The sequence below is a fragment of the Streptomyces alanosinicus genome, assembly GCF_014650595.1.
GTDB lineage: Bacteria > Actinomycetota > Actinomycetes > Streptomycetales > Streptomycetaceae > Streptomyces > Streptomyces alanosinicus.
Genome location: NZ_BMVG01000043.1, coordinates 1 through 56,792, shown reverse-complemented (window position 1 = coordinate 56,792; position 56,792 = coordinate 1). Strand labels below are relative to the sequence as shown.

At 69.3% G+C, this 56,792-nt stretch carries 43 protein-coding genes and 3 pseudogenes; 20 read left to right on the top strand and 26 right to left on the bottom strand.

What is annotated here, in order from left to right; genetic code table 11:
• A partial coding sequence (locus IE277_RS40095; RefSeq protein ID WP_308433465.1) for a DNA-directed RNA polymerase subunit alpha C-terminal domain-containing protein occupies nt 1–349 on the top strand: 349 nt, incomplete at its 5' end.
• Between the two features lie 83 nt (nt 350–432).
• Here the strand turns inward: IE277_RS40095 and IE277_RS40090 are convergent.
• The 3 genes from IE277_RS40090 to IE277_RS40080 form a co-directional block, all read right to left on the bottom strand.
• Nucleotides 433–1,074: a DinB/UmuC family translesion DNA polymerase gene (locus tag IE277_RS40090; protein ID WP_229882335.1), complete on the bottom strand. Its 642-nt coding sequence runs from the start codon at nt 1,072–1,074 to the stop codon at nt 433–435.
• Nucleotides 1,075–1,172: 98 nt separating this feature from the next.
• Nucleotides 1,173–1,898 (bottom strand): hotdog fold domain-containing protein, encoded by a 726-nt coding sequence (locus IE277_RS40085; protein WP_189958664.1) that lies wholly within the window; start codon nt 1,896–1,898, stop codon nt 1,173–1,175.
• A gap of 121 nt (nt 1,899–2,019) precedes the next feature.
• Nucleotides 2,020–2,964, bottom strand: coding sequence for a beta-ketoacyl-ACP synthase III (locus IE277_RS40080; protein ID WP_189958671.1), 945 nt, complete (start codon nt 2,962–2,964; stop codon nt 2,020–2,022).
• 103 nt (nt 2,965–3,067) lie between these two features.
• On the opposite strand from IE277_RS40080, the gene IE277_RS40075 reads away from it, so the two are divergent.
• Nucleotides 3,068–3,676: a TetR/AcrR family transcriptional regulator gene (locus IE277_RS40075; protein ID WP_189958663.1), complete on the top strand. Its 609-nt coding sequence runs from the start codon at nt 3,068–3,070 to the stop codon at nt 3,674–3,676.
• 72 nt (nt 3,677–3,748) lie between these two features.
• On the opposite strand, the gene IE277_RS40070 is transcribed toward IE277_RS40075, so the two are convergent.
• The 4 genes from IE277_RS40070 to trpC form a co-directional block, all read right to left on the bottom strand.
• A complete protein-coding gene (locus IE277_RS40070; protein ID WP_189958662.1) occupies nt 3,749–3,988 on the bottom strand; it encodes a hypothetical protein in 240 nt (79 codons plus the stop codon).
• A gap of 178 nt (nt 3,989–4,166) precedes the next feature.
• Nucleotides 4,167–4,970 carry a transposase family protein gene (locus IE277_RS40065; protein ID WP_229882334.1) on the bottom strand — a complete coding sequence of 268 codons (804 nt, stop codon included), beginning with the start codon at nt 4,968–4,970 and terminating at the stop codon, nt 4,167–4,169.
• A 114-nt stretch (nt 4,971–5,084) separates the two neighbouring features.
• Nucleotides 5,085–5,285, bottom strand: a complete 201-nt coding sequence (locus tag IE277_RS48150; RefSeq protein WP_229882333.1) for a hypothetical protein — start codon at nt 5,283–5,285, stop codon at nt 5,085–5,087.
• A 638-nt stretch (nt 5,286–5,923) separates the two neighbouring features.
• The gene (gene trpC, locus IE277_RS40055; RefSeq protein ID WP_189958661.1) at nt 5,924–6,709 is read right to left on the bottom strand and encodes an indole-3-glycerol phosphate synthase TrpC; all 786 of its coding nucleotides are present in this window, start codon (nt 6,707–6,709) and stop codon (nt 5,924–5,926) included.
• A gap of 671 nt (nt 6,710–7,380) precedes the next feature.
• Between trpC and IE277_RS40050 the strand changes: the two genes are divergently transcribed.
• From IE277_RS40050 to IE277_RS40035, 4 genes are all read left to right on the top strand, one after another.
• Nucleotides 7,381–9,513: an alpha-galactosidase gene (locus tag IE277_RS40050; RefSeq protein ID WP_189958660.1), complete on the top strand. Its 2,133-nt coding sequence runs from the start codon at nt 7,381–7,383 to the stop codon at nt 9,511–9,513.
• Nucleotides 9,514–9,557: 44 nt separating this feature from the next.
• Nucleotides 9,558–11,069, top strand: a complete 1,512-nt coding sequence (locus IE277_RS40045; protein WP_229882332.1) for a glycoside hydrolase family 43 protein — start codon at nt 9,558–9,560, stop codon at nt 11,067–11,069.
• Between the two features lie 100 nt (nt 11,070–11,169).
• On the top strand, nt 11,170–12,939 hold the full coding sequence (locus IE277_RS40040) for a cellulase family glycosylhydrolase (RefSeq protein ID WP_189958659.1): 1,770 nt from the start codon (nt 11,170–11,172) through the stop codon (nt 12,937–12,939).
• Between the two features lie 243 nt (nt 12,940–13,182).
• A complete protein-coding gene (locus IE277_RS40035) occupies nt 13,183–14,076 on the top strand; it encodes an expansin EXLX1 family cellulose-binding protein (protein WP_229882331.1) in 894 nt (297 codons plus the stop codon).
• Between the two features lie 101 nt (nt 14,077–14,177).
• On the opposite strand, the gene IE277_RS40030 is transcribed toward IE277_RS40035, so the two are convergent.
• The 7 genes from IE277_RS40030 to IE277_RS40000 all read right to left on the bottom strand — a co-directional run bounded on the left by IE277_RS40030 (nt 14,178) and on the right by IE277_RS40000 (nt 22,981).
• Entirely contained in the window at nt 14,178–14,894 is a 717-nt protein-coding gene (locus tag IE277_RS40030; protein WP_189958657.1) for a glycoside hydrolase family 12 protein, read from the bottom strand.
• 37 nt (nt 14,895–14,931) lie between these two features.
• On the bottom strand, nt 14,932–17,136 hold the full coding sequence (locus IE277_RS40025) for a glycosyl hydrolase family 95 catalytic domain-containing protein (RefSeq protein WP_189958656.1): 2,205 nt from the start codon (nt 17,134–17,136) through the stop codon (nt 14,932–14,934).
• Entirely contained in the window at nt 17,133–19,100 is a 1,968-nt protein-coding gene (locus IE277_RS40020; RefSeq protein WP_189958655.1) for a beta-galactosidase, read from the bottom strand. The genes IE277_RS40025 and IE277_RS40020 overlap by 4 nt, the downstream gene beginning before the upstream one ends.
• The gene (locus IE277_RS40015; protein ID WP_189958654.1) at nt 19,100–19,264 is read right to left on the bottom strand and encodes a hypothetical protein; all 165 of its coding nucleotides are present in this window, start codon (nt 19,262–19,264) and stop codon (nt 19,100–19,102) included. Before IE277_RS40015 ends, IE277_RS40020 begins: the two co-directional genes overlap by 1 nt.
• Nucleotides 19,265–19,341: 77 nt before the next feature.
• Nucleotides 19,342–20,268, bottom strand: a complete 927-nt coding sequence (locus IE277_RS40010) for a carbohydrate ABC transporter permease (protein ID WP_189958653.1) — start codon at nt 20,266–20,268, stop codon at nt 19,342–19,344.
• Nucleotides 20,265–21,317 carry an ABC transporter permease gene (locus tag IE277_RS40005; protein ID WP_189958652.1) on the bottom strand — a complete coding sequence of 351 codons (1,053 nt, stop codon included), beginning with the start codon at nt 21,315–21,317 and terminating at the stop codon, nt 20,265–20,267. Before IE277_RS40005 ends, IE277_RS40010 begins: the two co-directional genes overlap by 4 nt.
• The gene (locus tag IE277_RS40000) at nt 21,317–22,981 is read right to left on the bottom strand and encodes an extracellular solute-binding protein (RefSeq protein ID WP_189958651.1); all 1,665 of its coding nucleotides are present in this window, start codon (nt 22,979–22,981) and stop codon (nt 21,317–21,319) included. Before IE277_RS40000 ends, IE277_RS40005 begins: the two co-directional genes overlap by 1 nt.
• A gap of 324 nt (nt 22,982–23,305) precedes the next feature.
• On the opposite strand from IE277_RS40000, the gene IE277_RS39995 reads away from it, so the two are divergent.
• Nucleotides 23,306–26,146: a glycoside hydrolase family 3 C-terminal domain-containing protein gene (locus IE277_RS39995; protein WP_189958650.1), complete on the top strand. Its 2,841-nt coding sequence runs from the start codon at nt 23,306–23,308 to the stop codon at nt 26,144–26,146.
• A 110-nt stretch (nt 26,147–26,256) separates the two neighbouring features.
• Here IE277_RS39995 and IE277_RS39990 read toward each other — a convergent pair whose 3' ends face one another.
• The 3 genes from IE277_RS39990 to IE277_RS39980 all read right to left on the bottom strand — a co-directional run bounded on the left by IE277_RS39990 (nt 26,257) and on the right by IE277_RS39980 (nt 28,833).
• A complete protein-coding gene (locus IE277_RS39990; protein ID WP_189958649.1) occupies nt 26,257–26,406 on the bottom strand; it encodes a hypothetical protein in 150 nt (49 codons plus the stop codon).
• Nucleotides 26,403–28,544 carry a beta-galactosidase gene (locus IE277_RS39985; protein WP_189958648.1) on the bottom strand — a complete coding sequence of 714 codons (2,142 nt, stop codon included), beginning with the start codon at nt 28,542–28,544 and terminating at the stop codon, nt 26,403–26,405. The genes IE277_RS39990 and IE277_RS39985 overlap by 4 nt, the downstream gene beginning before the upstream one ends.
• 85 nt (nt 28,545–28,629) lie before the next feature.
• Nucleotides 28,630–28,833, bottom strand: a complete 204-nt coding sequence (locus tag IE277_RS39980) for a hypothetical protein (protein ID WP_189958647.1) — start codon at nt 28,831–28,833, stop codon at nt 28,630–28,632.
• Between the two features lie 333 nt (nt 28,834–29,166).
• Here IE277_RS39980 and IE277_RS39975 point away from each other — a divergent pair, with 333 nt between their 5' ends.
• The 5 genes from IE277_RS39975 (at nt 29,167) to IE277_RS39955 (ending at nt 38,076) form a co-directional block, all read left to right on the top strand.
• Nucleotides 29,167–29,592, top strand: a complete 426-nt coding sequence (locus IE277_RS39975) for an acetylxylan esterase (protein ID WP_229882330.1) — start codon at nt 29,167–29,169, stop codon at nt 29,590–29,592.
• Nucleotides 29,589–31,040, top strand: a complete 1,452-nt coding sequence (locus IE277_RS39970) for a GH1 family beta-glucosidase (protein WP_189958669.1) — start codon at nt 29,589–29,591, stop codon at nt 31,038–31,040. The genes IE277_RS39975 and IE277_RS39970 overlap by 4 nt, the downstream gene beginning before the upstream one ends.
• Nucleotides 31,037–33,319, top strand: a complete 2,283-nt coding sequence (gene yicI, locus IE277_RS39965) for an alpha-xylosidase (protein WP_189958645.1) — start codon at nt 31,037–31,039, stop codon at nt 33,317–33,319. Before IE277_RS39970 ends, yicI begins: the two co-directional genes overlap by 4 nt.
• 266 nt (nt 33,320–33,585) lie before the next feature.
• Nucleotides 33,586–35,019, top strand: a complete 1,434-nt coding sequence (locus IE277_RS39960; RefSeq protein WP_189958644.1) for a glycoside hydrolase family 43 protein — start codon at nt 33,586–33,588, stop codon at nt 35,017–35,019.
• Nucleotides 35,020–35,037: 18 nt separating this feature from the next.
• Nucleotides 35,038–38,076 (top strand): MGH1-like glycoside hydrolase domain-containing protein, encoded by a 3,039-nt coding sequence (locus IE277_RS39955; protein ID WP_229882329.1) that lies wholly within the window; start codon nt 35,038–35,040, stop codon nt 38,074–38,076.
• 157 nt (nt 38,077–38,233) lie between these two features.
• Here the strand turns inward: IE277_RS39955 and IE277_RS39950 are convergent, their stop codons facing one another.
• Complete coding sequence (locus IE277_RS39950; RefSeq protein WP_189958667.1) at nt 38,234–39,709, bottom strand: alginate lyase family protein; 1,476 nt, start codon at nt 39,707–39,709, stop codon at nt 38,234–38,236.
• 214 nt (nt 39,710–39,923) lie between these two features.
• On the opposite strand from IE277_RS39950, the gene IE277_RS39945 reads away from it, so the two are divergent.
• On the top strand, nt 39,924–40,850 hold the full coding sequence (locus tag IE277_RS39945; RefSeq protein ID WP_229882328.1) for an RNA polymerase sigma factor: 927 nt from the start codon (nt 39,924–39,926) through the stop codon (nt 40,848–40,850).
• Nucleotides 40,851–41,057: 207 nt separating this feature from the next.
• Nucleotides 41,058–42,251 (top strand): annotated as a pseudogene (locus IE277_RS48145) (ISL3 family transposase); the annotation flags it as partial.
• Between the two features lie 145 nt (nt 42,252–42,396).
• Here IE277_RS48145 and IE277_RS39930 read toward each other — a convergent pair.
• Complete coding sequence (locus tag IE277_RS39930) at nt 42,397–43,737, bottom strand: dipeptidase (protein ID WP_189958642.1); 1,341 nt, start codon at nt 43,735–43,737, stop codon at nt 42,397–42,399.
• A complete protein-coding gene (locus IE277_RS39925) occupies nt 43,727–44,920 on the bottom strand; it encodes an MFS transporter (RefSeq protein ID WP_229882327.1) in 1,194 nt (397 codons plus the stop codon). The genes IE277_RS39930 and IE277_RS39925 overlap by 11 nt, the downstream gene beginning before the upstream one ends.
• Before the next feature lie 108 nt (nt 44,921–45,028).
• On the opposite strand from IE277_RS39925, the gene IE277_RS39920 reads away from it, so the two are divergent.
• The gene (locus tag IE277_RS39920) at nt 45,029–47,980 is read left to right on the top strand and encodes a helix-turn-helix transcriptional regulator (protein WP_189958641.1); all 2,952 of its coding nucleotides are present in this window, start codon (nt 45,029–45,031) and stop codon (nt 47,978–47,980) included.
• A 172-nt stretch (nt 47,981–48,152) separates the two neighbouring features.
• Here the strand turns inward: IE277_RS39920 and IE277_RS49865 are convergent.
• The 4 genes and pseudogenes from IE277_RS49865 to IE277_RS39900 all read right to left on the bottom strand — a co-directional run.
• Nucleotides 48,153–48,329: pseudogene (locus IE277_RS49865) on the bottom strand (recombinase family protein); the annotation flags it as partial.
• A gap of 41 nt (nt 48,330–48,370) precedes the next feature.
• Nucleotides 48,371–48,511 (bottom strand): recombinase family protein, encoded by a 141-nt coding sequence (locus tag IE277_RS39910; protein WP_189958640.1) that lies wholly within the window; start codon nt 48,509–48,511, stop codon nt 48,371–48,373.
• A gap of 249 nt (nt 48,512–48,760) precedes the next feature.
• Entirely contained in the window at nt 48,761–50,296 is a 1,536-nt protein-coding gene (locus IE277_RS39905) for an MFS transporter (RefSeq protein ID WP_189958639.1), read from the bottom strand.
• 144 nt (nt 50,297–50,440) lie between these two features.
• Nucleotides 50,441–50,824 (bottom strand): VOC family protein, encoded by a 384-nt coding sequence (locus IE277_RS39900; RefSeq protein WP_189958638.1) that lies wholly within the window; start codon nt 50,822–50,824, stop codon nt 50,441–50,443.
• A 227-nt stretch (nt 50,825–51,051) separates the two neighbouring features.
• Between IE277_RS39900 and IE277_RS39895 the strand changes: the two genes are divergently transcribed.
• A complete protein-coding gene (locus IE277_RS39895; protein WP_189958637.1) occupies nt 51,052–51,972 on the top strand; it encodes a LysR family transcriptional regulator in 921 nt (306 codons plus the stop codon).
• Nucleotides 51,973–52,152: 180 nt separating this feature from the next.
• The gene (locus IE277_RS39890; protein ID WP_229882326.1) at nt 52,153–53,037 is read left to right on the top strand and encodes a LysR family transcriptional regulator; all 885 of its coding nucleotides are present in this window, start codon (nt 52,153–52,155) and stop codon (nt 53,035–53,037) included.
• A 9-nt stretch (nt 53,038–53,046) separates the two neighbouring features.
• On the opposite strand, the pseudogene IE277_RS39885 reads toward IE277_RS39890, so the two are convergent.
• A pseudogene (locus IE277_RS39885) lies at nt 53,047–53,181 on the bottom strand (IS5/IS1182 family transposase); the annotation flags it as partial.
• A 2-nt stretch (nt 53,182–53,183) separates the two neighbouring features.
• Here IE277_RS39885 and IE277_RS39880 point away from each other — a divergent pair.
• Nucleotides 53,184–53,519, top strand: coding sequence for an SGNH/GDSL hydrolase family protein (locus IE277_RS39880; RefSeq protein WP_189958635.1), 336 nt, complete (start codon nt 53,184–53,186; stop codon nt 53,517–53,519).
• A 143-nt stretch (nt 53,520–53,662) separates the two neighbouring features.
• Here the strand turns inward: IE277_RS39880 and IE277_RS39875 are convergent, their stop codons facing one another.
• On the bottom strand, nt 53,663–54,580 hold the full coding sequence (locus IE277_RS39875; RefSeq protein WP_189958634.1) for a LysR family transcriptional regulator: 918 nt from the start codon (nt 54,578–54,580) through the stop codon (nt 53,663–53,665).
• A gap of 156 nt (nt 54,581–54,736) precedes the next feature.
• Here IE277_RS39875 and IE277_RS39870 point away from each other — a divergent pair, with 156 nt between their 5' ends.
• Both IE277_RS39870 and IE277_RS39865 read left to right on the top strand, forming a co-directional pair.
• Nucleotides 54,737–56,164: an MFS transporter gene (locus IE277_RS39870; protein WP_189958633.1), complete on the top strand. Its 1,428-nt coding sequence runs from the start codon at nt 54,737–54,739 to the stop codon at nt 56,162–56,164.
• Between the two features lie 322 nt (nt 56,165–56,486).
• The gene (locus IE277_RS39865) at nt 56,487–56,672 is read left to right on the top strand and encodes a hypothetical protein (protein WP_189958632.1); all 186 of its coding nucleotides are present in this window, start codon (nt 56,487–56,489) and stop codon (nt 56,670–56,672) included.
• Nucleotides 56,673–56,792 lie beyond the last annotated feature (120 nt).

Sequence of the window (56,792 nt, the reverse complement as noted above, 5' to 3'; positions counted from 1 at the left end):
CATCGACGCCGAGGGCATCGACATGGGCCCGTCCCCCACGGACGCCGCCCTCGCCGCCGATCTCGCGCTGCCGATCGAGGAGCTGGAGCTCACGGTCCGCTCGTACAACTGCCTCAAGCGTGAGGGCGTTCACTCGGTGGGTGAACTTCTGGCGCGATCGGAGGCGGACCTGATGGACATTCGCAACTTCGGTGCGAAATCCATCGACGAGGTCAAGGCGAAGCTGGCCGGCATGGGCCTGACTCTGAAGGACAGCCCGCCCGGATTCATCCCGAACGCCGCCGCAGACACCTCCGGAGCCCCGGACGACGACGGCAACACGGGTTTCATGGAGACCGAGCAGTACTGAACGCTGCGCGAGGGAGTAGGCCGCTGTGCCGGGCCGGGGGCCTGGCCCAGCGGCTCATCGCCCGAGCATCTGATGGGCAAGCGCTAACTCCAGCGCGCGCCAGCGCGACCGCGGTCCTGCGCTCGGGCCGATCGAGTTCCTGCTGCGATCGCGAGAGATGCCGGGTAGAGCACGCCGTGTCCGAAGCGGGCGAGCGCGCGGTCGGCGACGGCTTCGATCGCGAAGGGCCTGTCGTCGTTGCTGTCGAGGGTGAGCTGCCGAGTGGCTTTGGCTTCGGGCAGGAGGGCGTCGGCGAGCAGGGTAATGCCGCGCACCCTGGCGCGTTGCAGTCCGAGGGACTCGTACACCGCGTACACGGCGCGTGCCAGGAGCAGGGTGTGCTGGGTCGCCTCGGGCAGGGTGCGACTGCGGCGGGTGGCGCTCCGGTCGGCGTAGCGGGTGGTGCAGGTCAGGCCTTGGGCGATATGCCCACTGGTGCGCAGGCGGGCACCGAGGTCGTCGATAAGGGCGAGCAGGGCGCGTCGGTGCTCGGCAGGATCGAGTTCGTCACGTGGGAAGCGGTGTTCGGCGCTGATGCTCATCGACGCCGGCGTGGGGTCGACGACCTGGATGTCGCGGCCGTGGGCGCGCTCGTGGAGGGTGCGGCCGGCGCGGGCCCCGAGCAGGCGCTGCAGCGTGAGCTGGGGAACGTCGGTGACGTCGCCGATCGTGTGCAGGCCGATCATTTCCTTGCCTTCGTCGGCATCGCCAGCACTCTCATATACTACCGCCGCTGCACCAACTGAGAGTTGAGGGGCGAGAGAGGGGTGGAAGGCGTATGCTTCTACGTCTGCCCGTTGCCACGACGCGCGTCCCGAAACTGGGCCGTCGTCGAGGCGATGCGCGGTTTGACCCATACCGCTTCGGCGCGAGCGCAGATCTTCCCCTCAGCCGTTGCCAGGGCCACGCCCACGGAGACCTTTCGGTCATGCTTGTCGAGGACCCAAGCCCACGAGATATGCCGCTCGCCCGCTCTCACCTCGTGCAGGAGCTTGGCGGTCAGAGCGGCCGTGACGAGACCGGGCCCCGTATCGGCAAGCCGCACCCCGGCCCATCCGCCGGGACAGTCGAGGGCGGACCACACGATCTCGGGCGGCAACGTGCCTGTTTTCCCGGCGAGTTCGACGTCTGGAACCCAGGCCGCGGCCACAAGGTTCCGTCCTGGAACAGGCCCTGGAAAGAGCCGGATACCCTTGCCGACAGCCATGGGAGCGCAGCCGTAGCAGTCGAACGGCTGTGGATGGACGCGGAGTTGCGCCAGATAGGCCTCGGTGGCCGCTTGGGCCTGGTTCCAGGTCGGCATCTCGGGCGCTTCGTGGCGAAGCCTGCCGGGGGTCACGGTGACCTTTTCTTCGAGTCGCACGGGAACCCCTACTGGCACGGCCGCCTGGAAGTCGACGCGTACGGTTTCGGCGTCGCTGCGGGAGGCCACAAGGCCCGCGACGTACCCACCGAACGCGACGTTTGGGTAGCCGGTTATGTGGGACGGAATCGTGTCGGGGCTCGTCACGCGGCACCGCCGGTGGGATGGCCCGTGAGGTCTTGAGGATGACGCGTTCGAACGCTCATGGCTTCTGGAGTGCCTATCTGTTGATGGAAGCGTGGATGTCGCCGCCGATGCCTGGTCGGGTTCAGGGCCAGGTGACGACCTGACCTGCCCAGGACAGTCCGCCGCCGAAGGCGAGCAGCAGGACCGGGGCGCCGGAGGGGAGATCCTCGCGTTCCATCAACTTGGACAGGGCGAGCGGGACCGACGCGACGGAAGTGTTGCCGGACTCGACGACGTCATCGCCGATCACAACGGTTTCGGACAGATCGAGTTGGCGCACGACGGCGTCGATGATGCGCAGATTGGCCTGGTGCGTGACGACGCCCGCCAAATCCGCCGGAGCCAGGCCGACGCGCTCGCATGCTTCCCTGGCGATTGCAGGGAGTTCGCCGCTGGCCCATCGGAAGACCGTCTGGCCCTCTTGGGTGAAGCGGGGGTGCCAGTCGTCGACCAGGCGGACGGCGTCCGAGCGCGAGGAGTCGGATCCCCAGACGACGGGGCCGATCCCATCGTTGCCGGCGGCGCTGAGCACGGCGGCGCCGGCCCCGTCGCCGAGGAGGACGCAGGAACGGCGGTCGGTCCAATCGGTGACGTCGGACATCTTCTCGGCGCCGATGACCAGGGCGTGGCGTGCGGCACCGGCGCGCAGGGTGTGGTCGGCACAGGCGAGGGCCGTGCAGAAGCCTGCGCAGCCGTTGTTGAGGTCGAAGGCCACTGGATTGGGTAGGCCGAGGCGGGCCGCGACCTGGGCCGCGGTGGAGGGGCAGCGGTCGATCGCCGTGCACGTTGCCACGGTGATCAGTCCGATGTCCGACGGATCGAGTCCGGATGCGGCCAGCGCCTTGCCGGCGGCCGCCGCGGCCATGTCGGTGACCGATTCATCGGGTGCTGCGATACGGCGCGTGGAGATGCCGGTGCGTCGGCGGATCCACTCGTCGCTGGTGTCGACCATGGTGGACAGGCCGTCGTTGGTCAGGACGCGCTTCGGCTGGTAGTGCCCGAGGGCGGTGATGCGGCTTCCTTGCACGATCGAACGCACAGCTGATCTCCTTGGCTCGGCAGCAGCGGTCCGGAATATAGCAACCGATCGGTCGGAAGTTAAATGGGGTGCAGTTGGGTACGATGACGGCATGAGCCCACGCAACTCCGTCGCCGAATCACACAGGACTCGGCAGCGCATTGTGGAGCGCGGCATCGCCATCGCCTCGGCGGACGGCCTCGAAGGACTCACCCTCGGGCGCCTCGCCACCGACCTGGACATGAGTAAGGCCGGCGTACTCGGGCACTTCGGCACCAAGGAGGTGCTTCAACTGGCGACCCTTGAGGGGGCTGCGGCGGCCTTCTCGCGGTTGGTATGGGAGCCTGTGGCGCACAAGGAGCCTGGCCTGCCCCGCCTGCGAGCCGTTTTCGAGACCTGGATCTCCTACCTGGCGACCGAACGCGACACGTTCCCCGGCGGCTGCCTCATCACCACCGCCTCCGTCGAGTTCGACTCTCGCCCCGGCGCCGTCCGCGACGCAGTGGCCCGCCTGCTCCATACCTGGCGTCGCCGCCTCGCCGGCGAGGTCGGAGCGGCCGTGCGAGCAGGCGACCTTCCACCGGACACCGATCCGGAGCAGGTCGCATACGAGATCGTCGGCATGTATATGGCGCTGAACCAGGAGCTCCAACTCTTCGCCGCCCCATCGGCCGTCGCACGCACGCGTCGAGCCATCGACCGACTTCTGCGCAGTCCTTAGCCGTGTCCCACGTGCCCGCGATCTACGTGTGACGTTGCGGTTGTCCCGTCCCGCTAGGCCGTTTCTTTCGGATCACCTTGCTGACCAGATGAAGATGGCGGCGAGGTGGACGCCGGCGAGGTAGATGGTGGCCGTCTTGTCGTACCGAGTGGCCAGGCCCCGGCGTAACGGGCCGCCGCCGTCCAGGCCCACCAGCAGGCCGCGATGCCGCAGGAGAACCTGGAAGGCCGTACGACCGACCCGGCTACGTGGATGCGCATGGCCGAACCCGTGGCGCTCCGTGCGGGGCCGCCGCTGGGTATGAGGGTGCACGGTGAACTCCACCGTGCACCCGGGTGCGGATCGACGGCGGCTGGGTGAGGAGTGAGCCTCCGCCAACTTGAAGTCGCAGGTCAAAGCGCTGGTGTGATCGGTTCGTGGGGTACTCCTACTGGTCGCGGGCATAGGTCCGCGGAGAAGATCATCCGTCAGCGGTTGACTTCGAGGTTCGTCAGGACGAGCAGGGCGCGCAGGAGGCGGGGGCGGGGGCGGTGCGGAGTTTGGTGAGGATCCGCCAGTTCTTGAGGTGGGCGAAGCCGTGCTCGACCGGTGCGCGTCCGACGGCGAGGACGCGGTTGGCTTCCTTCTGGCCGGGGGTGAGCTTGTGGGTGCGAGTGGCGGTGTAGCCGGTGACGATCACGGGGTCGAGGATGTCGTTGTCCAGGCCGCGGAAGCCGAGGTCGGCCAACGCTCCGAGGCCGGCGGCGCGCAGGCGGGCCAGGATGTGGTCGTGGCGGGCGGCGGTGTTGTCGTGGGTGCGGCCGGTCCGGGCGGCGGATATCCAGATCAGGCGACCGTTCTCGTCGGTCAGGGTGAAGAAGTGCAGGCCATGGCTGCGGTGCTTGCCGGAGTAGTTCCGCCGGTCAGCCTTGCCGGTGCGGCGTTGAGTGCGGATGAGGGTGCCGTCGATCAGAACCACCTCCCCGCCCTTCTTGGCGACCTTCTTCAGGGCGCGGTCCAGGCACGGCGCCTGGGCGGCGAGCAGCCCGATCAGCTCGTCGCGCCAGCGGCGGACGGTGGACTCGGACACGTTGCTGCCGCCGGCCATGTCGGCCAGTCGCTGGTCGTGGTGCAGTACGGCCAGGACGATCACCGCGATCTTCCCCGGCGGCAGGATCCGCCATCGGGACCGGATCGTCTTCAGACGGCGCCTGAGCAGACCGGCGAGGTGGTTGACGGTGCGCGTGGACAGCGACAGACGGCACTGGTAGACAAGCGGGCAGGTGTCCTCGGCGCGCTCTTTGGTATTCGTCACACAATTCCAACAGCTGCCGGGGGCATCCCGGTTACGCCCGTGCCGAGCCGCTCCGAGTGGCGGTACTCCTGGTCACAGGCGGGTGGTGAACCGGCCGTCGGGCAGCTTCCGCAGTCAGCCGCGATCGACAAGTCTGACCAGCTTGCTGCGTAGCGTTTCCAGCTTGGCCTTCACGCTGACGTCCACCCCCACCACCTCGCCGACCTCGCGGGCCATGACCGGTCCGGCAGCCTGCCGCACGGCGGTGATGATGCGCTGGTAGTCCCACGGGAGCGAGTTCTCCTCCATACCCGGTTCGCGGTGCGGGATCAGCATCACTGTCCGGCCGGCCACCCGCCCGGGGCACTGGTCCGGTGGAGGCGCGTTCCTCGGCGAGCTGCCCGGTCATCCGTTCAAGGACACGTTCGGCGACGGCGAGTTCGTCCCGGTCAGCCCGCACTTCCGCCAGCTGTTTGGCCAGCTGTTCTTCGAGTTCGTCCAGCTCCGCGCGCCGCGCGGTGATCCGTTCCAGCAACTCGGGATCCAGCATGCACCGGATCGTAGAAGACCACCCGCCCACGGGGAGCGAGAACCGGCAACCCAACCGCTGACGGATGGCTCGTAGGCGAGATGCGGTTCTGACTCAAGTCGCGGCGCGCGGGCTCACTCAGTCAGGTTGGAGCCGGGTCTCGGGAATGACAAGGCCCGCACGTGGTCGGGTGAGAGGTGCAACTCATATGGCAGGCAGCAGTCAGAGCAGAGGGTCGCGACCAGTGTCCCGCAGGCGCAGACCTGGTTCAGTCCCCCATCGGGAATCGCCCCGCAGCATGCGGTGGAGGCGTGCCGCGTCGTCAACCCGCGGCAGTCATCCGGGTTCATGACGATATTGCCTCGTGGCCCCTGTGAGACCAGTGGCTGCCCGTCGAGGTTGTAGTGAGTTCCGTGCCGTGGCATCACCGGGCAGCCATGCGCCCTCACGCCCCGGCAGCCTCGATGAACTCGCCCACGGCGCTGCGCGGGTCCCCCGACCGCACCAGTGCCTCGCCGACCAGCACCACGTCGGCTCCCCAACCGCGGTACTCCGCGACATCCTTCGGGCCCGTCACTCCTGATTCCGCGACCCTGACCGCGCCTTCGGGGATACCGGTCACGAGGTCGGCGAACACTGTGCGATCCACGTCCAGCGTGGTCAGGTCCCGCGCGTTGATTCCGAGGAGTTCAGCCCCGGCGGCGACGGCGCGCCGTACTTCGTCGGCCGTGTGGGCCTCCACGAGCGGCGTGAGGCCCAACTCTTTGCACAGCCCCATCAAATCGGTGAGCCGGCCGTCGTCCAGCGACACGACCATGAGAAGCGCGAGATCGGCGCCATGCGCGCGGGCTTCCCACAGCTGATAGGGGTCGACGATGAAATCCTTGCGCAGGACGGGCACGTCGACCCGGGCACGTACAGCGTCCAGATCAGCGAGGGAGCCGCCGAAACGCCTGCTCTCGGTGAGCACGCTGATCGCGGCGGCGCCGCCGGCCGCGTACTGGGCCGCGAGGGACGCAGGGTCGGGGATGTCCGCCAGCGCGCCCTTGCTGGGGCTCTTTCGCTTCACCTCGGCGATGATGGACACCCCAGGCGCGCGGAAAGCAGGCAGGGGGTCAAGCGCGGGTGCCACGTCGGCTGCCCGCGAGCGCAACTCCGCCAACGGCGTCGCACGCTTACGTTGTTCCAAGTCTTCGCGGACTCCCGCGAGGATCCCGTCGAGAACGCTCATCAGCCTCTCCTCGTCGAACCGTCCGACGCTCCGGACGTCCCCCGGTTTGTGTGACCGTCCATCACCCACGTCCAAGCCGTCCTCGGAACGGAGGTTACCCGAATCGATCATGGCGTGCGTATCGGCCGGCCTTGGGGGCGGGCATTGAACTTCTCGTGGATACTCCGTGAAATTCGGTGACACGCGATCTGGCGACCTCTGCCGCCGGCCGACGGCCATCCCTTAACGAAGCATGAGCGCGAACTCCGGGATCACCGGGGTCATCTTGCCCGGCGTGATCGACGAACCCGCCTGAACCGGTGGCAACTTGAGCGCACAGGCCCGCGGTGTGGCCGGATCGGGCAGCGGGCCAAGCGGCGGTCCACGACCATGAATCGTAGGAGTCGAAGCGCTTCGACAGTGCCAGTTTCGCTGTGAAGCTGTCAATGCCCCACCAAGGGAAAGTTTCCTACGGGAGAAGCCCTTGTTTCACGCGAAAGCTGTCCGTTAACTTTTCTGCCGTAGTGAAGCGCTTCGACAGAGCGCTTCGACAGATCACCGGCCCACGCGCCCGGGACGAACAAGTACTGCTCACACCCACCTCGACGGTCTGCTCACCGGTGCGGTCACGCACGAAGTCCCGCCCGGTGGCTGCGCCGTCCTGCGCGGGCACTGATCTCGAAAGGGCCGCCATGACCAAGGAACGAGAGACCTTCCGCTGGGGGCACGAGGCCCTCCAGTTCGAGATCGTCCTCGATGACGACGGCGGCCCGCGCCTGACGCACCTCGGGCTGCCCGGCGAGGCGCAGAGCATCCCCGGTGCGTCCCTGCCCCTGGTGGAGGTGACGGCCGCGGGGCACGGCCGCGGCTGGTCGGGCAATCGACTCGTGGACACTGCTCTCGGCCGGCGTCTGCGCCACCGGACCCACCGCGCGACCCGCGACGGCGACTGGCACACGCTGACCGTCCACCTCCACGATCCGGAAACCGGGCTGGCCGCGGAGGTGACCTACCGGTCACCGAACGGCATCCCCGTGCTCCGCAGCGAGGTGACCCTGCGCAACGAAGGGCAGACCACGCTGCATGTGGAGTCGGTCAGCTCGCTCGTGATCGGCTGCCTCACCGCTCAGGTCCCGGCCGCCGTCGACGCCGCGGACCTGCTGTGGGCGGAGAACGACTGGCTCGCCGAGTGCCGCTGGCGGCGCCAGCCGATGCGTCTGACCACCCCGGCCCACGGCGGACGCGTGAGCAACGCCAACGGCAGGGCCGGCTTCGTCCTGAACGGGCAGGGCACCTGGTCCAGCTGCGGACACCTCCCCATGGGGGGCCTGACGGACCGGCGCACCGGCCGCACCTGGGTGTGGCAGATCGAGCACAACGGCGGCGGCTGGCGTTGGGAGTGCGGCGAGCACGACCGAGCGGCCTACACAGCGCTGTTCGGACCCACCGACACCCACCACGGCTGGCGGCACGCCCTTGAACCCGGCGCCGCTTTCCGCACCGTACCCGCTGCCCTGTCCTTCAGCGCCGACGGCGGCCCCGATGAGGCATTCGCCGCGCTGACCCGCTACCGCCGCGCCCAACGCCGCCCGCACGCCGACCACCAGCGTCTGCCCGTCATCTTCAACGACTACATGAACTGCCTGATGGGCGACCCCACGACGGAGAAGCTGCTGCCGCACATCGACGCGGCCGCCGACGCCGGCGCGGAGTACTTCGTGATCGACGCCGGCTGGTACGACGGCGAGAACGGCGGCTGGTGGGACACCGTCGGCGCCTGGGAGCCCGCCGCCTCGCGGTTCCCCGGGGCGCGCGGCATCCACGAGGTGCTGGAGCGCATCCGGGAGCGCGGCATGGTGCCCGGCCTGTGGCTGGAGCCGGAGGTGATCGGCGTGCGCAGCCCCTTGGCCAAGTCCCTGCCCGACGAGGCGTTCTTCCGCCGCGACGGCGTCCGCGTGACGGAGGCCGGCCGGCACCACCTGGACCTGCGTCACCCGGCCGCGCGTGCCCACCTGGACCAGGTCGTGGACCGCCTGGTCGGCGAATGGGGCGTCGGCTACCTCAAACTCGACCACAACATCGACCCCGGCTCCGGCAGCACCCACCCCGGCGAGACCCCGGGCGCCGGTCTGCTCGGCCACAACCGGGCACACCTCGACTGGCTCGACGGCGTCCTCGACCGGTACCCGCACCTGGTGGTGGAGAACTGCTCCTCCGGCGGCATGCGCTGGGACGACGCCCTGCTGTCCCGGATGCAGCTGCAGTCCACCAGCGACCAGCAGAACCTCCACCACTACGCACCCATCGCGGCTTCCGCGCCCACCGCCGTCACCCCCGAACAGGGTGCCGTCTGGGCGTACCCCCAGCCGGAGGACTCCCTCGACGAGGTGGCCTTCACGATGGCCAACGCGCTCCTGGGCCGGATCCATCTCTCCGGCCGCATTCCCGAACTGGAGCCGGAGGCCCGCGCCCTGGTCCACGAGGCGGTGGCGGCGTACAAGGCCATCCGCGCCGACCTTCCGCAAGCTGTGCCCTCCTGGCCACTCGGCCTTCCCGCCTGGGACGACCCCTGGATCGCCCTGGCCCTGCGCACTCCGGCCACCACCTACCTCACCGCATGGCGCCGCCCTGGAACCGACGCCACGGCGACGCTTCACCTGCCCCACCTGCGGGACACCGCCGCCCGAGTCGACCTGCTCTACCCCTCGGCCAGTCGGGCCGTGCCCGCCTGGATGCCCGGCACGGCCGAGCTGAGCCTGACCCTGCCCACCGCGCCGTCCGCCGTCCTGCTCCGCATCACCCCCACGGCCCCCGGCTCTCCCTGAACCGCCCCACCCCCGCATCACGACTCGACGAGAGGACCCATCGGGTGCCCCCTCTGCCCCAGCCTGACGAACGCCTCACCAACCCGGTGATCCCCGGCCTCCACCCCGACCCGAGCATCTGCCGCGTCGGCGACGACTACTACCTGGCCTGCTCCAGCTTCGAGTACTTCCCCGGCGTACCGCTGTTCCACAGCCGCGACCTGGTGCACTGGAGGCAGATCGGCAACATCCTGGACCGGCCGGAGCAGCTGCGGCTGTCGGAGTCGTGGTCCTCCGCCGGAATCTACGCCCCCACCCTGCGCCACCACGACGGACGCTTCTGGCTGATCGTCACCAACGTCGGCAAGGGCGGCGGCAACCTCATCGTCACGGCCACCGACCCCGCTGGCCCCTGGTCGGACCCCGTCTGGGCGCCGGGTGTCCCCGGCATCGATCCCGACCTGGCCTGGGACGAGGACGGCACCTGCTGGTGCACGGTCGCCGGGGTCTCGCAGGTCCGTCTCGACCCGTCCACCGGGCAGACGTACGGAACACCGCACAAGGTCTGGTCCGGTGGGCCCGGCGCCAAGGCCCCCGAGGCACCGCACCTGTACCGGATCGGCGACTACTGGTACCTGCTCATCGCCGAGGGCGGCACCGAGCGCGGCCACGGTGTATCGATCGCCCGCGGCCGTACGCCCGCCGGCCCGTTCGAGCCGTTCCCGGCCAACCCGATCCTCACCCATCGCGGCACCGACCACCCCGTCCAGAACACCGGGCACGCCGACCTGGTCCAGGGGCCCGACGGCTCCTGGTGGATGGTGTTCCTCGGGGTGCGGCCGCGCATCGGCACCCCCGGCTGGCATGTGCTCGGCCGGGAGACCTTCCTCGCGCCCGTGACCTGGGTGGACGACTGGCCGGTCGTCGGCGAGGTCACCCTGGACCTGCCCGAACTCCCGTGGCCGCTCTCCCCCGGCCCCGTCGAGGAGCACCGGGACGACTTCGAACTCGCCGAACTGCGACCGTCCTGGATCTCCCTGCGCGACCGGTCCGCCGAGCACTGCACCACCAGGGAACGCCGCGGCTGGCTGACGCTCCGCGCGCGCGGTGGCTCCCTGGACGAGCCCGACGTGGTGTTCACCGGCCGGCGACAGCAGCATCTGTCGTGCCGGGCGCGCACTCTGGTCGATGCCGCGGAGGGAAGAGGTGGGCTCGCCGTCCGGCTCGACGAGCAGCACCACTATGAGATCGAGGTGTCCGGCACCGAGGTGCAGGTGGTCGCGCGCGTCGGTTCCCTGCGTACGGTCGTGGCCGCGCAGTCCGTGCCCGCCGGGCCGGTGGTCCTCGCCCTCACGATCACGGATCCGCCGCCTCCGCACGGGCCGCGCACCGGACCCGATGTGATCTCCCTCGGCGTCGAGCAACCCGACGGCACGTTCACCGGGCTCGCGACCCTCGAAGGCCGCTACCTGTCGACCGAGGTCGCCGGCGGCTTCACCGGCCGGGTCATCGGCATGTACGCCGCGAGAGGCACCGTCCATTTCGACTGGTTCGACTACGAGCCCCTGGACGGCTGAACCCGCCTCCTCCTGCCACCGAACCGGTCCCGTCCCGACCGTGGACGGAACCCACCCGTACCGCCGGCCGAAGGGCCCGACCGACCGAAAGGCATGACACATGAAGGACATACAGAGACCGGCGCACCACCGCAGACGCGGCCCGGGGCTCCTGGGCGGCCTGCTGATGGCACTGCTGGTGATCCTGGGACTGTCCGGCAGCACCGCGCTCGCCGCGCCCGGCGGCACGGCACAGCAGACCGGATCCGCGGTCAAGGTTCCGGCCCGCGCCATGGACGCCGTGGCCGCGATGCAGCCCAGCTGGAACCTGGGCAACACCCTGGACGCGATTCCGGACGAGACGTCCTGGGGCAACCCCAAGGCCAGCAGGGAGCTTTTCGCGACCCTCCGGGCCCAGGGCTTCCGCAGCGTCCGTATCCCGGTGACCTGGAGCGCGCACCAGTCCGCCACCGCGCCCTACACCGTCGACGCCGCCTACCTGAAGCGGGTCAAGGAGGTCGTCGACTGGGCACAGGCCGAGAAGCTCTACCTCGTGCTCAACGTCCACCACGACTCCTGGCAGTGGATCTCGAAGATCGCCGCCGACCACGACAAGGTGCTCGCCCGCTACAACGCCCTGTGGACCCAGATCTCCGCGGCGTTCCGGGACGAGCCGCGCACCCTGCTCTTCGAAAGCGTCAACGAGCCGAGCTTCGACAACGCCACGGCCGCGCAGAAGACCGAGTTCCTGAACGAGCTCAACTCCTCGTTCCAGAAGACCGTCCGCGCTTCGGGCGGCGCGAACAAGAGCCGCCTGCTCGTCCTGACCACCCAGGGCGGCACCCCCTCCCAGGAGCTCATGGACGACCTGTACACCACGATCAGCGGGCTGCACGACAGCAACCTGGTCGCCACCGTGCACTACTACGGCTGGTACCCGTTCAGCGTGAACGTCGCCGGCGGCACCCTGTACGACGACACCGCCCGCAACGACCTGACCGACTCCTTCGCCCGCATGCACAACACCTTCGTCGCCACGGGCATCCCCGTCTACGTCGGCGAATACAGCCTGCTCGGATACCCCGACGACAACCACCCCTCCCGCATCGAGCGGGGCGAGGCGCTGAAGTACTACGAGAACGTCGGACACGCCGCACGCGTCGCCGGTGTCACCACCGCCCTGTGGGACCCCGGAAGCTACGCCTACCTGAACCGACAGACCCTGAAGTGGCAGGACCCCGACCTGTTCGCCTGGATCAGGTCGAGCTGGACCACCCGCTCGGGAACCGCCTCCTTCGACCAGGTCTTCGTGGCGAAGTCGAGCCGGATCACGGCCCAGTCGCTCACGCTGAACCTGAACGGCACCAAGTTCCGTGGTCTGTGGGACGGCGACACCAAGCTGGCCGAGGGCCGGGACTACACCGTCTTCGAGGATCGGCTCACCCTCACGGCATCGGCCCTGACCCGGCTGACCGGCAATCGCGCGTACGGGGTCAACGCGACGCTCCAGGCCCGGTTCTCCCGCGGACTTCCCTGGCAGATCGACGTGGTCACCAACGACACTCCGGAGCTGTCGAACACCACGGGCACGGCCGCGAAGTTCACCATTCCCACGAAGTACCAGGGTGACCAGCTGGCGACCATGGAGTCCACGTACGCGGACGGCACCAACGCCGGCCCGACGAGCTGGAATCCGTACCAGGAGTTCAACGGCGCCTTCTCGCCGGACTACGCGAACGGCACGATCATCCTGACCGCCGACATGCTCAAGGCACTGCGTGATGGCGAACAGGCGACGCTGACCTTCCACTTCCACAGCGGCGCCAAGGTGAAGTACAAGGTCACGAAGTCCGGTGACTCGGTCACCGGTACGGTCGTCAAGGCATCCTGACCGGCCGGCCACCCCGCCCTGATTGCCCACGTCCCGGGCAACCAGGGCATCGACACGTCAAGGCCGAGTTCGCACCCTTCCCCCAGTACCCGAGTCGCACCGTTGGCCGGACAGAGCCTCGACGGCAACCTTTGCGTCCGCTGCGGCAACTCAGCAGTGCACCATCGGCTCGATCTGGCGAACGGACGGGAAATGAACACACCGAGGCAGACCGCGCGGCAGCGCAGACACAGACGCACGCTCATGCTGGGCACCGCATCGGCGGTGATCGCCGTGGGCGTTCTCGCCTACCTGGTCATGGCACTGCTCCCCGGCCGCAACAACGGTGCAGTACCTGCCGCGGCCACCCCCCTCGCCACCACCCAGGTGAAGGCCACCACCGCCGGCGGGACAGGAACCCCGACCGCGGCGGCGAGCCCGACCCGCTCCCCCACCCCGACGGGCACTGCGACCACCACGTCAGCACGACCGTCGCCCACTGCCACCACCCCGCCGCCGCAGAAGCCCGCCACGACGTCACCGGCAGGACGGCTTCAGCCCAACACCACCCACCAGGGCGTCGCCACCGCCTACGAGGCCGGGAACGGAGACGGCGCCTGCCTGTTCGGCCCGAGTCCCGACCTCATGATCGCGGCCATGAACACCACCGACTACGAGACGTCCAAGGCGTGCGGCGCCTACGTGCTCGTCCGGGCGGCCAACGGCAAATCCATCACGGTACGGATCACCAACGAATGCCCCCTGCCCTGCGCGCCTGGTCAACTCGACCTCAGCCAGCAGGCATTCGCCAAACTCGCCGACCTCAAGGTCGGGCGGCTCCCCATCACCTGGAGTGTGGTGAGCCCCAGCACCTCCGACACGATCTCCATCCGGTACAAGACCGGCTCCAGCCGCTACTGGTGCGCCGTCCAGGCGATCGGCCATCGCAACCCGATCGCCGAGCTGGAGATCCGCACCGCAGCCGGCTGGCGTCAACTGCCGCGCACCTCCTACAACTACTTCGTCTCTGCCGACGGCAGCGGGTGCGGTGGCGCGATCAGACTCACCGACATCTACGGCGAACGGCTGACCATCGACGCAGTCGCGGTGCGGCCGAACGTCGTGCAACCCACCGGGGTGCAGTTCGCCCGACACTGATCCCGCCGCCCGAGGCCCCGTTCGGGGACCGCGACGCACTGAGGGCCGAGGCCGACCGCGCCCGACGAAGGGCGCGGACCGGCCTCGGCCCCGGTGTCGGGTCAGCCGCCGCTGACGGTCAGGTTGTCGGTGTTGAAGTTGAGTCCGCCGGACGACGAGGTGATCTCATAGCCGAACTGCACGTCGCCGATGGTCTCGCTGCTGGACATCCAGCCCTTGCTGTACGCGATCCAGTTGAGGATCGGCTTGACGTCCACGGTGCCGGAGGTGGAGTTGGACGTCCGCAGGAAGGAGAACACCTCGTTCGAACCGTTGGTGCCCTTGTAGACGTTCCAGTTGTGGCCGCCGACCGTGACGTTGTCCTGGTAGGAGCCGATCGGGCCGACGGCTCCCGTCTTGTTCATCCAGAGCATGATCTCGTACTTGTGGTTGGTGTCCCAGATGTCGTACGCCGTCTCGTACGCGCCGGACGACGGGACGCTGACGTTGTAGTCGCTGGTCAGCCAGCCGAGGGAGTCGATTCTCTTGTTGATCGATTTGGTCGAGTTGGCGTAGGACTTGATGCCGCCGGTGTTGGGGTGGTCGGCCCAGACGCCCCAGCTGGTCCCGGAGTTGGCCCAGGTGCACTGGCTGCCCGCGCCGGAGCCCCAGACGTTGTTGTAGAGCGTGTAGCCGTTCAGGTTGGTGCTGCCGTACCGGTCGCAGGTGTTCCAGACCGCGGCCGAGGCGGGGGCGGAGACGAGGCCGACGGTGGCACCGAGAGCCATCGCCGGCGCCAGCACCGCCATGGTGATCTTGCGTATCGTGCTGTTGACCATGGTGTCCCTTCCATGGGTGGGGGGAATTGTGGGGGTGCTACCACGCCCCCTGGCTGAGGACGTGGTCCTCTCCGGCGACGAGGTCGATCGGCTCCGCGTCGCCGGAAGAAGTCCTGACTTCGATTCGGGCGGTGCGAGTCGGCTTCACAACCGCCCTCGCCCGGCCGGGCGCCCAGGTCAGGTCGACCTCGGCGCCGAACCGCGTACGTACGCCCGTGAGCCGGCCCGCGGGGAGGGACGGCGGCAGCGCGGGCAGCAGGACCAGTCGGTCGGAGGTCGACTGGACGAGCATCTCGATCAGTACGGCGGGCAGGGTGTGCGCGGCGTCCGCGTTGTAGACGTGGAGGTTCGGGTAGTGGGCGCTCATCAGGGAGGCGTGGAAGAAGTCGCCGCCCAGGACCTGGTCGAGGGCGTGAGCGACATGCTCGCCGTCCCGGAGCCGGGCCGCGATGAGGGCGTGGTGGAGGTGGCCGTGCGCGGAGTCGTTCTCGGCGCCCCGCAGTTCCAGGGCGCGGTGGGCGGCCGCCGCGAGGTCGGGGGTGTCGTAGGGGGTGATCTCGTCGAGCGGCCAGACGCCGTAGAGGTGGCTGAGGTGACGGTGGTCGTAGTTGTCCTCCACGCCCGGCCAGGCCCACTCGGCGAGCGCGCCGTCGGCGTTGATCCGGTGCGGCGGGAGACGGTCGGCGAGGGCGCGCCAGCGGTCGGCGTCGGGGGTGTCCGGGTGGTAGTCGGCGGCGGTGAGCAGCGCGTGCCGGGCCGCCGAGAGGTCCATGGCCGCGTTGATCGTGCCCCAGCTCGCGTTCGCCGGGCGGTTCTCCGGTGAGTAGGAGGGGACGACGACCAGGTGGCCGTCGTTGTCGGTCCGGGTGAGGAAGTCCTCGTAGAACAGGGCGACTTCGGCGAGGACGGCGGCGGTGCGCGGGTCGCGTTCGCCGCGTGTCTCGTCGTGGTCGACGAGGGGCTTGAGGAGCCAGTCGGCGCCGGCTGTCCACAGGTGCAGGGGGTACTCATGGCGGAAGTGGTATGCGTGGCCGGTCTCGCCGTCGGTGTGCGTGGGGGCGACGACGCCGCGGGCGCCGAAGATCACGCGGGCGTTGTCGCGCCAGTCCGGGAGCTGGGACTGGATCAGACCGGCGTGGGCCTCCGTGACTTCGGGCAGGGCCGCGGCCGCGGCTGACGCGGTCTGGAGATTGAGGTTGGCGTTGGTGGTGAACGCGCCGCACCACGCCGGGTGCCACTCGCCGTGCCAGAGGCCGACCAGCCGGGGCGGGAACAGTCCGCTGGCGGACAGCAGGTGGTAGCGGCCGGCCGCGAACAGCCGCTCCAGCAGGGCGGCGGCACCCGTGCGCTTCAGCAGCTCCGAGCCCGGCAGTGCCCGTTCGGCCGGGTCGGCGGCGAGGTCGAGGGTGACGCGCTCGTAGGCGGTGCGGTGGAGGGCGGCATGGCGGTCCAGGAGCTCGTCGTAGTCCAGGGGCAGGTCGCACAGGGCGCGGCCCTCCGCGGTCACGTCGAGTTCGCCGGTGTGGCGCAGGACACGGGTGAGGAGCAGGACGGACCGGGCTCCCTCGATCTGCGCGCCCGGCGGGGCGAGGGCCGTCGTGCCGCCGGTGACGGCGATCAGCGTGACGCCGGTGAAGGCACGGTCGCCCTCGGGATGGCGGGCGCGCAGGTTCAGCAGTGCGCCCTCGGGGGTGAGGACGGCGCCGTGGCCGACGGCCAGCCCGGCGGGGGCGCCGGGAAGGCGGTGGTCCAGCGAGATGCCGAGGGCGCCCTCGGGTGCTGTGACGTGCTGGATGATCACGTCGTCGGCGCGGGAGACGAAGACCTGGCTGGTCCAGTCGGCGCACTCCGTCCGGACGACGCCTGTGGCGAAGTCGACGGACCGACGGTAGCCGTGCCCCTCGCCGGACGGCAGGTCCAGCCGGACCTGGAAGGCGGGGTGGAAGGGCCGCACCCACTGGCACGGGCGGCCGTCGGTGAAGCCCTCCGCGGCGGTGCGGTCGCCTGCCAGGAGGCGGTCCTGGAGGGCGGGGAGTTCGGCGGCCAGCCGGGGCGGCCGCCGGTTGGCGCCGTCGCCGCCCGGCGCTACCAGGGTGTGATGCGTGACGACGACCCGCTCCGTGTTGAGGTCACCGAACACGAGGGCGCCGTGCCGGCCGTTGCCGCTCAGGAGGCCGTCCTCCCAGCGAGCGGCCGGCTGCGGCTCCCACGTGCCGTGGGCGGGACCGGTGAGTGCTGTCATGGCTGGAGCACCGCCGCCCCGTAACGGCCGAGGGTGACCAGGTCGGTGACGACCGTCCCCGTCAGCAGGTCGTGGTGGGTGCCGGGCACCTCGACGGTCACCGGCTCACGGCCGTGGTTGAGGACGAACAGCACCTCGCCCCGGCGTACGGCCTCGACCTGCTCGGGGAGGCCGTCGAGCACGGGTCGCACGCCCGCGCCGTCGGCGATCCGGGCCAGCAGATCGCGCAGCGCTTCCGGCTCCGGGAGCGTGGAGACGTACCAGGCCCGGCCCTTGCGCAGGATCGCGGGCAGTGCGTCGAGTTCGCCGCCCTTGTACGCGACGGTCTCGTCGGCGGTGCCGTCGGCCTCCAGCTCCTCGGACCACAGGGAGGCGTGGAAGCCCTCGCAGGTGACGGTCTCTCCGGCGTCCAGCGGCCACCACTCGTGCAGGGTGCGGATGCCGAACAGCTCGCGGAGCCGGGGGTCCATGCCACCGGGGCGGACGCGGTCGTCCTCGTCGGCGACGCCGGTCTGGAAGCCGCAGACGAGGGTGCCGCCGCCGTGGACGTACGCGAGGAGGTTGTCGATCGCCGCGTCGGTGAGCGCGTACAGCTGCGGCACGACGACCACCGAGTACGGCGTCAGGTCGTGCTCGGGGTGGGCGAAGTCGGTGGTGAGGTGCGCCTGCCAGAGGGCTCGGTGCCAGGCGCTCAGGACGTCCGGATACTCCACCTGGGCGGACAGGCGGCCGTCCTGTGCGCCGGCCCACCAGGCGTGCCAGTCGTGCAGTACCGCGATGTTCGCGGTGATGTTCCGGCCGGTCACCTCGGCGGCGATCCGCTCCAGGTCCGCGCCGAGCTGCTTGACCTCCTGGTGGGTCCGGCCCTCCTCCCCGGCATGGCTGAGCATGCCGGAGTGGAACTTCTCCGCTCCCTGCCGGGACTGCCGCCACTGGAAGTAGCAGACGGCGTCGGCGCCCCGGGCCACGGCCTGCAGGGACCAGAGCCGGTTGAGGCCGCGTGGCTTGGGGTGGTTCACGCCCCGCCAGTTGACGGGCCCTGCGGCCTGTTCCATGAGCATCCACGGCCCACGTGCCTGGGAGCGGGTCATGTCCTGGACCAGCGCGCCACTCTGGGCGCCCTGCGGGTCACGCGGATCCGGGTAGATGTCGACGGAGACGACGTCCTCCTCCTCGGCCCAGCGCCACGCGTCCTGCCCGAACCACAGCGGCATGAAGTTGCTGGTGACCGGCAGGTGCGGGGTGTGACGGCGGACGATGTCCCGCTCGGCGACGAAGCACTCCAGGAGCATGTCGGAGGTGAAGCGCCGGAAGTCCAGGCCCTGGGTGGGGTTGCGCATGTAGTGGGGCAGGCGGGGCGGCAGGATGCCGTCCCAGGTGTCGTAGCCCTGGCTCCAGAAGGCGGTGCCCCAGGCCTCGTTGAGGGCGTCGAGGGTGCCGTACTTCTCGCGCAGCCAGCGGCGGAAGGCGGCGGCTGCCTCGTCACCGTGGTCGAAGGTGCAGTACTCGTTGTTGATGTGCCACATGGTGAGGGCGGGGTGGCCGCCGTAGCGGGCGGCGAGGTCCTCGGTGATGGCGGCGGCGTAGCGCCGGTAGGTGGCGCTGGAGTGCGAGAAGTGCTGGCGGCCGCCCCACCACTCGGTGCGGCCGTCCTCGGTGACGGGCAGGGTGTCGGGGTGCAGCCGGCCCATCCAGGGCGGCGGCGAGGACGTGGGGGTGGCGAGGACGACGCCGATGCCGTTCTCGTGCATCAGGTCCATCAGTGTGTCCAGCCGGCCGAACTCCCTTGCCCCGGGCTCCGGTTCGAGCGTCGACCAGGAGAAGACACCGAGGGTGACGGAGTTGACGCCGGCCGCCTTCATCAGGCGGACGTCCTCGTGCCAGGTCTCCTCGGGCCACTGCTCGGGGTTGTAGTCGCCGCCGAAGAGCAGACGGCCTCGTGTCGCGTCGGTCAGGCCGGGCATCAGGCAATCTCCCCGTACCGCACTCCGCGTCCGTTGGTGGCGTCGATGAACCCGGTGCCGCCCATGGCGGCGCTGCGCCACCGGTAGCCGCCCTTCGCGACGGCCGCGGCGGCGGCAGCGGAACCGGAAAGCGCAGAGCGCCTGTTGAGGAGAAACGTGCTCATGACATACCTCGGTCTTTACGAAGGGGCGTCGAGCTGGAATCAGGAGTGGCTGCGGCGGGGCCCCGGAGCAAAGGGCTTCAGCCCTTGATGGCTCCGGTGAGCATGCCCTTCTTGAAGTGCCGCTGGACGAAGGGCGAGGCGACCGCGACGGGGATCAGCGCGAGCACCATGACGGCCATCTGCAGCCCCAGGGGGGAGAGCTGCCCGGTGCGAACCGCCTGCTGGAGGCCGGTCGGCGCCTCGGTGTGCTTCTGGACCAGCTGGATGAGCACGTTCTGCAGCGGCATCATGTCCTGGTCGCTGAGGTAGATGGAGGCGTTGAACCAGGCGCTCCAGTACCCGACCGCGTAGAACAGCGAGATGACGGCCAGTACCGCCCGGGACAGCGGCATGATGATGGTCAGCAGGATGCGCAGGTCACTGGCCCCGTCGATGCGGGCGGACTCGGTGAGTTCGGGCGAGATCCCCATGAAGAAGGCCCGCAGCACGAGGAGGTTGAAGACACTCACCGCGCTCGGCAGGACCAGCGACAGATAGGTGTCGGTGAGACCCAGCGACTGCACCAGAAGGTACGTCGGGATGAGACCGGCCCCGAAGAACATCGTCGCCATCATGATCATCAGGAAGAACCGGTGGCCCAGACTGCCCGGGCGGGACAGCCCGTAGGCCCCGAGTACCGACACCGTCATCGAGAACAGCGTGCCGAAGAACGTGACACCGACCGAGACCATGATCGCCCGGCTGACCTGGCCACCGCCGAGCAGTTCGCTGTAGTTGACGAAGGTGAGGCCCTTGGGGATCACGACGAGGCCGCCGGCCTGGTCGATCACGCGCTTCGGGGAGAGGCTGGTGACGATCACGATCCACAGCGGACCGAGCACTCCCAGGCAGCAGAGCAGGAGGAAGCCGCTCTTGGCGGTGAGTCCCGCCTTGCTCGGCGGCTCCTCCCACACCGGGCGGGCGGGGGCCTGGAGACTGCGGATGAGCTGCGTGTTGAGACTCACTTCTGGTACACCCCCTGCTCGCCAAGCATGTGCGCGACCTTGTTCGCACCCAGGACGAGACACACTCCGATGACTCCCTTGACGAGGCCGACCGCGGCCCCGTAGCTGAAGTCGCCGTACTTGATACCCACGCTCCACACATAGGTGTCGAGGACCTCGGCGGCGTTCGTACCGACCGCGTCCCGCTGGAGCAGGAACTGCTCGAAACCGACGCTCAGCGCGTCGCCGACCCGCAGGACCAGCAGCAGCGCGATCACCGGGCGCAGCGCGGGCAGCGTCACGTGCCACATGCGCCGCCAGCGACCCGCGCCGTCCATCGCGGCGGCCTCGTACAGATCAGTGCTGACGGCGGCCAGCGCGGCGAGGAAGACGATGATCCCCCAGCCGGCGTCCTTCCAGACGGACTCCGCGATGACCAGGAACTTGAAGATGCCCGGATCGGTCATCAGGTCGAAGCCGCTCCACCCGTGGTTCTCCAAGGTCTGGGCGATGATGCCCGCGCCGCCGAAGACCTGCTGGAACACGGTGATCACGAGGACCCAGGAGAAGAAGTGCGGCAGATACATGATCGCCTGCGCCACTGCCCGCACCCGCGGCCGGATCACGCTGTTGATGACCAGCGCCAGGGCTATGGGGATCGGGAAGAACAGCACCAGCTGGAGCGCGAACAGCACGAGGGTGTTCTTCACCGAGGCCCAGAACAACGGGTCGTCGACCATCCGCGAGAACTGCTCCACCCCGACCCAGGGGCTGTGGAAGATCGCCGTGACGCCGTTGCTGGAGACGTACGGGTCGTAGTCCTGGAAAGCGACGACATTGCCGAGCAGCGGAACGTAGTTGAAGAGAAGGAGCAGCACGATGACGGGCAGCGTCATCAGGATGAGCGCGCGGTCGCGGCGCAGGCGGATCCGCCAGGGCACCTTGCCCGCCTTGCCCGCCCCGCGCGGCGCCCGCACCTTCGCCGTGGCGGAGGTGACCGCGGCCGTCGGTTCCTCGACGGCCGCGGCGGGACGGGTCCCCTCGGGCCTGCTCCCGGCCGTGAGAGACATCAGTTGTCACTGCCGTTCTTGTCGAGGAGTTCCTTGTACCAGTCGCGCAGCTTGTCACCGCCGGAGGACTTCCAGGTCGAGATGGCCTGCTGCACGTCGGACAGCTTCTTGTTGCCGCGCACGAAGTCGATCTCCAGCTGCTCGAACTGGCTGGAGAGGGTCGCGTAGCGGGTCGGCTCGACGATGGTCATCCCGTAGGTGGACGTCTTCTTCAGGAAGGCACCCATCCGCTGCTGGTACTCGACCTGCTTGCGGGCGACTTCGGGGAGGTCGGGGTGAGCGAGATAGGGAGCCGGGGTCGCCAGCATCTGCCAGGCGTTGATCACCTCGGTGTTGCCCTTGTCGGTCTTGACCGGGACGCCGTCCTTGACCGTGTAGTGGGTGCCCTGGACGCCGTAGTCGACGAACATCCGCTCCTTGGTGCCGTACGGCGCGGCCGCGAAGTTGGCGGCGGCCAGCGCGTTCTCCACCGTCTCCTTCGAGGCACCCTTGCGGATCACCGACCAGATGTTGGCGGGCGAGGTCGCCCAGATCGTCGGGTTGCCGCCGTGGGCGCCGAAGAGGTCCATGGCCTCGATCTGGAAGTCCGGGTTGGCCTTGGCCTGTTCGGCCGCCTGGTTGTACCAGGCGGACATGTCGCTCTCGAAGACCAGGATCTGCCCGGAGGCGAAGCGCTGGCCCGGGTCGCCGGTGCGCGCCTTGTCGTCGGGGTGGACCACGCCGGCCGCGAACAGCTTGCGGATCCACTCCAGGCCTTCGAGGTATTCGGGCCGCTCCTTGCTGAACCTCAGCTTGCCGTCGGGATCGATGTTCCAGCCGGGGGCGTTGGGGAAGATGTTCCCCCCGATCCAGGACATGTCACCGCAGGCCCACACCTTGGCCTTGGCACTCGTGGCGTCCTTGGCCCAGCTGAGGAACTCGTCGGCCGACTTGGGTACGGTGTAGCCCTTCTTGTCGAAGATGTCCTTGCGGTAGTAGGGCACGATGAAGGTCGCGGGGGCGACGGACATCGGGATACCGCGCAGCGCACCGCCGAAGATGCCCATGCGCCAGGCGTCGGACGGAATCGCGGCCAGGTTCGCGTACTTCTTGACCTTGTCACCCTGCAGATAGGGGCCGAGGTCCATGAACTTCGCGGTGACCGCGTTCGCTATCTTTCCGCCGTTCATGATCCACTGGGGCACGACCACCATGTCGGGTATGGAGCTGGAGGCGAGGACGGCACCGAGCTTCTGGGCGTAGGTGTTGCCGTCCTGGTTCTGCCAGGTGATCTTGGTCCCCGCAGCGGCGTCGAGCGCCTTGTAGTAGGCGCAGTCGCCTTTCGGCGGGGAGCCCCAGAGCGGGGACATGATGGTGAGGGGAGCATCGGTGCCGAGCTTGCCCGGGACCGATGCGGTCAGGGCCGCGAGATCGATCTTGCCGGTGTAGCCGTCCGCCGAACCGTTCTTCGCCGGAATGTCCGGCTTGGCGAACTTGCTGGCGACGTACGCCGGGAGCAGCTTCTCGGCGGCCTTGCCCGACGTGGCTCCCTCCCGTGAACCGCTGTCCGAGCCGCCGCAGGCGGTGAGCAGTGGCATTCCCCCGGCCACCGCTACGGCGGTGACCGCCGTGGAGGCGAGGAAGCTTCTCCGGCTCGGTCCGGAGGGGGCGGAGTTCAGCGTCATTGCGTCAACCCTTCATGGCGCACGTGGACACCCGGCGGGAGGCCGTCGGCTGCGGTGTCGCGAGTGGAACTGGCTGAGCTGGAGCAGACATCCAACCACTGCGATTCGAATCAGAGTCGAAGCGCTTCGATGTTGCAGTGAGGTTAAATGAACGCCCAGGGGCACACAAGGGTCGCTCCCAAGATTCCCCCGAGCCGCAAGTCAGGTTCCTTCCTCATGTATTGCTTGAAGAAGCGATGTTGATCTCTTGACACCTGACTGTCGGTCGCATAAGCATCGAAGCGCTTCGAAATCTCATGCCGGTCCATCTCAAGGGGATCCCACGTGACCGCACACACGCCGCACACGCTGCCCTTCCGCGATCCGCAGCTGCCGTTCGCAAAGCGCATCGACGACCTTCTGTCGCGGCTCACTCTCGACGAGAAGATCGGATTCCTGCACCAGTTCGTCCCCGCCGTCGAGCGGCTGGGCATCGCCGCGTTCCGCACCGGCCAGGAGGCGCTGCACGGCGTGGCCTGGATGGGCCCGGCCACCGTCTTCCCTCAGGCGGTCGGCCTCGGCGCGACCTGGAACATCGACCTCGTACGCCGGGTAGGCGATGCCGTGTCCAAGGAGACCCGCGCGATGCGCGCCCGCGACGACCGTGTGGGGCTGAACGTCTGGGCACCCACCGTCAACCTCCTGCGCCACCCCCTGTGGGGCCGCAACGAGGAGGGCTACTCGGAGGACCCGAAGCTCACCTCGGCCATCGCGACCGCGTACACGCACGGCCTGCGCGGCGACCACCCCACGTACTGGCGCACCGCCCCCGTACTCAAGCACTGGCTGGCCCACAACAACGAGACGGGCCGTGACGTCACGTCCTCCTCGGTGCGCCCGCGCGTTCTGCACGAGTACGACCTGCGCGCCTTCCGAGAGGCGGTCGAGGCGGGCGCCGTGGCCGGTGTGATGCCGGCGTACAACCTGGTCAACGGCCGCCCGAACCATGTCTCGCCGTGTCTGCGCGAGCAGCTGCGCACCTGGACCGACGAGGAGGTGCTGGTCTGCTCGGACGCGGGGGCGCCGTCCAACCTGGTCGACTCCGAGCACTACTTCGACACCCACGAGGAGGCGACGGCCGCCGCGCTGCTGGCCGGCGTCGACAGCTTCACCGACCACGGCACCGACACCTCGAAGACCACCGCACGGGTCCGCGGCGCACTGGAGCAGGGCCTGCTGACCGAGCCGGACATCGACACGGCCGTACGCCGCCAGCTCTCGGTCCGCTTCCGCCTCAGCGAGTTCGACCCGGAGTACGACCCGCACGCGCTCACCACGGACTTCGACACCCCGGCGCACCGCGCGCTCGCCCAGGAAGCCGCCGAGCAGGCCGTCGTGCTGCTGAGCAACGACGGCGGTCTGCTGCCGCTCTCGCCCGGCACCCGGCTCGCGGTGGTCGGCCTGCTCGCCGACGAGTGCAAGCTCGACTGGTACAGCGGCACGCTCATCCACCGCTCCACACCGCTGGAGGGGCTCTACGAGCGGTTCGGCGCGGACCAGGTGGAGTTCGCAGAGGGCGTGGACCGCATCCGGCTCAAGACCTCGGCCGGAACCTTCCTGCACGTCCCCGAGGCCGAGGCCGCCGATGACGTGCGCGGCGCCGAAGGCGCTCTCGACCCGGCCCTGCTCGCGGGCCGGGTCGACCTGCCGCCGCTGGCCACCGACGCGAACGGCACCGAGTTCTCCCTCATCGACTGGGGCGAGGGCGTGCTGACCCTGCGCGCGCCGGACGGCCGCTACCTCTCGGTCGCCGAGGACGGCTATGTGCGAGCCTCCGCCGACCAGCCCGGAGGCTGGGTCGTCCAGGAGACCTTCCGCCTGGAACCCCACGAGAACGGACACCTCCTCAGGCACATCGGTACGGGCCACCACGTCTCTGTCGCCGCCGACGGCCTCAAGGTTGCCGACGGGAACGGGGAGATCTTCGAGGTCGTCGTCGCCGAACGCGGCGAGGACGCGGTGCACAGGGTCGCCTCCCAGGCCGACGTGGTCCTGGTGGTCGCGGGCAACGACCCGCACATCAACGGCCGCGAGACCGAGGACCGCACGACCCTCGCCCTCCCCGCCCACCAGGAGCGCCTTCTGCGCGCGGCCCGCGCCGCCAACCCGAACACGGTGCTGACGCTGGTGTCGGCCTACCCGTACGCGGTCGATCGCGCGGAGGTGCCGACGCTGCTGTGGACGGCCCACGGCGGCCAGGCGGCCGGCACAGCCCTGGCCCGGATCCTGGCCGGCGACGTCTCCCCCGCCGGCCGCCTCCCGCAGACCTGGTACGCCGACGACTCGGACCTGCCCGACCTCCTCGACTACGACGTGATCGGCGGCTGCCAGACCTACCTCTACTTCGAGGGCACACCTCTCTTCCCGTTCGGCCATGGCCTGTCGTACACGTCCTTCTCCTACGAGGGCCTCACGACCCGCGTCGAGGACGGGACCCTGCACGTGTCCTTCGCGGTCGGCAACACCGGTGACATCACCGCGGACGAGGTCGCCCAGCTCTACACCCGGGCCATCGAGCCGTCGGTGCCACGGCCCCGCAGGGAACTGGCCGCGCACCAGCGGGTGACGCTCGCGCCCGGCGAGGTCACGGAGATCGCCTTCCGGGTGCCGCTGTCGGCCTTCGCGTTCTGGGACGTGGCGCAGGGACGTCAGCGGGTGGCACCGGGCCCCTACGAGATCCTGGTCGGCGCGTCCAGCGAGGACATCCGCCTGGCCCGGACCGTCGACCTCGACGGCGAGCCGTCCGTCGCCCGGCCGGTCATGGCGGACGGCCTGCACACGGTGGACTTCGACGACCAGCAGGACACCGAGATCGTGGACCGCACGAAGACGTCGGGTGACTCCGTCACCCCTGTGGCCGGCCGGAGGGGCGAGCTGGTGTTCCGTGACTGCGACTTCGGAAACGGGGCCGCCGGGATCACGGTGGAGGCCGCGGGTGAAGGCACGGTCGAACTCTCGCTGGATGACGGTCCGGTACTGGCCGTGCTCACTCTTTCCCCGGGTACGGCCGGACCCTACGACTACGTCACGGCGAGCGCCTCAGCCGTCATCGGGGCCGGTGTGCACGACGTCCGCCTCGGACTGAGTGGCCCGCTGCGGCTCGCGCACCTCGCCTTCTCCGTCTGAGGTCCGCATGACCCCATGTCCGTGGGAGTCGCTGCACAGGAGTCCGGCACCGGAAGGCTTCGGTGCCGGACTCGGCTTCTTCGGGACGCGGTGGGACCAGAGGGCCGGCTTCAGTGTTCGTCGTAGGTGTCGGAATCGCTGTATGTGGCGGGCACATGGTCGACGAAGCCGCGGAACACGGCCAGGGTGTGCCGGAGGCCGACGCCGGGCTCGACGTCGGCCTGCCGGCCTGTTTCCGGTGCCGCGGTGGCGGCTGTCACCGGTCCTCCGCGACAGCCCCCGGTGCGGCAGCGAGGACGCGGACGTCCCAGGCGCCGAGCCGCACGGGCGTACCGGCCGGGACCACGCTGCCGTCCAGGACATCGGTCAGGTCCACCGGGGCCTGGGTGGTGGCCGGCTGCCAGTTCCAGTTGTGGACGACATGAACGCGCCGGCCGTCGGGGGCGGTGCCGGTGGCGACGGTGACCGAGTCCGGCAGGCCCTGCCAGCCGCTGCGCGGGGTGGGCGCGAGCCACGCGGCGAGCGCGCGGGCCAGATCGCGGCCGGGCACGGTGCCCACGCAGGTGACGCGGCCCACGCCGTGGCGGCGGGTGGTGACGGCGGGCCAGCGCCCGAAGTGCGGGTGGTCGTACTCGGCCAGGACCTCGGCGTCGTCGACGGTCAGGCCCTCCACCCAGCGGGTGGCCACCGCGTCGCCCGGCAACTGGAGCGGGCTGTCCGGTGCGGTGCGCAGCGGCAGGTCGGCGTGCAGGTTGCTGAACTCGTCGTAGCGGACGCCCGCGGCCTGGACCAGTCGTGCCGGTGTCACCTCGTGGCGTGCCCGCGCCTCATGGTCGCCGTAGCCGGTGCGGGGACCGAGGACGAGGTGGCCGCCCGCCTCCGCGTAGGCACCGAGCCAGTCGAGCATCCCGTCGTCCGCCACGTACAGCGCGGGAGCGATGAGCACGGGGTGCTGCTCAGCCACCGACTCCGGGGCCGGCCCGGGGCGTTCGCCGCGTGCGTCGTGCAACTGGCGGGTGTGCAGGATCCGTACCTGGCGCCCCGCCTCGAACGCGCCCCGGTAGAACGGCTCGAAGATGCCCTCGTACGCACCCGCGTCCGGACCGCCGTCGGGACCGGCGAGCGGCGGATACTTGCGCATCAGCCACTTGCTCGGCGCCGAGTACACCATCGCGATGTCCGCGTCCGGTGCGATCCCGGCGACCAGGTCCCCGGCCCGCTCGAACTCGGCGCCCAGTCGGGCGAGTTCCCGGTAGGCGCGCCCCGGTCGTCCGCTGTGCGGGAGGATCCCGCCCCAGTACGTCTCGGCGCCGAAGTGCAGCGTGTGCCAGTGCCAGTACTCGATCATGCGGGCGCCGCGCGCGACCAGCGCCCACGCGGCCTGCCGCCACTGCCCGTCGAAGGCGGGCCGGTTGTCGGAAGTGCCGCCGATGGCCTGGGCGTTGGTCTCCGTGATCAGGAACGGCTCCTGGCGCGAGGAGTAGATCCGGTCGGCGCTGTGGTGCAGCGCCCACGCCCCGTACGCCATCCACTGCTGCGGGAGCTTCTCGCGCGGCGGCTCGGGCATCGTGAGGCTGTCCTGCATGTCGTAGTACGGGTTGCCGGCGGTGACGTCCAGGCTGTCGGTCAGCTCGTCGTCCTCCAGGCCGGGAGAGCCGTAGGCGAGGCACGTGGTGACGAACTGGCCGGGCCGCGCGTACTCACGCACGACGGCGGCCTGCCAGGCGATGAACTCGGTGGTCTGGCGCGCCTGGAACGCCTGCCAGGCCAGGCCGTACTGCGGCTGCGCGTTGCCCTCCGGGGTCCACAGGTCGGCCCACGTGGACAGCCGGTGCGACCAGTACACCAGCCCCCACTCGCGGTTGAGGGTCTCCACATCGCCGTACCGCTGCCGCAGGTCGTCCACGAACCGCTGGAAGACACCGTGGTTGTGCGGCAGTCGCGGGCCGGGCTCGTTGTCGACCTGGAAGCCGATGACCGCGGGGTGGGCGGCGTAGCGGGCGGCGATCGCGCGGATCACCCGCTCGGCGTGGAAACGGAAGGCCGGGTGCGTGAAGTCGACCTCCTGCCGGGCGCCCCACGCGGCGCGGCGCCCGGTGGCGTCCTCGGCGGCGATCTCCGGGTACTGCCGGGCCAGCCACGGCGGCACCGCGTAGGTGGGGGTTCCGAGGACGACGGAGATGCCGCGCTCGTGTGCGCCGTCGAGGACGGGTTGCAGCCAGTCGAGTGCGAACCGGCCGTTCTCCGGTTCCCAGGTGGACCAGACCGACTCGCCGACGCGGATGACGGTGAACTTCGCCTCCGCCATGAGATCGAGGTCGGTCTTGAGCCGCTCGTACGGCTGGTACTCGTGATAGTAGGCGGCGCCGAACAGGACGCGCGCGGGCAGATCAGTCATGCGAGGCCCTCGAGAGACGTAGCGATCACGGTCGCCGGGTTCCCGGTCGTGGATCCCGGCGGCCGTGGCGGGTAGGTGGGGGGTGTCAGGAGGTCGAGCCGGTCATGGACGTACCGCCGTCACGCGGTGAGCCGAGGAACTTGTCGGTGAGGGGGACGGTGTTGTTCTCGGCGTGATCACCGGTCAGCCCGGTCGGCGGACAGCCGCCGTCGAGAGTCGCGAGCGAGGCGAAGGTTCCGTCCGGCAGTTCGACGCCGAGGCGACGACGTCGGGGCGGTGCGTGTATCACCCGGCAGCAGCCCCCTCGGAGGATCGATCGTCGAAGCGCTTCACCTGAGACGCAAGGTAATGAGGATTTTGTCGCGAAACAAGAGGATGCAGGCAATGGAGCCTTCTTTCTCGCCAGGCATTGACATCACATCTCAGGCAGTGACAGCGTCGAAGCGCTTCACCACCGATGTCTCTCCTCTCGTTGAGGTGCCCCTCCCGTGGGTTCTGCTTTCCTGCCCGCCGTCGGCCGGCGGCCGTTGCGCGTTCCCCGCTGCCGTGGGATGAACGCCTTTCACCGGCACCGCCGGCCGGCGATCGGCTCCGACGCCAACAGCTCTGGACGTGGCCGCCCGTGGTAGGTCTGTCGCGCGATGCGCACCGGGATCACAACGAGGACGGTTGCCCGGCGGACCCGCCGCACACCGGTCAGCCGAAGACGGCCTGCTGCCGGGGCCTTGGCCGCGAGGGCCAGTGCCTGAAGGTCACCAAGCACCCGCACCGGCACAGCGACCGCCGTGTGGAGACGACCTTCGCCACCCTCGACTGCTTCGACGGCGTCCGCTTCCCCCAACGGGCCACCGCTCCGGCGCTGTTCGGCGCCGGCCTGAAGGCCCCTGTAGGCCCGCCCTCGACGGTCTGCGCCGCCCTCAACCACTCCGCGGGCCAGGACCGCTCCGTCACCGTGTGGTCGTTCCCCGACCACGACAGCGGCCGCGGCTCCAACCCGCCCACCCGACTGGCCCGGCCGCACCGGCGCGGCCTGTCTCCGGAGCTCTGAACACCGTGTCCAACGCATCCGGGCCCACCGCGCGCCCGTTCCCCGAACTGCCCGCCGGGTTCCGCCTCGGAGCCGCGACCGCCGCCTACCAGATCGAGGGCGCCCACGACCAGGACGGCCGCGGCCCGTCCATCTGGGACACCTTCAGCCACACCCCCGGCCGCACCCTCGGCGGCGCCACCGGTGACACCGCCTGCGACCACTACCACCGCTACCGCGAGGACATCGGCCTGCTGCGCGAGCTCGGCGTCGACGACTACCGGTTCTCGATCGCCTGGCCCCGCCTGCTGCCCGAGGGCACCGGGCCGGTCAACGCCAAGGGCCTGGACTTCTACGACCGGCTGATCGACGAGCTGCTGGCCGCCGGGGTCGCCCCTACCGTCACGCTCTACCACTGGGACCTGCCCCAGGCCCTGGAGACTCCATCCGACAGCGGCTCCGCCGCGGGTGGGGGCTGGCGCGTCAGGGAGACCGCCGAGGCGTTCGCCGAGTACGCGGCCCTCGCCGCCGAGCGCTTCGGGGACCGGGTGGAGCGCTGGATCACCCTCAACGAGCCGTACTGCTCCGCCTTCGTCGGCCACGCCGAGGGGCGTCACGCACCCGGCGCCGAAGAAGGTCGCGGCGCGCTGGCCGCCGCCCACCACCTGCTGGTCGCCCACGGCCTCGCGGTACGCGCGCTGCGCGCCGCGGGCGCCCGCGAGATCGGGATCACCCTCAACCTCGACCGTCTCCACGCCGCCACCGACGGCCCCGAGGACCAGGCGGCACTGCGCCGGGCCGAGGTCCTCCACAACGAGGTCTGGACCGAGCCGCTCCTCTCCGGTCGCTACCCCGCGCACGAGGACGAGACCTGGGCCGGCCTCGCCGCCGGTCCCTGGCGGTTGCCCGGCGACCTGGAACTGATCGGCGCCCCGCTGGACTTCCTCGGCGTCAACTTCTACCGCCCCGTGACGGTCACCGCCGCCCCCCACCGCGCGGCCGACCCCGAACTGCGCACCGCCGTGGACATCGGCGTCACCGAGGTGGACCCGTACGGGACCCGGCACACCACCATGGGATGGCCCGTCGTCCCGGAGGCGCTCACCGAGCTGCTCTGCGGACTCCACGCCCGCCACCCGCGGCTTCCGCCGATCTGGATCACCGAGAACGGCTCCGCCGAGACCGACACCGTCGCCCCCGACGGCCGGGTCCACGACACCGCGCGGATCGACTACCTCACGGACCATCTCGCCGCCGTTTCCGCCGCTGTCACCGCCGGGGTGGACGTGCGCGGCTACTACGTCTGGTCGCTGCTGGACAACTTCGAGTGGGCGCGCGGCTACGGCCAGCGCTTCGGCATCGTCCACGTCGACTACGACACGCTGACCCGAACGCCCAAGGACAGCTACCACTGGTACCGGGGCTTGATCACCGCGCACCACGCGCGGACGGAGGAGACCACCCCATGAAGTTCACCGACGGCTACTGGCTGATGCGTCCGGGCGTCACGGCGCGCTACGCCACCGAGGTCGCGGACGTCCGGGCCGACGAGCACCGGCTGACCCTCTACGCGCCGGTGAAGCACGTGCGCAGACGTGGCGACATGCTCAACAGCGCACTGCTGACGGTCGAGTGCTGGTCGCCGGCCGAGGGCGTGATCGGGGTACGTGCCACCCACCACGCCGGCTCGGTGCGGCAGGGGCCGGAGTTCGCGCTGCCCGGCGCGGAACCGGGCACCGGGAAGGTGCACCGGGACGGCACGGTGATCGAGCTCAGCGCCGGTGAGCTGTCGCTGCGGGTGGACACTTCCCAGCCGTGGCATCTGGAGTTCAGCGCCGGCGGGCGGGCGCTGACCTCCGTCGGCGAGCGCGGCACCGGTTTCGTCACCAACGCCGACGGCCGGCACTTCATGCTCGGGCAACTCTCCCTGGGCGTGGGAGAGTCGGTGTACGGGCTGGGTGAGCGGTTCACCCCGTTCGTCAAGAACGGGCAGACGGTGGACATCTGGCAGGCCGACGGCGGCACCAGCAGCGAGCAGGCGTACAAGAACATCCCCTTCCACCTGACCAACCGCGGCTACGGCGTCTTCGTCAACCACCCCGGCAAGGTCAGCTACGAGATCGGCTCCGAGTCCGTCGGCCAGGTCCAGTTCAGCGTCGAGGACCAGTCGCTGGAGTTCTTCGTCGTCCACGGACCGACCCCGAAGCAGGTCCTTCAGCGCTACACCGCGCTCACCGGCCGCCCCGCCCTGCCCCCGGCCTGGGCGCTCGGCCTGTGGCTGACCACCTCCTTCACCACCGACTACGACGAGGCCACCGTCAACCGCTTCGTCGACGGCATGGCCGAGCGCGGCATCCCGCTGAGCGTCTTCCACTTCGACTGCTTCTGGATGCGCGGCTACCAGTGGTGCGACTTCGAATGGGACTCCGACACCTTCCCGGACCCGGCCGGCATGCTGAGCAGGCTCAAGCAGCAGGGGCTGCGGATCTCCGCCTGGATCAACCCGTACATCGCGCAGAAGTCGGCGCTGTTCGAAGAGGGACTGCGCGAGGGCCACCTGGTACGACGCCCGGACGGCAGCGTGTGGCAGTGGGACCTGTGGCAGCCCGGCATGGCCCTGGTGGACTTCACCAACCCTGCCGCGCGCGACTGGTACACCGGCAAGCTGAAGACGCTGCTGGACCAGGGCGTGGACTGCTTCAAGACCGACTTCGGGGAGCGTATCCCCACCGACGTCGTCTGGCACGACGGCTCCGACCCCGAGCGGATGCACAACTACTACACCCACCTCTTCAACCAGACCGTCTTCGAGCTGTTGCGCACCGAGCGAGGCGAGGGCGAGGCGCTGCTGTTCGCCCGTTCCGCCACGGCGGGCGGACAGCAGTACCCGGTCCACTGGGGCGGCGACTGCGAGTCCCACTTCAACGCCATGGCCGAGTCGCTGCGCGGCGGACTCTCCCTCGGCCTGTCCGGCTTCGGCTTCTGGAGCCACGACATCGGCGGCTTCGAGGGCACCCCGACCCCGGCCGTGTTCAAGCGCTGGGTGCAGTTCGGGCTGCTCTCCTCGCACAGCCGCCTGCACGGCAGCAAGTCGTATCGCGTGCCCTGGGACTACGGGGAGGAGGCCGTCGACGTCACCCGCGAGTTCACCCTGCTCAAGCACCGCCTCGCCCCCTACCTCCAGCGCGCCGCGCAGCAGGCGCACACCACTGGTGTCCCGGTGATGCGCGCCATGCTGCTGGAGTTCCCCGACGACCCGGCCGCCGCCTCCCTCGACCGGCAGTACATGCTCGGCGACGACCTGCTCGTCGCCCCGGTCTTCACCGACGACGGCACCGTCGAGTACTACGTGCCTGAAGGCACGTGGACCAATGTGCTGACAGGTGCTCAGGTCGCCGGTCCGCGCTGGGTCCGCGAGCAGCACGGCTTCCACACCCTGCCGCTGCTGGCCCGTCCGGACTCGGTCATCCCGCTGGCCGCCGACGACCAGCACCCGGTCTCCGCCTGGGCGGACGGTGTCGAGCTGCGGGTGCACGCCTTCGCCGACGGCGCAGAGCGCACCGTGGTGATCCCGAGCACCGACGGCCCCGGTCAGACGGCTCTCTTCCACCTGCGGCGCCTGGGCGACCGCCTGCACGTGGCCACCGACAGTCCGCACCCGTGGCAGCTGCGGTTCGGCGCCCCGGACGGAACCCTGCACACCCGGCCCGCCGGCACCCCGGAGGCCGACCTGCCGTACCCGGCCTGAACCGGACAGCCAGGGCGGGGTCCCTGCAAGGCCCCGCCCTCGGCGCGGTTCACAGCCGCCGTTGGCGAACTGCTGGCGTGGCAGACGAACGGAACAGCGCGCGTCACCCACTCGCCTTCTCCGGTCACGCGAACCACGAATGTGAGAAGTATTGACGCATCCCGCTTCCCACATTTAGCGTCTGCCCGACCCTGCGAACGATGTTCGAGTTTTCGGACAAGTGACTCCTCATCGGAGTGGCACTCGCAGAACGACAGGAGACCTACATGTCCGCGTTGCGTACACGGCTGTCGGCGATATTGCTCGCCGCATGCCTCCTCTTCACGGGCCAAGTCCTGACCACACCCGAGCGGGCCGCGGCCGCCGACCCGGGTTACCTGATGGTGCACTTCACGGGGGACGGGTCGACCGGTCAGCAGACCTACCTCTCACACAGCACGGACGGTGTGCACTGGAACGACCTCAACGGCGGCGGCACGGTCCTACGCTCGCCGGTCGGCACGAAGGGTGTGCGCGACCACGCACTGGTGCGCTCTCCCGACGGCAGCAAGTACTGGATCATCGCGACCGACCTGTGCATCGGCTGCGGGCAGAACTGGGACGACGCCGTGAACAACGCCAGCCGCAGCATCGTGGTGTGGGAGTCCACGGACCTGGTCAACTGGTCACAGCCGTGGCTGCTCAACGTCGCCGGCGCGATCCCCGACGGCCGCAACGCCTGGGCGCCCGAGGCGATCTGGGACCCGGAGACCAAAGACTACGTCCTGTACTGGGCGACGAACGCGACGCTCAACGGTGTGCTGAAGCACCGCATCTACTACGCCCGCACGTCGGACTTCCACACCATCACCACCCCGCAGGTCTACATCGACCGCCCCGCCACCCAGAACATCATCGACACCCAGATCATCGAGGTGCCGTCGGGCGTCGGTCACTACCGCTATGTGCGGGCCTCCGGTGACGGGCAGATCACGCTCGAAGGCAGCAACTCGATCCTGGGGACGTGGACCAACCTCGGCAACCTCTCCGGCATCGGCCTGACCGGTTCCCAGGTCGAGGGCCCGATGTGGATGAAGTTCAACGGCACCGACAAGTGGGCCCTCTACCTCGACCAGTACGCCAGCGGCGGCGGTTACATGCCGGTCGTGACGACCGACCCGTCCAATCCCGCGGCCTACCAGAGGCAGGCGTCGGGCAGCTACAACATGGGCGGCACGAAGAAGCGCCACGGCTGGATCCTGAACCTGACGGCCGCCGAGGAGAGCCGTGTGCTCGCCCGCTGGCCGGGCACCCCGGCCAACCGGCTCCAGTCGTACAACTTCCAGGACCGCTACGTACGGCACACCAACTTCGACGCGCGCATCGACCCGAACGTCAATCCGGCCGACGACTCCCGGTTCCGGCTCAGGGCCGGCCTGGCGGGCTCCGGCACCGTCTCCTTCGAGTCGGTCAACTTCCCCGGCTACTTCCTGCGCCACTCCGACGACGACTTCCAGCTGGCCTACAACGACGGCAGCAGCCAGTTCGCCCAGGACGCCACCTTCCGCCAGGTGGCCGGGCTCGCCGACCCCACCTGGTCGTCGTTCCAGTCGTACAACCACCCCGACCGCTACATCCGCCACTACGCCTTCGAGCTGAAGCTCGACCCGATCACCACCTCGACCGGACGCAGCGACGCCACCTTCCGCGTGACGAGCTGACCCGCGCATGAGTGCCCGATGGAGGACACCTTGATGCGTTACCGGCTCAGACCCAGCAACCGCCTCGTGGCCGCGCTGTGCGGCTCGATGCTTTTCACGACCCTGTTGACCGCAGGGCCTGGGGCCACTGCCGCCCGGGCGGCCGACGACCCCAACACGGTCGCGCTGGACAAGGACGCGATCCTCGCCGCCAACCAGCTCGACGAGCGGCAGTGGTACAAGGACAACATCCCTTTCATCGACACCCCCGACAACGACATCGACGATGTCTACTACTACCGGTGGAGCACCTACAAGCGTGCCCTGCGCTACACCGTGCCGGGCACGGGTTATGTGTCGACCGAGTACGACGTGCCCATCGGCTACGCCGGGAACCCGTACACCGCGCTCCCTGACGCGGCCGGCTACCACCTGCTGGACGGGCGCTGGCTGCGCAACCGCGACTACGCGGGAGACTACCTGGACTTCTGGCTGCGCGGGGCGGGCAACCCGGGTGTACGGAACTTCAGCGAGTGGATCACGAGCGCCGCGTACCAGCGCTATCTCGTCACCGGGGACGCCGGGCAGATCAAGTCCGAACTCCCCCATCTCATCGCCCTGTACAAGCGGTGGGACTCCGACTTCGACACCGACATCACGGTGAACGGGACGCAGTCCACCAGTGACCTCTACCACCAGAGCCCGCTGTCCGACGCCACGGAGTACACCGAGACGTCGATGCACAGCAGTAACTGGTTCAGCGGCGGCCGCGGCTACCGGCCCACGATCAATGCCTACATGTTCGCGGCCGCCCAGGCGATCAGCAAGATCGCCACCATGACCGGGGACACGGCGACCGCGAACGACTACGACGTGAAGGCCGCCCAGCTCAAGGCCGCCGTGCAGAACTCGCTCTGGGACCCGCAGCGGAACTTCTTCATGCAGGTCTACAACACGGACGGCACCAACGGCGCCCTGAAGCAGACCCGGACGACCTGGCGGGAGCTGATGGGCTACGCCCCCTGGGCGTTCAACCTGCCGGACGCGCGGTACTCCTCGGCGTGGAAGTACCTGACGGACTCCCAGCGGTTCAAGGCGCCGTTCGGGCCCACGACGCTGGAGCGGGTGCACGACTTCGAGGCCGAGCAGGCCACCCGCAACCACGCCAACCTGTTCAGCTCCTCGACGGCCTCGGGCGGTCAGTACATCGGCCAGATCGACTTCGACGACAGCTATGTCACCTTCAACGTGGACGCTCCCGGCGCCGGGACGTACCCGGTGACCGTGTACTACGCCAACGCCACCAGCGGCACGTCGACCCACAGGCTCATCGTCAACGACGACACCGCCCACCCGATCACAGTCAGCTATGCGCCCACCGGCACCTGGGGGAAGTTCTCGGAGTCGCAGGCCGTCACCGTGCAGGTCCCCCTCAAGGCCGGTGCCAACACGCTGAAGTTCGCCAAGGGCACCGGCTTCGCCGAGCTCGACCGCATCACGGCGAACCCGTACTTCAACTACCAGGCGATCCCCGCCTCGCAGCGGCGCGACGACGCCAACTGCTGCCACTGGAACGGCCCCAGCTGGCCCTACCAGACCAGTCAGGTCCTCACCGGCCTCGCGAACCTGCTCCAGGACTACCCGGCCCAGAGCTACGTCACCAAGGCCGACTACCAGACGATGTTGTCCCAGTTCGCCGCCCTCCAGCACAAGGACGGCAAGCCCTACATCGCCGAGGCCGCCAACGGCGACACCGGCGAGTGGATCTACGACGGGTTCAACTTCAGCGAGAACTACAACCACTCCAGCTTCAACGACCTCGTACTCACCGGTCTGCTGGGCATCAAGCCGCAGGCGGACAACACGCTGGTGCTGAAGCCGCTGATCCCGTCGAGCTGGGACTATTTCGCGGTGGAGAGCCTGCCCTACCACGGACACACATACTCGATCCGCTGGGACCGCGACGGCACCCACTACGGCAAGGGCAGCGGCCTCCAGGTCTTCCAGGACGGCCGGCGCATCCACCAGTCCCCGACCGTCGGCAACACCACCGTGAACGTGGCCGCCCCGGTCACCCCGGCACAGCCCGCGCGGATGATGAACGTGGCTGCCAACCCGCTGACCGCCGAGCAGGACTGGCTGGGCCGCACCATCACGCAGCCCTACCCGAAGGCCTTCGCCTCCTACACCAACACCGTCTCCAACGGCCCGCACTGCCACAGCGGCCAGACCTGCAAGCCCACCACCTTCGACGCCCCGCTGCGGGCCACCGACGGCTGGATCCGCTACGACAAGATCCCCGACGACCGGTGGACCAATTCCGGCTCACCGAACGCCACCGACCACCTCGGCGTCGACTTCGGCGCGCCACGGAAGATCAACGAGGTGAAGTTCTACACCTACGACGACGGCGCGAACATTCGCGTCCCGGCGAGCTACACCGTGCAGTACCTCGACAACGGCTCCTGGGTGAACGTCCCGAACCAGACCAAGAGCCCGGCCGCGCCGGTCGCCAACGGCGCGAACGAGGTGACGTTCCCGACGATCACGACGTCCCAGTTCCGGGTCGTCCTCACCCCTCAGCCCGGCAAGTTCGTCGGCGTCACCGAACTGGAGTCCTGGTACCCGGAGGCTCCGGCCGTGAAGATCATCAACAAGAACAGCAACTTGGAGCTCGGCATCTCCGGCTCCTCGGTCAACGCCGGTGGCACCGCCCAGCAGCAGACCGCCGACACCACGGCCAACCACTGGTGGAAGATCGTCCCCGCCGAGAACGGCTACTACAAAATCTTCAACACCAACAGCGGCCAGGTCCTCGGCATCAAGGACGCCTCCAGGACGGCGGGCGCCGTCGCCCTGCAGTGGGGCGACACCCTCACCCCCGACCACCTCTGGTCCGTGGTGGACGCCGGCGGCGGCTACTGCAAACTCGTCAACAAGAACAGCGGCATGGTCCTGGGCATCCGGAACATGTCCACCGCATCCGGGGCCCCGGCCCTGCAGTGGGACGACAACGGCACCGCCGACCACCTGTGGCGCATCGCCACCGACGACGGCGCGACGCCGTTCAACTCCTGACCGACCGTTCCCCTGCGCGGCAGCGTCCCCCGACGCTGCCGCCCGGCTCCCCACGACGACTCGGCTGCTTGGCCGTCATCGACCTGGCCGAGCCCCGGACCGGCAGAGGTTGCGTGTGCGAGTCCGGTCACCGCTTCCGGGTGGGCGTGGGGCCCGGTCAGCCGCTGTCGCGGGCGCCTCTACGGCGCAGGGCAATGATGCCTCCCGCGATGGCCAGCACTCCGGTGGCGGCCACGGCTGCGACTTCGCCCGTCCCCGTCGCCGCCAGGTCATCCCCCTTACCGCCCTGCGCCCGAGGCCCCCCGGACCCGTCGGTGGCGGGCCGCCCCGCGGCCGGCGCGGTTGCCGTGCCCGCGGTCGTGCCCTGCGACGGGACCGGTGCACCGGCGGGGACGATCGCCTTGGGGCGGGTGAAGGCCAGGGTGCCGAAGCCGAGTTGGTCGAAGCCGCCGCCCTCGCCGTAGTTCCCGCCACCGCCCTCGGGACGGACCATCTTCGCGTACTCGGTCACATACGGGGCGTCGAGGCCACGGCGGTTGACGTAGTGGTGGTAGATCGACTCCCAGATCGGGCGGCGCGCTCCCCGGCTGTCCGCCGACGGGGCGGTCAGGTTCTGCGATCCGCTCCAGACACCCGGGGCGCCGTAATTCCACATCCAGGCGGTGTAGGGCACGTCATGGCCGAGATTCCACTTGGCGACGTACTCGAAGCCCTTCAGCAGACGGTTGTCGTCGTAGCCGTACAGATCGATTCCCTGGTTCCAGGCCATCTCGGCGATGGCGCCGGCCAGGCCGACACCCAGGGTCGCGTGCCCCTGGTCGCGGCCGACCTCCACCCACTGGCCCAGGCCGCCCGGGTGGATGTGCGGGATGAGGTTCTTGACGGAGCCGTTGCCCTTGCCCGACTTGAAGTAGGTGACCGCCTCGTCGACCTTGGCCCGGTCGTCGCAGAGGATACCGGTGGCCAGCACGCACGCGATGCTCAGCAGATCCCAGCTGCCCCAGTAGTTGGTGACGTAGGCGCCGTTGTGGTGGGCGAGGAAGTCGCTGCTCTGCCGGTAGAAGACGTCGACCAGCATCTTCTGGAAGCGGGCGAGGTCGAAGCCCGGATAGTCGCGCATGATCTCGGCGGCGTTGGCGAACTGGTAGCCGTGCAGGCCCGCCGCGATAAACCGGTCGGCGTTGCCGTCGAGCGCGGTGAGCTTCGCCGACCAGGCGTTGAGGATCTCGCGGGCGGCGTCCGCGTGGGCCCTGTCACCGGTGACCTTCCAGCGCAGGGCGTTCTGATAGGCGGCGTGCACATCGTGGTACAGCGTGCCGACGTTCGTGCCGTCGCCGCCGCGCACCACCCTTGCCAGCGGGTTGGGCTTCCAGGTGCTCTGGGCGTGCGAATTGGCCGCCAGCACCGCGTAGCCCGCCTTGTACGGCGCCGCGCCCGCCTTCACCTTGGCCGCCATCCGGTCGAAGTCGGCCTGGGTGTGCAGCATTCCCGGGTGGACCAGGCCGCCCCTCGCTCTGGCGGACGAGGAAAGCGCCTCGGCCGCGTCGGCGGGAGCGCCGCCCGCGGTGGCCGTCCCGAGGCCGACGACCGCGAAGGCGCCCGTCATCCGCAGTATCCCGCGCCGGTTCATCATCGGTCCGGTGTTGTCCTGGCTCACTGGCACTTCTGGGCTCCTGTCGGTTCGGGTCTTACGTACAGAAGACGTGCGGGCCGATCGCGCATCACAACAAACCGCCGACGAAATTCAGCCGGGACCGACTCCCGGAATCCGCCCGGCCCGCTTCTGGCACACTGTCGCCCCGCGACACATCGGCACGGCCGCACGCCAACGGAAGAAGGGGAAGCGGGTGCGCGCACAGGACGTTCAGTACCGGCAGGACGTCGCTGTCGTCCTGGCGGCGCGAGCCGGGGACCGGCAGGCGTCGGAACAGCTGGTACGGGACTGTCTTCCGCTGGTCTACGACATCGTCGGCCGGGCGCTGGACGGGCACAGCGACGTCGACGACGTGGTCCAGGAAACCATGATGCGGGTCCTGGAAGGGCTGCCCGGTCTGGAGCGGCCGGATCGGTTCCGGTCCTGGCTGGTCGCCATCACCATGCCGCAGATCCGCGACCGGTGGCGCAGCGGGCGGACCCAGGCGATGGCACAACCGCTGGAGGAATCCGCCAACGAGGCGGATCCGCAGGCCGACTTCGCCGATCTGACGATTCTGCGGCTGGCGCTGTCCGGCCAGCGGCGTGAAGCCGTGGAGGCCACCCGCTGGCTGGAGAGCGAGGAGCGCGAGATGCTCGCGCTGTGGTGGCTGGAGGCCGCCGGTGATCTGACCCGCGCCGAACTCGCGACAGCCTGCGACCTCACCCCGCAGCATGCCGCAGTGCGCGTCCAACGCATCAAGGAACGGTTGGAGACCGCACGCGCAGTGGTCCGGGCCGTGACCGCCTCACCGCGCTGCACGGAACTGGCCTCCGCGCTCACCTCCTGGGACGGACGGCCGTCCGCGCTGTGGCGCAAGTGGCTGACACGCCACGTCCGCGACTGCCCGAAGTGCCTGCTCAGCGCGTCCGACCTGGTTCCGGCGGAGGGGCTGCTGGGCGGCCTCGCGCTGGTGCCTGTGCCGATCGGTCTGGCCGGACTGGTACTGGGCAAGGTCCTGGCGACAGGATCGGCCGCGGGGGCGGCGAGTGCGGGCGCGCATACGGCGCACGGCGGGTGGCGCGACGGCTCAGCAGACTGGCCGCCAAACCGGTGGCGGCGACGGCCACGGGTGCCGTGATACTCACGGCTGCCGCGGTGGCCTGGTACACGGCCACGCCGTCGAACGAGCCGAATCCGTCTTCCGCCGCCGCGTCCCCGTGGACGCGCACCGCCCCGGCCGTCTCGTCGGCCCCGAGGGCGTCCACGTCACCGAGCCCGAGCCCGACCCCGTCCCCAGCCCCGAGAGCGACAACAACCGCGAGGCTTTCGGGGCGGCACTCATTGCGATCGGTCGACGACCCTGGTGTCGATGCAGGTGCGGCGCCTGGTCTGCACCGTGCTGAGCTGTCCGCGGCAGACTTTCCGCGAGCAGGTCCCCGGTCTGCTGGAGCGATATCAGCGCCGTACAACGCGACTCGCGGGCCAACTGGGCTCAGTGGTCAAGGAGTTGGCGGTCCGGGCGGGCGTGCGCTACCCGCACCGCGAGTGCCGCGTGTGCTTGGCGTCGATGACTTCACGCTCAAGCGCCGCCACCGCTACGCCACCGTCCTGACCGACACCGAGACTGGCGAGCGCATCGACGTCCTCCCGGGCCGTGCCGCCGACGCCCTGGAACGGTGGCTGCGCGAGCACCCCGGCGTCAAGATCGTCTGCCGCGATGGCTCGGGCGCCTGCGGCGAGGGCGTACCCAGGGCTCTGCCCGAAGCGGTGCAGGTCAGCGACCGCTGGCTCCTGTGGAAGAACCTCTGCGACACGACGCCGCCCGAGGTCCGCTCCCACAGCGCCTGCTGGGTCACCGCCAACACGCCCCGCCCGGCCGTGCGCCCGCCGAATGGGCCTGGCCCTGAATACCGTCAAACACTACGCCCGTACCCGCGAACCCGAGCTCTTGCGCCGGGCCCCGCGCTACCGGCCCACCCTGGTCGACTCTTACCGCGATCATCTTCGCGCCCGCCGGGCAGCCGACCCTGCCGTCCCTGTTATGCAGCTGTTCGGGAAGATCCAGGAGCTGGGCTACACCGGCAGTCTCAACCTCCTCTACCGCTACATCACTCAGGGACGGGCCGAGGGCGACCGACCCATCACCACCCCGCGTCGTCTGGCCCGTCTTCTCCTCACTCGTCCCGACAACCTGCGGGACAGAGACGCGAACCTCCTGGCGGAGCACACCGCCGCCTGCCCCGAGATGACCGAACTCACCCGACTCGTCCGGCGGTTCGCCGAACTCCTCACCCCCGCTGCCAGCAACGACGCCAAGCTCACCCAGTGGATGGCAGCCGTCCGCGCCGTTGGCCTTCCCCACCTACACGCCTTCGCGAACGGTCTCGAACCCGACCGCGCCGCCGTCGATGCAGGCCTCACCCTCCCGCACCACAGCGGCCGCACCGAAGGCGTCAACACCCGCACCAAAAGGATCACGAGGCAGATACACGGCCGAGCCGGGTTCGCCCTCCTCCGCCACCGCATCCTGCTCCAGTGACCGCCACAGGGCGCAACCACCGATTACGGGACAGAGCCGTTCCTTTTACAGACCATGGGCCGCGGTCCGGGCCCGTGAGCGGCATCTCCCACGAGATCGACTCGGCAAACTACCGTGCACTGTCGGGCAGTTCGCCGGGTCGCGGTCATTGTCTGAGTTCGGTGAGGAGCAGGGTCTCGGCGAGGCAGGCGCGTTCGAAGTCGGCCAGGTACAGGCTTTCGTTCTCGCTGTGTGCGCGGGAGTCGCCGTCGGCTCCGGCGGAGGCGATCAGGATTGCCGCGTCGGGGTAGGCGTGGGCGAACGCGGCGATGAAGGGGATGGAGGCGCCGGAACCGATGTCGAGGACATCTTTGTCGTAGGCCTGGCGGTAGGCCTTGCGGGCGGCGTCGAATGCCGGGCCTTGCGCGTCGACGAGGAACGGTTGGCCGGACTCGCCCTCGGTGACGGTGATGTGCAGTCCCCAGGGCGTGTGGTGCCGCAGATGGCGGGCGAGGGCCCGTCTTGCCATGACTGCATCGTCGCCCGGTGCGACCCGTAGTCCGACCTTCGCTCTGGCCGTGGGGGCGAGCGTATTGGACGCGGTGTCCACGGGGGTGGCGTCGATCGCGAGTACGGTGGCCGCCGGCCTGGCCCAGAGCCGCTCGCTGATGCTGCCGCGTCCGAGGAGGTGAACGCCGTCGAGGAGACCGGCCTCGGCTCGGAATCCGGTCTCGGAGAGGCTGTCGGCGGGTGCCGTCGCGGTGCCGAGGCCTTCGACGGTGACGTTGCCCTGCTCGTCGTGGAGCGTGGCGAGGAGTCGGCACAACGCGGTCAGTGCGTCCGGGGCGGCTCCGCCGTAGATGCCGGAGTGCACGCCGCTCTTCAGGGCGCGCAGTTCCACCACGCAGGCGGCGATCCCGCGCAGGCCGGTGGTGAGGCAGGGCGTGCCGGTGGTCAGGTTGTCGGCGTCAGCGAGCACGATGACGTCGGCGTTGAGTTTGTCCCGGTGGCGGTCGAGGAAGGTGCTGAGGTTCGGTGATCCGGTTTCTTCCTCCCCTTCGACAAGCACGGTCACGCCGATGGGCGGTCGGCCGGAGTAGGCGCGCAGTGCGGCGAGGTGCGTGGCGATGCCGGCCTTGTCGTCGGCGGTGCCGCGGCCGTACAGACGCCCGTCACGTTCGGTCGGCTGGAAGGGCGGGCTGGACCACCCTGCGAGATCGCCGGCGGGCTGCACGTCATGGTGGGCGTACAGCAATGCGGTGGGTTGACCGGGCGGGGCGGCATAGCGGGCGAGAACTGCCGGCTGACCGCCTTCGATGTCATCCAGGATCTCGACCTGCGGGGAGCCGATGCCGCGGAACAGGCGGGCTGTCATCTCGGCGGAGCGGCGCACCTCGTCGAAGGAGTCGGGGTCGGCGCTGACCGAGGGGATCCGGACCAGTGCTTCGAGGTCTGCCCGGACGGCGGGCAGCACCCGGCGCACAGCCTGGCGAAGGTCATGATGCATGGTTGGCTTTCCTTCCTCCTCTGCGATCACGCCACGCAGGGGCGATCGCGACGACGAGCACCAGTGCGGTCACGGCGAATCCGGTCGGATAGCCCACCGGTGCGCTCAGCAGGCCGAAGCCGACGGCTCCGATGCCGAAACCGCCGTCGAAGGCGAGGTTCCACAGCGCACTGGCTTTGCCGAACTCGGTCGGTGGGACGCGCTCCAACATCAGCGCCAGGGTCGCGTTCTGGCCGATGCCGAACCCGATCCCGAACAGCGCCATCCCCGCGATGACCGCGATGGGGCTTGCCACCCACACCAGCCCCGCCGTGCCGATGGCCGCGGTGAGCACCGCGGGGACGAGAAGCGGTCCGGAGCCCCGGCGGTCGCCCAGGCGTCCTGCCCCCCAGCGTGCGAAGGGGGTGATGGCGGTCTGCGCCAGGAGGGCGAGGGGAACCCACGCGCGGACCGCGGCGGGCATGGCCAACGACAAGAAGGTCTCCACCACGCCGGCCACCACCGTGAAGGCGGCGAAGATCACCGCGGGCCGGACGAGCCCACTGCCGCGAAGGCCGCCCAGCATCCTGCCATGACGTTCGCTGCGTCCCTGCTGAGCCGGCAGGCCGAGCGCTGCGACCAGGGTGGCAACAGATACTCCCCCGCTGATCAGGAAGACGAGGTGAAAGCCGAGGTGGCTGCTGAGCCACACGCCCAGCGGCAGCCCGATCACGGCAGGTACCCCGACCGCCACGCCGTACAGGCCGAGTCCTTCACCTCGACGCTCCACGGGCACCAGCTCGGCAGTCAGTGCGGGGCCGACCACGGCCACGATCGCCAGGCCCGCTCCACGGAGCAGACACACGGCGAGTACCAGCGGCATGCGCTCAGAGAGGGTGAGTGCGGCCGCTGAGGCGGCGAGCATCAGCAAGCCTGCTGATGCCACCGTCCGATAGCCGAATCCCGCCACCAGACGGGCCACCGCCAACTCCATCAGGACGGTGGCAAGCATCATGACGCCGGTTGCGGCGCCGGCACCGCTCGCACCGGCCCCGCCCGCGGCGGCATACAGAGGAACGACCGAGAGCAGCAGGTAGAAGCCGAAAAACGAACCGAATGACACAAGCAGCAGCAGGATCATCTGGCGGCCGGCGATCAGCCGGGAGGCCGTCGTGCTCGACAGGCCGGTATCGGAGACGGTCACGGCCCAAGACTCGCCGTGGCCGCGGCGGCTCCGCATCGTAGAACTGCCTTATGCGACCGCCTTAGATCCTCACCACGAGCGCTTACCGCGATCTGAAAAACTGGAGCCATGGCTACGACCAGCACCGTCTTGGCAGGGCGAGAGGAAGAGCTGACCGCGCTCACCGAAGCATTCCAACGCGCCTGCGGCGGCCGGCCGTCCGCCGTACTGATCGCCGGAGAGGGCGGCGTGGGCAAGTCCCGCCTGGTCACCGAGTTCGCGGCACAGCTGCCGGCGTCAGCCTGGCAACTCACCGGCGCATGCCTGGAGATGGGCGAGACCGGCCTGCCGTTCGCCCCCTTCACCGCGATATTGCGCGAGCTGGTCCGCACGATCGGTCTGGAAGAAGTCCGCAACATGCTGCCGAACGGTGAGGCGGGCGAGCTCGGACGACTGCTGCCCAGCCTGGGCCGCCCGGACTCCGCGGACGAGACCGACCTCGCCCGCGCTCGCCTGTTCGAACAGTTCCTTGCGCTCCTGCAGGCCCTCGGACAACGCGCCCCGGTGCTCCTCGTCGTCGAGGATGTGCACTGGGCGGACCGGTCCAGCTTGGACCTGCTCAGATTCATCATCCGCAACCAGCAGTCCGTTCCCGATGTGCTGGCAGTGGCGACCTACCGCGGCGACCGACTGGGCCCGGCACAAACGGTGCGCCGGCTGCTCGCCGAGATGGAGCGCATGGCGTGGGCACAGCGAATCGACCTCGGCAGACTGACCAAGAGCGAGGTCACCACGCAACTGCGTGGCCTGCTCGGACACCCGCCGGCTCCCGAGCTGAGCGAAACGATCTACCGGCGAAGCGAAGGCAATCCACTCCTGGTGGAGGCACTGCTGACCTGTGGTGCCGGACCGGGCGAGCCACTGCCGTCATCGATCCGCGATCTACTGGTCGCACCACTGGAGCGACTCGCAGAGCAGACCCAGAGCGTGGTCCGTGCCGCCGCTGTCGGCGGCGTGCGCGTCGGTCATGCGCTGCTCGCCGAGGTCACCGGCCTCGACGATCCGGCATTGTCCACCGCGCTGCGGCCCGCCGTGGCATCGAACCTGCTGGTCGTCGAAGGCGACAGCTATGTCTTCCGACACGCACTGATCCGGGAGGTCATCGAGGGGGAGCTGCTTCCCGGCGAGCGCTCTGCCCTGCACATACGGTATGGCGAGGCGTTGCAGCGCCATCCCCACCTTGCTCCCCCCGGCCGTGGCGCACTTGAGCTGGCCCATCATTGGCACGCCGTGGCCAAGCAACACCCGCGACGGGCATTCGCTGCCGCGTGGGACGCCGCCGAGAGCGCCGAGGCATCACTGGCATACGCCGAACAGTCGCGCATCCTGGAGACGGTCCTGGACCTGTGGGATCAGGCACCCGACGTGGCACGTCGGCTCGGGATCGACCGAAGCTCCGTGCTGGACAAGGCCATCCAGGCGGCGATGCTGTCCGGCGAAGGTGGTCATGGCATGACACTGATCGCCACTGCACTCGCCGACATCGATCCTGCCGACAGTCCCGGGCGCGCCGCGCAGTTGCTCCGCCACCGAGGAGAACTGCGTCAGGCCCTGGGACAGCCCGGCGCCGTCGATGACCTGCGGACAGCGGCGCGGATCATGCCACCACAACACCCGGACCGGCCCGACGTCCTGAACACCTTGACTCATCGCCTGCTCACCATCCCGTGTGACGAAGAAGGAATAGCCATCGCCACAGAGGCCATCCGGGCGGCACACACTGCCGGCGACATCCGGGCCGAGGCGGTCGCCTCGACCAACCTGGCCTACGCGCGGGCCCGTACCGGAGACCTGGACCGACAGCTGCCGCACCTGGCCCAGGCACGGGCAAAAGCACAGAGCATCCACGATCCTGCCGCGTTGATGCACACGTTCCGCTGCGAGGCCGACGTACTCCAAGGCGCCGGTCGCTACGAGCAGGCCGCAGAATCGGCGCGGCGCGGCCTCGCCGCGGCGAGCCGTGCCGGACTGTTGCGTACCTTCGGGCCCACGCACGCCGCCAACGTGGCCGAGGCCCTGATCGCGACAGGACACTGGGACGAAGCGACCGAGATCCTCGACCATTCACTCGAACTCGCCCCCGCCCCCGGCTTCCGCGCCTATCTCCTGGTCCTGCGCGGCTCGATCGCCTTGGCCCGGGGCGATCTCCCGCTGGCCGAATCCGCTGCCGACTTCGCCTACGGCGTCTTCAGCTGGGGAATCTCCGACGCCCAAGACCTCCTCCCGCTGATCTGTTTCGCATCGGACCTGGCACTCGCCAAGGGCAACGAAGCACAAGCCGTCGCGCATGTGGAGCAAACACTGGCCAGGAACGAGGCCATGTCAACGCCCCGCTATCTGTGGCCGCTGCTCGTCCTCGGTGCACGAGTCGCCCACGCGAGCCCCACGCTGCCGGCCGCCCTGCGCGAGCTCGCCGCCGGGCTTCCCGTCATCGGGCCGGTCCAACAAGCGCAGCAACTGACCTTCACCGCCGAAACCGCACGAGTCCGCGGATCGTCCCAGCCGTCGGCCTGGGACCGCTGCGCGACCGCCTGGGGCGAGCTGCACCAGCCCCATCAGCAAGGCCTGGCGCTCCTGCGAGCAGCGGAGGCGGCGGCAGAGGCCGGCGACCGGCAAGCGGCGGCCGACCGTCTTCGGACCGCCCGCCACCTCGCCGATCTGCTCGGCGCTCGCGGCCTGCTGACAGACATCGAGCAGCTGGCCAGGCTGGCCCGGCTTCCACTGAACTCCCCTTCACATGAACACCGCTCTCCAGGCCGGCACCACGGGCTCACCCCCCGTGAGCACGAGGTGCTCCACCTGGTCGCTGACGGCCGCACCAACCGGGAGATCGCAGAGGAGCTGTACATCTCCACCAAGACAGCGAGCGTCCACGTCTCCAACATCCTCGCCAAGCTCGGCGTCTCCGGCCGGGTCCAGGCCGCCACCGCCGCCTACCGCCTCGGACTTGTCCCGCCAGAAGGACGATCATTCGGCGTACGAACGGCCCAGCACAGCCCACCCCCTCCATCCCACCCATGAGGGCTCTGAGGAGCCGGTCAACCCTCTGGTGTGCCCCGAAGAACGGCGACATCCGCTGGGCTGCCCCGGCGCGAGTGGTGGCGTTCAGCTTCGCCGGGCACCCGGTCGGCAGACCACGGGCCTGTTTGGCGGCGCGGGCGTCGGCGGCGCGCTCCAGCATGTAGATCCGCTCCATCTGCGCGAACATCGCCGGCAGGGCGATGGCCATGTCGGTGCCGGGCCCAGGGACGCTGGTGTCCACGGCGAGCATGTCGCCCAGAGTGCGCAGGAAGATGCCACGCTCGGTGAGGTCGTGGACGAGGTTGAGGGTCTCACGCATGTCGCGGCCGAGTCGATCCAAGGTCAGCACCTTGATCCGGTCGCCGGGCCGAGCGAAGCCGAGCAGCGCGGTCAGGCCGTCGCGGCCATGTTCGCACCGGTGCGCTTGTCGACGTGGATGTGCTCCTCGGCGACTCCGGCGGCACGGAGCGCGTCAATCTGCCGGGCAAGGCCCTGAGCCGTGGTGCTGACCCGCGCGTACGCAAGATCCATGCACATAACCGTCCCAGAACCTGACTCCGTGGTGCGCCTTTTGAATACGGGGTTGTGACACCAGCTTTTGATCCTGACCGACCTGCGGCGACATGGTGCGTCAGCCGGGGTGGCCGGGGCCGTTTGAGCCGAAGCCGCCCCTGTGGTGGAGGAGCCGTCTGCAGCGCCCGCAGACCGACGGGAGTTGGACAACCAGCAGGGCTGGGCCCGGGCTGCTGTGCCCGGGCCCTGCCCTGTGTCTGGGTTGGTTCAGTGGGTGGCGAGGACTGCGTCCGCGGTGGGCTGGTCGGCCGTTTCGGTGGCCGGGGCGTCCTTGTCCTTGCCCTTCATGAGGAAGACGGCCAGGATCGCGGCGCCCACGACGCCGGCGGCGCCGACGAGGAAGCTGGCGGACATGGCGTCGGTGAAGGCGGAGTGGGTGGCGGCCAGCAGGCCGCTGTCCTTGGTCCGGGCCGAGGCCGCGAGCGCGTCGCCGATGGAGTGGCGGGCCTGGGCGGGGGCGTTGTCGGGCATGTGGTGGGTGAAGGTGGAGGAGAGGATGGCGCCGAGGACGGCGACGCCGAGGGCGGCGCCGGCCTGCTGGATGGTGTCGTTCAGGGCGGAGCCGACACCGGCGTGCTCGTCCGGGATCGCGCCCATCATGGCCGCCATCGCGGCGGGCATCGCAAGGCCGGAGCCCGCGCCCATCAGGACCATCGCGCCGGCCAGGACGCCCCAGCCGGATTCGGTGGTCAGGTTGGCCAGGAGCGCGAAGCCCGAGGCGATGACGAGCAGGCCGAGGACGGCCATGACGCGGTTGCCGGCCTTGGCGATCAGGGAGGCGCCGATGGTGTTGAACAGCAGGGTGGCGACGGCGAGCGGGGTGAAGGCGAGGCCGGTCTCGGTGGGGGTGTAGCCGAGGACGAACTGCAGGTACTGGGTCAGGACCAGCATGAGTCCGCCGTTGGCGAGGGTGAGCAGGACCAGCGAGAAGCTGGCGCCGGTGAAGACCTTGTCGCGGAACAGGGCGAGCGGGACCATCGGCGACTTCGAGCGGGCCTCCCAGATGCCGAAGGCGATCAGGGCGACGACGGTGACGGCGAGGGAGATCTGCGTGGACGGGTGGGACAGGCCGCCCTTGGGGAACTCGTTGATCGTCCACACCAGCGCGCTCATGCCGACGACCGAGAGGACCATGCCGACCGGGTCGGCCTTGCGCCAGGGGCCCTTGGACTCCGGCATCAGGATCACCGCGGCCAGGATCGCCAGGATCGCGATCGGGATGTTGATCAGGAAGACGACGCCCCACCAGAACTGGGCGAGCAGCGCGCCGCCCAGGACGGGGCCGCCGACCAGGCCGACCATCGCGACCGCGGACCACACGGCGATTGCCTTGGGGCGCTCGGCCTCGTCGAAGACGGTGATGAGGATGGAGAGGGTGGACGGCATGACCAGGGCACCGCCGACACCCATCAGGGAACGGCCGATGATGAGCATCTCGGGCGAGGTGGCCTCCATGGCCACGACCGAGGCCGCGCCGAACAGTGCGAGACCGGTGATCATCATCTTCCGCCGGCCGAACTTGTCGGACAGGCTTCCCGCGGTGAGCAGGAGTCCGGCGAAGACCAGCATGTACGACTCGAGGACCCACTGGAGGTCCTGAGCACTCGCGTTGAGATCCTCCGCGATCGTCGGGACCGCCACGGTGAGCACCATGTTGTCGATGACCAGCACCAAGGTGCTCAGGCACAGGACGACGAGGATCAGCCAACGACGGGGGTGGCGGGCAGTAGCTGTCGCTTCCATAGACTCTCTCGGAATCTGCGCGCGGGCAGCCCGGTGTCGGGCACGGCGCGCGGGATGGGGTTGGTGGTGGCAGGCGTACGCGGTGTGCGGATCGGCCGGTGTACGGCAGGACCCGGCCGACGGGGCCTGTGCCAGTGGTACGGGTCAGGCTCCGGCCGGCGGAGCCCATTCGACGAGTTCGACGACGACGCCGTTCAGGTCGGTGAGCTGCAACTCCCAGTCGCCCCAGGGTTGTTGGCGCAGTTCGGTGGTGATGGGGGCACCTTCGCGGCGCAGCCGGTCGTACTCGGTGGCGATCGAGGTCACCGTGAACGACACGGTCACGTCCTTCGGGTCCGGCCGGTCCCCGGGCGGGGCCTCGGCAGAGCGCTGCAGGAGCACGATGTCGACGGCCGCGTCGTCACGGCCGAGGCAGATGTAGTCCTCACCGGACACCACTTCCCTGAAGTGCAGGTGGGTGGTGAAGAAGGCGCTGGAGGCGGCCGCGTCGTCGACGTGCAGCACCACGGCCGAGGCGGTGACGTTCACGGGAGCGACAACAGCCGGGGCGCCGAGGCTCCGACCGCCGGCCAGGTCCCTTGCGCCACAACGCAAGTACGGGTCATCGTGTTGTTCCCTCCCAGGAGATCAAACGGGTTGCCGCGCTGTTCCGCGGCGTACTCCAGCATTCGCCCTGAGCCACGAGGGAACAACGGCCGATCCTGCAACGTCGGTTAACCCAGAGGTTTACGAAACGGTCGAGGAAACGGGGCACGGTGGAGCTGCGCGACATCGAGATATTCCTGACGCTCGCGGACGAGCTGCACTTCGGCCGTACCGCCGAGCGCTTGCATGTCACCGCGGCACGGGTCAGCCAGGCCATCAAGAAGCAGGAACGCACCATTGGCGCCGCCTTGTTCGAGCGCACCAGCCGTCAGGTGACCCTCACCCCGGTGGGACGGCAGCTGCGCGACGACCTGCTCCCGGCGTACGGGCAGATCCAGCAGGCCATAGCCCGGGCTGCCGCGTTCGGCTGCGGCATCAGCGGCGTGCTGCGGGTCGGGTTCTCCGCGGCCTGGTGCGGAAACCTGATCGTCAAAGCCGCCGACAACTTCCGGAACGTGCACCCCGACTGCGAGGTCCAGATCATCGAGATGCCGCTCCACGACCGCTTCGGATCACTGCGCTCCGGGGAGTTCGACCTCCAGCTGACCGAGCTGCCCGCCGACGAACCCGACATCGTGAACGGCCCGGTGGTCTTCTCCGACCAGCGCGCACTCGCCCTGCCCGCCGCCCACCCGCTCGCGCAGCGCCCAGCGATCTCGCTGGAAGACCTCGCGTCCGTCCCGCTGATCACGATCAGCGGGCCCCCGGCCTACTGGCTCGACTTCCACCTGCCCCGCCATACCCCCACCGGCAAGGCCATCCGCCGCGGCCCGGCAACCGTCGCCTGGCAAGAAGCCCTGTCCCTGGTCGGCGCCGGCAAGGGAGCATGCCCCACCTCGATCCGCTCGGCCCAGTACTACGCCCGCCCCGAACTCGCCTACATTCCCTTCCACGACGCACCACCCATCGAGTTCGGACTCTTCTGGCTGGCCACGGGAAACACCGTCGCCGTCCAGGCCTTCGTCCAGACCGTCCTCGAAACCGCTGACGGGCCGGGCCGCTTCGCAGGATCCGTGGGGCACCGCCGATGAGCGCAACCGCTCCCCAATGGTCCGGGACGGCATCGACGGGCCGATCCACTCCGAAGCAGCCAAGGTCGTCACACCGTATCCCGGCCCACCACTCAAGTGGGCTGGCCGCGGCTGCGGGCTGCCACGTATCTTGCAACGTCGCATGATGACACGGGCCATGGACGGGGGGCGCAGGTGGAAATGCGGGACATCGAGATATTCCTGACGCTTGCACAGGAGCTGCATTTCGGCCGGACCGCTGAGCGTCTGCATGTGTCGGCCGCCCGGGTGAGTCAAGCGATCAAGAAGCAGGAACGTACCATTGGCGCCGCCTTGTTCGAGCGCACCAGCCGTCAGGTGACCCTCACCCCGGTGGGACGGCAGCTGCGCGACGACCTCCTGCCCGTCTACCAGGGCCTGCAACAGAGCCTGGAGCGGGCCAGGACCGGGGCCCAGGGCAAGACGGAGGTCCTGCGGATCGGCATGATGCCGAGCAACGCCCACGATCTGCGCCCGTTCTGGGACACCTTCCGCTCCCGGCACCCACAGTGGGGCCTGCGGATCCGCCACAGCCCGTTCATCGACCCGTTCGGCCCGCTGCGGTCCGGCGACGTCGACATCCTGGTGTCCTGGACCCCCGTCGAGGAACCCGATCTGACCGTCGGACCGGTCCTGTTCACCGAGCACCGGGTGGCGCTCGCCGCGCGGGACCACATCCTGGCCGACCGGACGTCCGTCTCCGTCGAAGCGCTCGGGGACCACGGCGTCATCGGCTCGACAAGCCCGCTGCCCGACTACTGGGAGGACGCCTTCATCCCGTTCCAGACCCCCAGCGGCCGTACGATCGAACGCAACCACACCGTGGGGACCTTGGACGAGCTGTACACCATCGTCGCCGTCGGCGAAGCCCTCAACAGCCTCGGCGCCCATGTCACCCGGTACCACGTCCGCCCCGACATCATCTACCTGCCCCTCCACGACGCACCACACCTGCACTGGAGCCTGGTGTGGCGCACGGGAGCCGAGACCGACCTCATCCGGGCTTTCGCCCAGGTCGTCCGCGACCTCGGAACACCGGAGCTCTAACTGATCGTTTCAGAATGCGGTGCGTAGTCGTCTCAAGCAGATGAAGGAGCAGGCGAGTTGGTGGAGGCTGTGGTGGAGGTCGGCGTGTATCTCGTAGCGGATGCGCAGGCGTTTGAACTGGTGCAGCCACGCGAACGTCCTCTCAGATGGACAAGGGCCATCTGTACCGGAACACCACGCTGGTCATGATCTCCATCGGCGGCAACGACTCCCGCTTCGCCGAGACCATTCAGAAGTGTCTGATGTCCGTGGGCAACGTCAACCGCAAGGACGAGACGTTCGACAAGCTGGACGACAGCGTCGGCGGCCGGGACAAGCAGTTCGTCGGGCAGCCGCTGGAGACGGCCATTCCGGGTCTCATGAACCAGGTCGTCCGGCCGGACATCACCCAGGTCCTGAAGGAGATCCACGACAGGGCTCAGAACGCCAAGATCGTCCTGATGGGGTACCTGCCGCTGATCTCGGACAGGGATCGTCCCTGAGTATCGGCCCACTCGGCCTGTCCCAGGATTCCGCGGGCCGGCTCGACGACACCGCGGACACGCTGGCGGCGGCGATGCAGGGCGCGGCCGGCGACGCCAAGAGCGCGGGTATCCCCGTCTGGTTGTCCACGCCGAAGAGTGCTTTACCTCCGATCCTGGCGCGCGGTGGTGTGCCGGCCCAGCAACGTCCTGGTGGCGTCGAGAAAGGGCAGCAGCCCTGGGGCCTGCTGTCCGTTGCGCCTCCAGGTCGCGTGGATCGGGGCCTCGTACTGGAGCCCACGCCACGGGACCAGGCCGACGGCCCCTCGGGCCAGGTCCGCGGCCACGGCGATCTGCGGCAGCAGCGCACACCCCATGCCGGCCGCGACGCACGTCCGCAGGGCGCCGATGCTGGTGAGCTCCGCTGCCACCCGAGGGCGGGGCCCTGGCGCGGAACCGACTGCCTCTTCGAACATCAGCCGGTAGCTGCAACCGGTCTCCGTCACAAGGAAGTCGACCCCGGCGAGATCGGAGTTGGTCACCGACTCCCGTCGCGTCAGCGGGTGGTCCTTGGGGGCCACGACGACGACGGGTTCCGGCAAAAGCGGCATACTCTCCAGGTCCGGGTGGTCCGGGGGTGCGCCAAAGGTGAAACAGAGGTCCATGATTCCTTCACGTACCCCCCTGCGGCACTCCTCCCGATTCCCGGGGCGAAGCACCACGTGCACTTTCGGGCAGTCCTCACGGAAGCGGGTGAGCAGCGAGGGGAGCCGGTAGACGCATAGCGTCTCAGGCGCCCCGATCAGCAACTCTCCTCCGGGAATGCCCACCTCGGTGACGGCCGCCCTGGCCTCCTCGGCGAGGGAGAGCATTCTCTCGGCGTAGTCGACCAGGCGGTGCCCAGCCGGGGTGAGCCGTAGACCGCGGTTGGATCGCTCGAACAGGAGCACACCCAGATCCTGTTCCAGTGCCTTGACCTGTTCGGTCACGCTCGACTGCGCGTAGTTCAGCCGCTCGGCGGCGCGAGTGACGTTCAAAGCGTCGGCCACGGTGCGGAACGTACTGAGCTGTCGCAGCTGCATGATGCTGTCCCCCCGGAGCCGGCATCGGTTCTCCCGATGATGCCATCGGAAGCTCCCGTTTCCGATCGACTTTCGCTGTTGTCAAGCTTTAAGTCCAACCTCTCTGACGGCCACCACTCTTCAATCCGGCCGTTGCCGCTCCATGAAAGGTGTGTCATGTCTGCGCCAACCATGCAGGCCTCCGGCGCCTCCAGCGAGACGCTCGCCGAGAATCCCGCACGCCGACGGCTGCTGCTCATCGGGCTCTCGCTCGGCTACTTCATGGTTCTCCTCGACACCAGTGTGGTGAATGTCGCACTGCCCGCCATACGTCACGACATCGGAGGCGGACTGTCCGGGATGCAGTGGGTGGTCAACGGCTACACCCTGACATTCGCCGCGCTGCTGCTCACCATGGGCGCACTGTCCGACCGTTTCGGTGGACGCCGGGTCTTCATCGTCGGCACCTGGGCCTTCCTGCTCACATCGCTGATCACGGTCTTCTCGCCCAACCTCGGCATGTTGATCGCCATGCGCGCCCTGCTCGGCATCGCGGGTGCCGCGCTGCTGCCTTCCTCCATGGCCGTCATCGCCACCACATTCACCGACCCGGCTCAGCGCGCCCGCGCACTCGGCTCCTGGGCGGCCGTCACCGGTGCCGCGCTGGCCGCCGGCCCGGTCCTCGGCGGCGTGCTCACCGACGCCCTCGGCTGGCGCAGCATCTTCGCCATCAACGTGCCCGTGGCGCTGGTCAGCGTGCTCATCGCACGGGTCCACGCGCCCGAGACCAAGCTGAACACCAGCCGTGGGGTGGACCTGCCCGGCCAGATCAGCGCGGTGCTGGCGCTTGCCGGGCTCACGTTCGGCGTGATCCAGAGCGAGAATCTCGGCTGGAGCTCGAAGCCCGTGCTGACGGCGCTCGGCGTCGCCCTGGTGGCTGGGACCGTCTTCCTGGTCGCGGAAGGCCGGCCGGCCGGGCCGCGCGGCCCCATGCTCCCGCTGATGCTCTTCCGTAATGCCACCTTCTCGGCCAGTGTGCTCAACGGCCTGCTGGTCAACTTCGGCCTCTCCGGGCTGCTGTTCGTCATGTCCCTCTACTTCCAGCAGGCGCGTGGCTTTTCAGCCCTGCTGGCCGGCTGCGCCTTCCTGCCTCTCACCCTGCCGACAGCCTTCAACCCGATTTACACCGGCCGACTGGTCGCGCGATCCGGGCCGCGGAAGCCGTCCGTTCTGGGCTTCGGACTCCTGACGGTCGGTTCGGCTGTTCTGACGGCCGGCATCACGGGCACGGGAACCGCGCACACCCTGCTGATCGGGATCGGCCTGCTGGTCTTCGGCTTCGGTGTGTCCTTCGCGATTCCCTCCCTGGTGACGGCGACGGTCTCGGCCACACCGAAGGAGCAGGTCGGCATCGCGTCAGGTGTGCTGAACTCCGCACGTCAGACTGGTGCCGTCATCGGGGTCTCGGCACTCGGCTCGGTGCTGCACGCCGCCGCCGACTCCACGGATGGGAGCCGCACCGCACTGATCACCGCCACAGTGGTGCTTCTGCTGGGTCTGCTGCTGTCCATCGGCTTCATCGGACGGAACAAGCAGTCGGCCTAGTGCTGGATTCCTCAAACGGAGTACGCGCATCGGCGGCGCAGTCCCTGGGGGGAGGGTGTGGGTCTTCCCCATATCCAGGGCCGGGCACGGGCGTTGAGCTGGGATGTTGCCAGGCGGGTGGCGTGTTCGATCTCGGGTGGTCCGGCGAAGGACTGGCCGGCGAGGGCGGCTTTGCGGAAGATGCGCCACCAGCCCTCCTGAAGGTTGAGCCGGGACAGGTTGTCGGTGACGGCACAGATGCCCCCGGCGGGATCGGCTGCCTCGACCTTCTCCTGGCAGAAAGCAAAGCACTGTTGCGGGAGGAAGCGGTCATGGTGACTTCGTGTCCGTCCCGCACTCGCAGCGCGCCGTGGACCCAGGTCTTCTCCGGCCCACGGCTGTGGTCGACTTCGGACTTGAGCGGTGGCTGTCCGGCGACCAGCCCGGCGCCGGCGGGAACGTGCGGGGGATCACCGGGCCGAGCTCGTCGGTGCAGACGACCGTCGCGCCCTCGGGCGGGCAGGTGTAGAGGCCGAGGGCCCGGGTCCTTCTCCCTCGAAGTCCGGGTCCTTCGAGCGGGTCCAGGACCGGGTGCGACGCCGGCGCACACCCTCGGCCGGCAGGATCCGGCGGACCTGACCGCGGCCGA

Bases quoted from the DNA above. Each gene is read 5' to 3' on its own strand.
- IE277_RS39985 (WP_189958648.1), bottom strand. From the start codon at position 28,544: ATGACTGATCTGCCCGCGCGCGTCCTGTTCGGCGCCGCCTACTATCAC.
- IE277_RS39950 (WP_189958667.1), bottom strand. From the start codon at position 39,709: ATGATGAACCGGCGCGGGATACTGCGGATGACGGGCGCCTTCGCGGTC.
- IE277_RS39930 (WP_189958642.1), bottom strand. From the start codon at position 43,737: ATGCATCATGACCTTCGCCAGGCTGTGCGCCGGGTGCTGCCCGCCGTC.
- IE277_RS39880 (WP_189958635.1), top strand. From the start codon at position 53,184: ATGGACAAGGGCCATCTGTACCGGAACACCACGCTGGTCATGATCTCC.
- IE277_RS39920 (WP_189958641.1), top strand. From the start codon at position 45,029: ATGGCTACGACCAGCACCGTCTTGGCAGGGCGAGAGGAAGAGCTGACC.
- IE277_RS39960 (WP_189958644.1), top strand. From the start codon at position 33,586: ATGTCCGCGTTGCGTACACGGCTGTCGGCGATATTGCTCGCCGCATGC.
- IE277_RS48150 (WP_229882333.1), bottom strand. From the start codon at position 5,285: ATGCTGATCCCGCACCGCGAACCGGGTATGGAGGAGAACTCGCTCCCG.
- IE277_RS40000 (WP_189958651.1), bottom strand. From the start codon at position 22,981: ATGACGCTGAACTCCGCCCCCTCCGGACCGAGCCGGAGAAGCTTCCTC.
- IE277_RS40030 (WP_189958657.1), bottom strand. From the start codon at position 14,894: ATGGTCAACAGCACGATACGCAAGATCACCATGGCGGTGCTGGCGCCG.
- IE277_RS40035 (WP_229882331.1), top strand. From the start codon at position 13,183: ATGCTGGGCACCGCATCGGCGGTGATCGCCGTGGGCGTTCTCGCCTAC.
- trpC (WP_189958661.1), bottom strand. From the start codon at position 6,709: ATGAGCGTTCTCGACGGGATCCTCGCGGGAGTCCGCGAAGACTTGGAA.
- IE277_RS40090 (WP_229882335.1), bottom strand. From the start codon at position 1,074: ATGATCGGCCTGCACACGATCGGCGACGTCACCGACGTTCCCCAGCTC.
- IE277_RS39890 (WP_229882326.1), top strand. From the start codon at position 52,153: ATGCGGGACATCGAGATATTCCTGACGCTTGCACAGGAGCTGCATTTC.
- IE277_RS40015 (WP_189958654.1), bottom strand. From the start codon at position 19,264: ATGAGCACGTTTCTCCTCAACAGGCGCTCTGCGCTTTCCGGTTCCGCT.
- IE277_RS40020 (WP_189958655.1), bottom strand. From the start codon at position 19,100: ATGCCCGGCCTGACCGACGCGACACGAGGCCGTCTGCTCTTCGGCGGC.
- IE277_RS39910 (WP_189958640.1), bottom strand. From the start codon at position 48,511: ATGGATCTTGCGTACGCGCGGGTCAGCACCACGGCTCAGGGCCTTGCC.
- IE277_RS39870 (WP_189958633.1), top strand. From the start codon at position 54,737: ATGTCTGCGCCAACCATGCAGGCCTCCGGCGCCTCCAGCGAGACGCTC.
- IE277_RS39955 (WP_229882329.1), top strand. From the start codon at position 35,038: ATGGAGGACACCTTGATGCGTTACCGGCTCAGACCCAGCAACCGCCTC.
- IE277_RS40050 (WP_189958660.1), top strand. From the start codon at position 7,381: ATGACCAAGGAACGAGAGACCTTCCGCTGGGGGCACGAGGCCCTCCAG.
- yicI (WP_189958645.1), top strand. From the start codon at position 31,037: ATGAAGTTCACCGACGGCTACTGGCTGATGCGTCCGGGCGTCACGGCG.
- IE277_RS40075 (WP_189958663.1), top strand. From the start codon at position 3,068: ATGAGCCCACGCAACTCCGTCGCCGAATCACACAGGACTCGGCAGCGC.
- IE277_RS39875 (WP_189958634.1), bottom strand. From the start codon at position 54,580: ATGCAGCTGCGACAGCTCAGTACGTTCCGCACCGTGGCCGACGCTTTG.
- IE277_RS40025 (WP_189958656.1), bottom strand. From the start codon at position 17,136: ATGACAGCACTCACCGGTCCCGCCCACGGCACGTGGGAGCCGCAGCCG.
- IE277_RS39905 (WP_189958639.1), bottom strand. From the start codon at position 50,296: ATGGAAGCGACAGCTACTGCCCGCCACCCCCGTCGTTGGCTGATCCTC.
- IE277_RS40005 (WP_189958652.1), bottom strand. From the start codon at position 21,317: ATGTCTCTCACGGCCGGGAGCAGGCCCGAGGGGACCCGTCCCGCCGCG.
- IE277_RS40040 (WP_189958659.1), top strand. From the start codon at position 11,170: ATGAAGGACATACAGAGACCGGCGCACCACCGCAGACGCGGCCCGGGG.